Source organism: Acinetobacter sp. LipI_19, from assembly GCF_058242925.1.
The window spans coordinates 3567100-3624770 of sequence record NZ_JBZAYK010000001.1; the positions used below are offsets into that span (position 1 = coordinate 3567100).

The 57671-nt window shown below is 37.9% G+C and carries 52 protein-coding genes (2 of these 52 only partly in view); 21 read left to right on the forward strand and 31 right to left on the reverse strand.

Features of this window, described 5'->3' with window-relative positions; all coding sequences use genetic code 11:
- Positions 1-632 carry the 3' portion of an SDR family NAD(P)-dependent oxidoreductase gene (locus AC4CVF_RS17185; RefSeq protein ID WP_483770417.1) on the forward strand. Its footprint begins 82 nt before the window's first position, so the window shows 632 of its 714 coding nt (coding positions 83-714); its start codon lies off the left edge, out of view; the stop codon is at positions 630-632.
- A 48-nt stretch (positions 633-680) separates the two neighbouring features.
- Here the strand turns inward: AC4CVF_RS17185 and AC4CVF_RS17190 are convergent, their stop codons facing one another.
- The 3 genes from AC4CVF_RS17190 to AC4CVF_RS17200 are packed head-to-tail and all read right to left on the reverse strand — an operon-like array spanning position 681 to position 4038.
- On the reverse strand, positions 681-1694 hold the full coding sequence (locus tag AC4CVF_RS17190) for an HlyD family secretion protein (protein WP_490789765.1): 1014 nt from the start codon (positions 1692-1694) through the stop codon (positions 681-683).
- Between the two features lie 50 nt (positions 1695-1744).
- Entirely contained in the window at positions 1745-1951 is a 207-nt protein-coding gene (locus tag AC4CVF_RS17195) for a DUF1656 domain-containing protein (RefSeq protein ID WP_336952320.1), read from the reverse strand.
- 2 nt (positions 1952-1953) lie between these two features.
- The gene (locus AC4CVF_RS17200) at positions 1954-4038 is read right to left on the reverse strand and encodes an FUSC family protein (RefSeq protein ID WP_336952321.1); all 2085 of its coding nucleotides are present in this window, start codon (positions 4036-4038) and stop codon (positions 1954-1956) included.
- A 545-nt stretch (positions 4039-4583) separates the two neighbouring features.
- On the opposite strand from AC4CVF_RS17200, the gene AC4CVF_RS17205 reads away from it, so the two are divergent.
- The gene (locus AC4CVF_RS17205) at positions 4584-5372 is read left to right on the forward strand and encodes an IclR family transcriptional regulator (RefSeq protein WP_004818582.1); all 789 of its coding nucleotides are present in this window, start codon (positions 4584-4586) and stop codon (positions 5370-5372) included.
- A 312-nt stretch (positions 5373-5684) separates the two neighbouring features.
- On the forward strand, positions 5685-6386 hold the full coding sequence (locus AC4CVF_RS17210) for an NAD(P)H-dependent oxidoreductase (protein WP_483770418.1): 702 nt from the start codon (positions 5685-5687) through the stop codon (positions 6384-6386).
- Here AC4CVF_RS17210 and AC4CVF_RS17215 read toward each other — a convergent pair.
- On the reverse strand, positions 6371-6994 hold the full coding sequence (locus AC4CVF_RS17215) for an alpha-ketoglutarate-dependent dioxygenase AlkB family protein (protein WP_336952324.1): 624 nt from the start codon (positions 6992-6994) through the stop codon (positions 6371-6373). The genes AC4CVF_RS17210 and AC4CVF_RS17215 overlap by 16 nt on opposite strands.
- A 603-nt stretch (positions 6995-7597) precedes the next feature.
- Here AC4CVF_RS17215 and AC4CVF_RS17220 point away from each other — a divergent pair.
- Positions 7598-9400, forward strand: coding sequence for an ABC transporter ATP-binding protein (locus AC4CVF_RS17220; protein WP_336952325.1), 1803 nt, complete (start codon positions 7598-7600; stop codon positions 9398-9400).
- 535 nt (positions 9401-9935) lie between these two features.
- Here the strand turns inward: AC4CVF_RS17220 and AC4CVF_RS17225 are convergent.
- The 3 genes from AC4CVF_RS17225 to AC4CVF_RS17235 are packed head-to-tail and all read right to left on the reverse strand — an operon-like array spanning position 9936 to position 12345.
- Positions 9936-10187 carry a DUF6587 family protein gene (locus tag AC4CVF_RS17225; protein ID WP_105714628.1) on the reverse strand — a complete coding sequence of 84 codons (252 nt, stop codon included), beginning with the start codon at positions 10185-10187 and terminating at the stop codon, positions 9936-9938.
- 29 nt (positions 10188-10216) lie between these two features.
- Positions 10217-12079 (reverse strand): ferrous iron transport protein B, encoded by a 1863-nt coding sequence (gene feoB, locus AC4CVF_RS17230; RefSeq protein WP_336952328.1) that lies wholly within the window; start codon positions 12077-12079, stop codon positions 10217-10219.
- Entirely contained in the window at positions 12076-12345 is a 270-nt protein-coding gene (locus AC4CVF_RS17235) for a FeoA family protein (RefSeq protein WP_336952329.1), read from the reverse strand. The genes feoB and AC4CVF_RS17235 overlap by 4 nt, the downstream gene beginning before the upstream one ends.
- 168 nt (positions 12346-12513) lie before the next feature.
- Here AC4CVF_RS17235 and xerD point away from each other — a divergent pair, with 168 nt between their 5' ends.
- The 4 genes from xerD (at position 12514) to thrC (ending at position 17077) form a co-directional block, all read left to right on the forward strand.
- Positions 12514-13431, forward strand: a complete 918-nt coding sequence (gene xerD, locus AC4CVF_RS17240) for a site-specific tyrosine recombinase XerD (protein WP_336952330.1) — start codon at positions 12514-12516, stop codon at positions 13429-13431.
- A 122-nt stretch (positions 13432-13553) separates the two neighbouring features.
- Complete coding sequence (locus tag AC4CVF_RS17245; protein ID WP_336952331.1) at positions 13554-14366, forward strand: thioredoxin fold domain-containing protein; 813 nt, start codon at positions 13554-13556, stop codon at positions 14364-14366.
- Positions 14367-14491: 125 nt separating this feature from the next.
- Positions 14492-15796, forward strand: a complete 1305-nt coding sequence (locus AC4CVF_RS17250) for a homoserine dehydrogenase (protein WP_004718385.1) — start codon at positions 14492-14494, stop codon at positions 15794-15796.
- Between the two features lie 141 nt (positions 15797-15937).
- Positions 15938-17077, forward strand: coding sequence for a threonine synthase (thrC, locus tag AC4CVF_RS17255; RefSeq protein WP_336952333.1), 1140 nt, complete (start codon positions 15938-15940; stop codon positions 17075-17077).
- A gap of 671 nt (positions 17078-17748) precedes the next feature.
- Here thrC and pbpG read toward each other — a convergent pair.
- Positions 17749-18804: a D-alanyl-D-alanine endopeptidase PBP7/8 gene (pbpG, locus tag AC4CVF_RS17260; RefSeq protein ID WP_004718389.1), complete on the reverse strand. Its 1056-nt coding sequence runs from the start codon at positions 18802-18804 to the stop codon at positions 17749-17751.
- 232 nt (positions 18805-19036) lie between these two features.
- Here pbpG and gacA point away from each other — a divergent pair, with 232 nt between their 5' ends.
- The 3 genes from gacA to AC4CVF_RS17275 are packed head-to-tail and all read left to right on the forward strand — an operon-like array spanning position 19037 to position 22709.
- Positions 19037-19672 (forward strand): response regulator transcription factor GacA, encoded by a 636-nt coding sequence (gacA, locus tag AC4CVF_RS17265; protein ID WP_490789766.1) that lies wholly within the window; start codon positions 19037-19039, stop codon positions 19670-19672.
- A 35-nt stretch (positions 19673-19707) separates the two neighbouring features.
- Positions 19708-21276: a sensor histidine kinase gene (locus tag AC4CVF_RS17270; protein ID WP_336952335.1), complete on the forward strand. Its 1569-nt coding sequence runs from the start codon at positions 19708-19710 to the stop codon at positions 21274-21276.
- Positions 21277-21293: 17 nt separating this feature from the next.
- A complete protein-coding gene (locus AC4CVF_RS17275) occupies positions 21294-22709 on the forward strand; it encodes a sigma-54-dependent transcriptional regulator (RefSeq protein ID WP_490789767.1) in 1416 nt (471 codons plus the stop codon).
- A 285-nt stretch (positions 22710-22994) separates the two neighbouring features.
- Here the strand turns inward: AC4CVF_RS17275 and AC4CVF_RS17280 are convergent, their stop codons facing one another.
- From AC4CVF_RS17280 to lptF, 4 genes are all read right to left on the reverse strand, one after another.
- Positions 22995-24173, reverse strand: coding sequence for a S41 family peptidase (locus AC4CVF_RS17280; RefSeq protein ID WP_336952337.1), 1179 nt, complete (start codon positions 24171-24173; stop codon positions 22995-22997).
- Between the two features lie 30 nt (positions 24174-24203).
- Positions 24204-25751 carry a 2,3-bisphosphoglycerate-independent phosphoglycerate mutase gene (gene gpmI, locus AC4CVF_RS17285; protein WP_336952339.1) on the reverse strand — a complete coding sequence of 516 codons (1548 nt, stop codon included), beginning with the start codon at positions 25749-25751 and terminating at the stop codon, positions 24204-24206.
- A gap of 154 nt (positions 25752-25905) precedes the next feature.
- Positions 25906-26976 (reverse strand): LPS export ABC transporter permease LptG, encoded by a 1071-nt coding sequence (gene lptG / locus AC4CVF_RS17290; RefSeq protein WP_336952341.1) that lies wholly within the window; start codon positions 26974-26976, stop codon positions 25906-25908.
- Positions 26976-28076: an LPS export ABC transporter permease LptF gene (gene lptF / locus AC4CVF_RS17295; protein ID WP_336952342.1), complete on the reverse strand. Its 1101-nt coding sequence runs from the start codon at positions 28074-28076 to the stop codon at positions 26976-26978. The genes lptG and lptF overlap by 1 nt, the downstream gene beginning before the upstream one ends.
- A gap of 144 nt (positions 28077-28220) precedes the next feature.
- On the opposite strand from lptF, the gene AC4CVF_RS17300 reads away from it, so the two are divergent.
- From AC4CVF_RS17300 to AC4CVF_RS17315, 4 genes are all read left to right on the forward strand, one after another.
- Entirely contained in the window at positions 28221-29669 is a 1449-nt protein-coding gene (locus AC4CVF_RS17300; RefSeq protein ID WP_419326996.1) for a leucyl aminopeptidase, read from the forward strand.
- Positions 29662-30069, forward strand: coding sequence for a DNA polymerase III subunit chi (locus AC4CVF_RS17305; RefSeq protein ID WP_004718406.1), 408 nt, complete (start codon positions 29662-29664; stop codon positions 30067-30069). Before AC4CVF_RS17300 ends, AC4CVF_RS17305 begins: the two co-directional genes overlap by 8 nt.
- Positions 30070-30104: 35 nt before the next feature.
- A complete protein-coding gene (blhA, locus tag AC4CVF_RS17310) occupies positions 30105-30731 on the forward strand; it encodes a cell division protein BlhA (RefSeq protein WP_490789768.1) in 627 nt (208 codons plus the stop codon).
- A gap of 191 nt (positions 30732-30922) precedes the next feature.
- Positions 30923-31141: a hypothetical protein gene (locus tag AC4CVF_RS17315; RefSeq protein ID WP_336952344.1), complete on the forward strand. Its 219-nt coding sequence runs from the start codon at positions 30923-30925 to the stop codon at positions 31139-31141.
- Between the two features lie 102 nt (positions 31142-31243).
- Here the strand turns inward: AC4CVF_RS17315 and AC4CVF_RS17320 are convergent, their stop codons facing one another.
- From AC4CVF_RS17320 to lpxO, 7 genes are all read right to left on the reverse strand, one after another.
- Positions 31244-32404, reverse strand: coding sequence for a hypothetical protein (locus tag AC4CVF_RS17320; RefSeq protein ID WP_419326994.1), 1161 nt, complete (start codon positions 32402-32404; stop codon positions 31244-31246).
- A 220-nt stretch (positions 32405-32624) separates the two neighbouring features.
- Entirely contained in the window at positions 32625-33212 is a 588-nt protein-coding gene (gene pgsA, locus AC4CVF_RS17325) for a CDP-diacylglycerol--glycerol-3-phosphate 3-phosphatidyltransferase (RefSeq protein WP_004718416.1), read from the reverse strand.
- 105 nt (positions 33213-33317) lie between these two features.
- Positions 33318-34112, reverse strand: coding sequence for a thioesterase family protein (locus AC4CVF_RS17330; protein WP_336952346.1), 795 nt, complete (start codon positions 34110-34112; stop codon positions 33318-33320).
- A gap of 126 nt (positions 34113-34238) precedes the next feature.
- The gene (uvrC, locus tag AC4CVF_RS17335; RefSeq protein ID WP_490789769.1) at positions 34239-36038 is read right to left on the reverse strand and encodes an excinuclease ABC subunit UvrC; all 1800 of its coding nucleotides are present in this window, start codon (positions 36036-36038) and stop codon (positions 34239-34241) included.
- A 510-nt stretch (positions 36039-36548) separates the two neighbouring features.
- The gene (locus AC4CVF_RS17340) at positions 36549-36974 is read right to left on the reverse strand and encodes a PH domain-containing protein (protein WP_336952348.1); all 426 of its coding nucleotides are present in this window, start codon (positions 36972-36974) and stop codon (positions 36549-36551) included.
- A gap of 136 nt (positions 36975-37110) precedes the next feature.
- Positions 37111-37734 (reverse strand): PH domain-containing protein, encoded by a 624-nt coding sequence (locus tag AC4CVF_RS17345; RefSeq protein ID WP_336952349.1) that lies wholly within the window; start codon positions 37732-37734, stop codon positions 37111-37113.
- Positions 37735-37842: 108 nt separating this feature from the next.
- Positions 37843-38787: a lipid A hydroxylase LpxO gene (gene lpxO / locus AC4CVF_RS17350; protein ID WP_336952350.1), complete on the reverse strand. Its 945-nt coding sequence runs from the start codon at positions 38785-38787 to the stop codon at positions 37843-37845.
- A gap of 508 nt (positions 38788-39295) precedes the next feature.
- Here lpxO and fadB point away from each other — a divergent pair.
- A complete protein-coding gene (gene fadB, locus AC4CVF_RS17355; RefSeq protein WP_490789770.1) occupies positions 39296-41449 on the forward strand; it encodes a fatty acid oxidation complex subunit alpha FadB in 2154 nt (717 codons plus the stop codon).
- 12 nt (positions 41450-41461) lie between these two features.
- Positions 41462-42634, forward strand: a complete 1173-nt coding sequence (gene fadA, locus AC4CVF_RS17360; RefSeq protein ID WP_004718442.1) for an acetyl-CoA C-acyltransferase FadA — start codon at positions 41462-41464, stop codon at positions 42632-42634.
- 238 nt (positions 42635-42872) lie between these two features.
- Here the strand turns inward: fadA and AC4CVF_RS17365 are convergent, their stop codons facing one another.
- Positions 42873-43382, reverse strand: a complete 510-nt coding sequence (locus AC4CVF_RS17365; RefSeq protein ID WP_419359042.1) for a hypothetical protein — start codon at positions 43380-43382, stop codon at positions 42873-42875.
- Between the two features lie 241 nt (positions 43383-43623).
- On the opposite strand from AC4CVF_RS17365, the gene AC4CVF_RS17370 reads away from it, so the two are divergent.
- A complete protein-coding gene (locus AC4CVF_RS17370; RefSeq protein ID WP_419359044.1) occupies positions 43624-43989 on the forward strand; it encodes a MerR family transcriptional regulator in 366 nt (121 codons plus the stop codon).
- Positions 43990-44001: 12 nt separating this feature from the next.
- On the opposite strand, the gene AC4CVF_RS17375 is transcribed toward AC4CVF_RS17370, so the two are convergent.
- Complete coding sequence (locus tag AC4CVF_RS17375; RefSeq protein WP_419359045.1) at positions 44002-44817, reverse strand: DKNYY domain-containing protein; 816 nt, start codon at positions 44815-44817, stop codon at positions 44002-44004.
- A gap of 50 nt (positions 44818-44867) precedes the next feature.
- Entirely contained in the window at positions 44868-45617 is a 750-nt protein-coding gene (locus tag AC4CVF_RS17380) for a hypothetical protein (RefSeq protein WP_419326989.1), read from the reverse strand.
- Positions 45618-45807: 190 nt separating this feature from the next.
- On the opposite strand from AC4CVF_RS17380, the gene AC4CVF_RS17385 reads away from it, so the two are divergent.
- Together AC4CVF_RS17385 and AC4CVF_RS17390 are read left to right on the forward strand one after the other, a co-directional pair.
- Entirely contained in the window at positions 45808-46509 is a 702-nt protein-coding gene (locus tag AC4CVF_RS17385; RefSeq protein WP_004818526.1) for a DsbA family oxidoreductase, read from the forward strand.
- Positions 46510-47660: 1151 nt separating this feature from the next.
- Positions 47661-48806 (forward strand): hypothetical protein, encoded by a 1146-nt coding sequence (locus AC4CVF_RS17390; RefSeq protein WP_336952361.1) that lies wholly within the window; start codon positions 47661-47663, stop codon positions 48804-48806.
- 81 nt (positions 48807-48887) lie between these two features.
- Here AC4CVF_RS17390 and AC4CVF_RS17395 read toward each other — a convergent pair whose 3' ends face one another.
- The 7 genes from AC4CVF_RS17395 to AC4CVF_RS17425 all read right to left on the reverse strand — a co-directional run bounded on the left by AC4CVF_RS17395 (position 48888) and on the right by AC4CVF_RS17425 (position 56263).
- Positions 48888-49298 (reverse strand): hypothetical protein, encoded by a 411-nt coding sequence (locus AC4CVF_RS17395; RefSeq protein ID WP_336952362.1) that lies wholly within the window; start codon positions 49296-49298, stop codon positions 48888-48890.
- A 61-nt stretch (positions 49299-49359) separates the two neighbouring features.
- A complete protein-coding gene (gene htpG, locus AC4CVF_RS17400) occupies positions 49360-51291 on the reverse strand; it encodes a molecular chaperone HtpG (RefSeq protein ID WP_490789771.1) in 1932 nt (643 codons plus the stop codon).
- A 92-nt stretch (positions 51292-51383) separates the two neighbouring features.
- Positions 51384-51725: a lysozyme inhibitor LprI family protein gene (locus AC4CVF_RS17405; RefSeq protein ID WP_336952364.1), complete on the reverse strand. Its 342-nt coding sequence runs from the start codon at positions 51723-51725 to the stop codon at positions 51384-51386.
- 167 nt (positions 51726-51892) lie between these two features.
- Complete coding sequence (locus tag AC4CVF_RS17410) at positions 51893-52504, reverse strand: OmpW/AlkL family protein (protein WP_490789772.1); 612 nt, start codon at positions 52502-52504, stop codon at positions 51893-51895.
- 551 nt (positions 52505-53055) lie between these two features.
- Positions 53056-53451, reverse strand: a complete 396-nt coding sequence (locus AC4CVF_RS17415) for a hypothetical protein (RefSeq protein ID WP_490773547.1) — start codon at positions 53449-53451, stop codon at positions 53056-53058.
- A 373-nt stretch (positions 53452-53824) separates the two neighbouring features.
- Complete coding sequence (locus AC4CVF_RS17420) at positions 53825-55243, reverse strand: Na+/H+ antiporter family protein (protein WP_004818515.1); 1419 nt, start codon at positions 55241-55243, stop codon at positions 53825-53827.
- Between the two features lie 144 nt (positions 55244-55387).
- Positions 55388-56263, reverse strand: a complete 876-nt coding sequence (locus AC4CVF_RS17425) for an alpha/beta fold hydrolase (RefSeq protein WP_419359062.1) — start codon at positions 56261-56263, stop codon at positions 55388-55390.
- A 119-nt stretch (positions 56264-56382) separates the two neighbouring features.
- Between AC4CVF_RS17425 and AC4CVF_RS17430 the strand changes: the two genes are divergently transcribed.
- A complete protein-coding gene (locus tag AC4CVF_RS17430) occupies positions 56383-56871 on the forward strand; it encodes a PaaI family thioesterase (protein WP_336952368.1) in 489 nt (162 codons plus the stop codon).
- Between the two features lie 150 nt (positions 56872-57021).
- Here AC4CVF_RS17430 and AC4CVF_RS17435 read toward each other — a convergent pair whose 3' ends face one another.
- Both AC4CVF_RS17435 and AC4CVF_RS17440 read right to left on the reverse strand, forming a co-directional pair.
- Positions 57022-57378, reverse strand: a complete 357-nt coding sequence (locus AC4CVF_RS17435) for a YMGG-like glycine zipper-containing protein (RefSeq protein ID WP_336952370.1) — start codon at positions 57376-57378, stop codon at positions 57022-57024.
- A 230-nt stretch (positions 57379-57608) separates the two neighbouring features.
- Positions 57609-57671 carry the end of a hypothetical protein gene (locus AC4CVF_RS17440; RefSeq protein ID WP_490789773.1) on the reverse strand. The gene runs 510 nt beyond the window's last position, so only the last 63 of its 573 coding nucleotides appear in the window; its start codon lies beyond the right edge, outside the window; its stop codon occupies positions 57609-57611.

The following is a 57671-nucleotide window of genomic DNA, read 5'->3' on the forward strand; positions in this document are numbered from 1 at the left end:
AGATTTTTGGTATTTCACGTTCTCAACCTAAGTGTGACCTTGCTCATTTTAAATGGATTTCTGCTGATTTATCAAAACCTGAGCACGCTCGGGATTTAGTTAAAAATCAAATTCAAAATCAGCGTATAGATTTTCTGATTTACAATGTCGGGATCTGGGAGACAAAAGCCTTTCAAGCAGATTATGACTTTGAACAATGCACTGACCTTGAAATATCAAATTTGATTCATACCAATATTCAGTCCTGTATTTTGGCAATTCAATCCTTGATTGAGAATCTTAGACTGTCCCCAAATGCAAAAATTATCTTGATTGGTTCAACGTGGGGACTAGAAAATCATAGTGGCAAAGAAGTGGTTTTTTCAGCCAGCAAATTTGCCCTCAGAGGCATTGTCCACGCTCTCCGAGAAAGTTTACGCAAAGACCAGATTGGGGTGAGTATATTAAATTTAGGCTACTTAGCGACTGAGTTTGATCTGGATACATCTGTAGATGAAGTTTTACAACAGAGTGGTCATGAGTTAATTCCCTTACAAGATGTTATTCTTGCGATTAAATTTATATTATCGACCAGTCAAGCCAGCTGTGTTAAGGAAATTCATATGCCCGCTATGGCAGACCTAAACTTATAAAAAACCCATTTTTCAATGGGCTTCAAGATCAAAGTTTAACAATGGATGCTAGTTTTTTTTTACTTGTTCTAAAATATGTACCGTCACGGTACGCCCTGCGACAAAGGCTAATGAATCATGGGGCACTTCATCTAAAATAATCTTCACAGGTACCCGTTGGGCCAAACGTACCCAGCTGAATGTTGGATTTACATTGGCCAATAGACCCGATGAAGTGGTCCGTTCACGATCTTCAATCCCTGAAGCAATCCCTTGAACATGGCCTTTATATTTCAAAGAATCGCCCATAAGTTGCACTGTTGCAGGATCACCTAGATGTATTTTATTGAGTTTGGTTTCTTCAAAATATCCCACAACATAGAGCTGTTTACGATCAAGTAAAGCGGCAACAGCCTGCCCAACTTTGACATAATTCCCTGCACGCAAATCAAAATTTGATAATGTTCCATCTGCAGGCGCAATCACTTCTGAACGTTGCATATTCAATTGAGCCAAATGCACACTACTGGTTGCTGCCTCAATCAAGGCTTTTTGTTGTTTGATATTGGCTTCTGCTTGTTGTACTGCAGCTTGCAATTGCTGATGCTCTGCATGAGACTGATCTCGTGTAGCAAACATTTGATCTTGTTCTTGTCTAGAGATCGCACCATTCATCAGGTCTGCATATCGATGTGCATTTTTCTCCGCAAGGTTAATATTGGCTTTTGACTTCACAATATTGGCTTTTGCCTCAGCAAGCCCCGCTTCTGCCTCTGCCAGTCCTGATTGAGCCTTTGCAAGATCTGATTTTGCTTGTTCCACATCTAAAGCTTGACGTGCTAAATCTATTTTAAAAAGTACCTGTCCTTTTTTTACCGTTTGGTTATCTTGAACCATCACCTCTGTGACTAAGCCTGCAATATCAGAAGACACTTGAATGACATCACCACGTACACGTCCATCACGTGTCCAAGGTTCTGCGTTGTAGTAATTCCAAATATGAAGCGCACAAAATATCGCAATAATCACCACGATAGCCAATGATATAGGCCGTATTGCCTTACGTATATCAAACGTATTCATTTCAATTTTCCAATCATTAAACTTAAAAGTAAATCAGCTATACTCAATGGCTAAGTGGTCACCTGAATAAACACCCAATGAATCGACCATAATAAAATCAAATAGATACAGATATTAAAAATTCCAGGTAATGCAATCCATTCTTTTTCAACCAAACGATCTGTGCCAATACAGACCACTTTCCAAATCATGAATGCCAAAATTGCTTGAATTAAAAATATTGGGACATATACGCCATAAATGTTGAGCTCACCCATTTTTATGCTCCCAATAGAACAGTTGAAGGTTGGGCATCAACCAGATGAATATGACAGATGCTATTGCGAATATTATTTACAGAAATCTCTATGCGCTGTCGAATATCTTGGTCGCCTACCGCTTGAGCTTCCTCTAGGACATGAGCAAATTGCTGAATCAGTGCTTGTCGTAAGTTGTTATCAGGCTGAGCTAGTGCTTTTTCAATTAACCACTGATTGAGTAAGCGCTGTAATTCAAAAATTGCACTGGTTGTTGCAGATTCAGGAGACAATTTTTTGACCAACTCCTGCAAACGGGTTAAATCAATAGCAGCACTTGATTCAATCAAAGCATTATTAATTTCAATTTTGAGTTGTTCTGACTGAATCAATTTGGTATTTAACACGCCAATACGATCAAGCATACTGCGTAAATGAATTCTAAAGCCTGTTCCATAAGACATCGCAATACTTTCACGCAAAGCTTTATAGTGTAAAGCCAACATCCGCTTTACTGTCATTTCTGGTGACATTGAACGTACCATTTGCATGATACAAACCGTGATAATCGGACCAATCACGGTCGCAATTGAAGCATCAAAAAATGTGATCTGGTCCATTAAATAGCGATTTTGTAGATTTAATCCCATGATGGTACTCATAATCAGAGGCAAACCCAGTACATGTAAAGGCGGATGCAAATACAACATCACGCAAAACATAATAAACGGTGCTAATACAACGGCCAATTCCCAAAATGCTGTGATATGGGGGAAAATCCCATAAGCATAAATAAAAACCAAAATAGCGGCATAAATACTGGAGCGGATAAATATTTTTAATGCAGGTACTGGGTCATCTAAAAAGGTCAAAATACATGCTGTAATTGCGGCCATTTCTGCCACCATAAACCCCATTTTCCAACCACTTAAAATCCAAAATGCACAAGCAATATTGGTTGTTAAAAATGCCGATACTCCGCCACGCACGGCTATTCCATAGTCACGATGCAAACTTGGATAGGTCGTGGTTAACGGTACTATTGACTCAGGTAAGCTATGATTGCCTTGTTGCATACATTGCCAAATAAACTCCACTGCACGAACATTTTGAATAAAATGGCGAATATCCATTTTTAAACTGCCCAACATTACCTGTTGTTCAGCTGTTGCATGCTCAGTGATCGTTTGAAATTCTTGGTCAAAATATTCAGGCAGATGCTTAAGCTCATTCTCAAGAATGGCATGTTTATTTGCTAAAAAGTCATCAACTTTTTGGTGAAACTCAAGCAGATACGGACGATAATTTACATCAATTTGATCCAGTTGCTTTATTCGTTCTGACATTGCGACCAAGTTAGCCACTAACATGGTCACTTGATGTAGCAACTCTTGTAGTGGTTTGGTCATGCCTTTAAATTTTGAAGTTTCATAACTTAAATGCACAGCCATACTATGAATATCTGTCGTATCACGAGTGATATTGGTCAATAGTTGAGTGTAATTATCCGAATGTGCAGGATCAGACAAGATTGAGTCAAAAGCCTGTTTGGTATCTTGCATAGTTTTAGTGACACGTAGCTCCACCACAGGCCCGATATGCATAGGAAATATGGTGGCAGATACCACTGCACTACACACAACACCCAATGAAATTTCTAAGAACCGCCCAACTGCCATGTCAAAAATGGACACTGTCTCAATATAAAAAATTGAGTTAAAACAGATAATCACTGCGGTATAACCCGCTAACATCACCACATAACTGCGTGGTGATCGATCAATTAAAGATAAATAAAGACAGCCCCCCACCCAAGTTGCCAGTACAAAAGTAAATAACCAAGGTGTATTGACCAAGTGGGGCATCACTGCGATGGCAAAAATTGCTCCGATCAAGGTTCCTAAAATTCGATAGATACTTTTAGACGCCATCATCCCTGAGTAAGGATTGGCTATCACAAAGACAGTACCAATCGCCCAAATCGGATAGCTCAAATTAAGTTCAAATGCAATATAGAGTGCCAGCATTCCTGCAATGAAAGTTTTGCTCGCAAAAATCCAATCGAGTTTATTGGGTCTAAAAGCCAATAAGGGTTTGATCAGTAACATGCAAGCAACTCACTATAAATTCAATTTCATTGATTTTCTCTTTCATATCTAGCTCTGTAAGATCTAGAAAGCTAATATTCACCACTTTTATGAGGGTTTGTTGTGTACATCACATTTCTTTTCTTAGCGACCAAAAAACCGCACTGCTTAGTCAAATAAACAGTGTGGTTTAAAAAAGGATGTGAATAGAAGAACAAATTTAGGCATTTGTTCAAATACAACGATTGAGTAGAGAAGGACTCAATTTATGATAAAAATTTACACTTTTAAAAAAGTATAGATTCATCATTGGATATTCATATGAGCAATAATCTCAAAAAAAATGCAATTAATCAATAAAAATATCTCATATTGATAATTTATTAGAATAAAATTTATTTTAATGTTTAAATATAATGCTTTTTCTCAAAATAGCTACTAAAGTTAAAAATGTAGAATCATTTGCATTTACAATGCAAATTCCGCTGTTTTTTCTTGAACAATTTGTTATAAAGTAACATTCATTATTTATTTTTTTTGATTCTCACTAATTGAGTAGGTCATCAATGGCACTTTCCAGTTTTGGCAAAATTCTCACCGTATTGGATTTATTTTCGGTGTCTCGCCCAGTAATTAATGTCGATGTGATTTGTGAAGAGCTTGGTTTATCAAAACCAACTAGTTACCGCTATCTGAAAGAGTTAGTTTCGGCTGATATTTTGCAACGCTTAAATGGGACTTCAGGTGATTACACCCTTGGACCTAAAATTGCTGTGATGGACTATATTTCTAGAACCACAGATCCACTGGTTCAAATCAGCAAACCGTTTATGCAAGAAATTTCAGAGCGCACAGAACTTTGCTGTTTACTAACACATTTAAATGATGACTATTGTATTGATGTTCATCATGAAGTGTATCGTGATGAAACTTTACTATCTTATGGTCGTGGTTGCCCTCGTCCCGTATTCATGGGCTCTTCACCTAAAGTGATCATGGCGCATTTATCTAAGCAGAAAATTCATGAGTATTACCTTCGCTTTGCAACTCAATTAACTGAAGTTGGTTTTGCTGAAAATGAAGAAACCTTTGTCAATAAAATGAAAAAAATAAAAAAACAAGGATATTATTTTTCACAAGGCGAACTTGATCCAAATGTTTCTGGCTTATCTATCCCAGTGAAGTTTTCAAGTAAAGAAGCTCCTTTAGCGCTGACCGTGCTTGCTTCAAAAAATCGTTTTGAATACGTCAACACTCCAAAATTGATTGAAACACTGCAAGAGTCTGCTGCGCAGATTGAAAAACGCTATCAGGCACTCTCTGCAAATGACCAATTATCTGAATTTCACCCATAAATGAAATAGGGTTGATAATTTAACATTTTGTAATGTTTTTATATCTTGATAATGTTTTTATATTCTCATAATATGATTATGTTCTTCAGTAACCCATGATTTTTGGATATTGTTTTTACGGAAACAATTCCTCCTCAGAGTAAAAAAGCCTATGTGTTCATACATAGGCTTTTTTATTTGCACATCTTTTATCCATCAAGTTTACTTTTGAGCCACTAAAAAAATAATTAGAGTAATTGGCGAATCATTTTCATTCGGGAATAATCTAAAGCATCCAATAACAATGATGCATAATTTTAATTAAGGAATGCTATGAATATTCTCATCGTGCATGCACATCCCGAACCACTTTCGTTTACTACGGCCATGAAAGATCATGCTGTTGAGGTCTTGGAAAAATTAGGACACCATGTTGATGTTTCAGACTTATATGCCATGAACTTTAATCCAATCGCATCAGGTGATGATTTTTTAGAATTGAGTAATCCAGAATATATGAATTATGCTTTGGAACAACGTCATGCTTGTAAAAATAAGCAGATCTCTGAAGATATTCAAATTGAAATTGAAAAAGTACAAAGAGCAGATTTAGTCATTTTGAGTTTTCCCATGTACTGGACATCTGTACCTGCAATTTTAAAAGGCTGGATTGATCGTGTATTCGTTTCAGGTATTTTCTATGGTGGCAAACGTTTTTATAACCACGGCGGCATGGTCGGGAAAAAAGCCTTATTAAGCTTTACCTTAGGTGGTCGTGAACATATGTTTGGTGATCATGCGATTCATGGTTCAATTGAAGACTTATTACTGCCGATTCAACGTGGAACTTTAGCTTATGCAGGCTTTGACGTACTGCCTCCATTTACGGCTTACCATGTCCCATATATTTCTAACGAAGCACGCCAACAAATCCTGCTAGATTATCAGCAATATTTAGAGAATTTAGAAAATTTACCTGCTTTAGTGTTCCCTAAACTTGAACAATTTGATGACAAACTTTACCCACTTGGATAAAAATAACGAAAGGTCAAATTTACACGAGGCGCTAAAATTCGCGTGGATTTAGCGAGGGTATGTTTCCAATAACGTTGGGTCTGCCCTTGCATCACAATCAACTGACCACTATGTAAAAGTAAATCTACTTTTTTAGCTTTCCACTTGTGCTTAAAACTGAATTTTCGAGTAGCACCTAAACTCAATGAAGCAATCACCACATTGTGGTTGGGCGCTTCCAGTGATGGCTCATCATCACTATGCCAACCCACGCCTTGTGAGCCATTTTCATATAAATTTGCCAGACAGGAATTATAAGTGTGCCCTGTGAGTTGCTCGATATGCTGTTTGAGTCGATATAAAGCAGGATTCCAGATATGGGCTTGTTTTGCCATACCTGAATAATGATATTGGTAATCCTCATCGCCATACCACACCACTTTGCGCTCAGTTTTATAATATTGACCATGCAAATAAACTTCATCATGTTGCCAAGCCAAATGCTGTAGAAAATAATTTAAATATTTTTGACTTTGTTCATGATCCAAAACTAAGCCAAAGTCTTTTACTACCCCATCATAAGGCAGTAAATTATCTTGTGCTTCAGGTTCAAATAAATCTAAATTCATTGTGTAAAATGAGCTACTGGTTCATCCAACAATGAATCAATATTGAACATGAAACAAGTCATTTTTAATCAAAATTGAACAACTTTAATATGAAGAATAGCAGTTCATATCATGGATAAATATTCAAATGAACAGGGGGATATAGAAGGCGTCTAAGCCTATTTAGCCAAATATGGCGAAGTCCCACCTCCATGGAATTTGCACTAAAATACCATCCTTATTCAATAGGATGGAGAATGGCAAAAGGAGAATCACATATGATGTATTTAGATGAATTGATGAGTCAGCAAAAATGAGCTTTGCTGAAAAAGTCAACTATTTGTATGGTTATCCAGTAGCACCAGTTTGGTATCAATGGCTTTCACTTTTTATGGGATGATCATCCATATGATATGGAAGATGAAGACTATCTCAAGTATTTTGAAAAGCTTAATCAACTCGGATTTAAATTAGCAGATCAATTTCAAGAGGATTTTAATCGTGAAGATTTGGACTAGTATAAGACTAGCATTAAAATCTTTCACAATTCAAAACATAGCAATCACTTGTAGCAAAGTTTATTCAGCTTTAGACTAAAACCAAGCTGATAAAAAGCAAAAACCTATGAATTTATGGCAATTATTTCAAAAATTACGCCCCTTTGTACGTCCCTACCGCTGGCTTGTCATCGTCACCTTAGTGTTAACGTTGATTGGTTCACTCACCGCTCAGGTCAATGCGCTCACACTTAAATATGCTGTAGACAGCATTAACCAACTGATCCAAGCAGGACAAGGCCTAGCGGATGGATGGCACATTATCATTACCATTACCGTGGTTTTATTGGCCAAAGAAGTCATCAATGCAATTGTTCAATTTGGGCAAAAATCATTCGGTGAAAAACTCAGAATTTTAATTTCACAGGACCTATCTCAAGGCATTATCGAAAAATTTATTACCTATCGATTGGCCTTTTTTGATCAGAAAAATAACCAAGCAGGAAAATTACAAACTCGTATCGACCGTGGAGTTAGCTCACTCACTCGACTGGTGCAAATATTTTTTATTGATATTTTACCGTTATTTACCAGTGCAATTATTGCTTTAGCCCTAATGTATTATGCCAATTTTTGGGTAGGTGTGGTTGCGACAATCATTGTACCAATTTACTTTTGGCTGACCTTTAAACAATCACAAAAACTTTCTGGCAAACGTCGAGCCTTGCGCGATAACATGGAAAAGAAGAATCAAGGTATTTTGAGTATCATTAACTCAATTACAGTGATTAAATCTTTTAATAAAGAGGCTGTTGAATCCACTAAGCAACTGAATTTACAAAAGTCACTGACTGAAAATCAGATGCAAACTCGACAAACCAGCTATATTTTTGATGGTCTAAAAACCTTTATCGAACAAGTTGGTGTAGTCCTGATCATTATTTTAACTGCTTATTTTGTTTTAGATGGACAAATGAGTATAGGGATGATCATGTACCATGTATTGCTGTTCAATAACGTGTCTGCACCGATCCGTTCTTTGCATCGTATTTATGATGAAATTAACTCGGCAATGATCTACTCAGAAAGCTTCTTTGGCATCTTAGAAGCAGATCATGAAATCGAAGCCAGTGGTTTAATGAAACCTCAAATTCATGGCAAATTTGAATTGGAAAATGTTGATTTTATCTATCCCAATGGTCATCAAGCCTTACATCGGATTAACATGACTATTCAACCCAATAAAATCACGGCCTTAGTCGGCTTATCAGGTGCAGGGAAATCAACCTTAATCAGTCTACTGGATAAATTTTATGCCCCGAATTCAGGCTGTATCAGACTCGATGGAATTGATCTAGGGCAACTCGATACACACTATCTAAGAGAACATATTGGCTTGGTATTGCAAAAGAATCATATTTTCCAAGGCTCAATTTTAGAAAATATTCGTTATGGTAAGCCCCATGCAAGCAATGAAGAAGTCATCGCAGCTGCAAAAAAAGCCTCGATTCATGAGCAGATTTTGAAACTCCCACATGCCTATGAAGCAGATGCCTTGCTGTTGTCTGGCGGACAACAACAGCGTATCGCACTTGCTCGAATGTTCCTCAAAAACCCGCCAATTATCTTTTTAGATGAGCCCACAGCGAGTTTAGATGCCATCGCTTCAGAGCAAATCAAACAAAGTTTAGATGAGATTAAGCAAGGCCGAACTGTGATTATGATCTCGCATAGCCTTTCACAAATTATTGATGCCGATTACACCTATGTGATGAAAGAAGGACAAATCGTTGAGCATGGTGAACATCATGATCTTTATCATCAAGATGGTGCTTATAAGGAAATTTTTGATGCGATGGCTAAAAGCTTAAATATCGAAAAAATTGCACGAACTTTTGAAGATGATAGTGAGGAAGAAACCCATAGCTAGGGATTGTTGACATTATTTTATACCAGCTCACACATTAATGTTAACCTAATTTCGATGTAAATTTTTTGATCAAATATGATACTCGGAAACGTCTTTCGCAACTGTCTGAGGCAGGACTTCATCCTTAAAGTGTTGTTTCTGCGATTCATTGAATGCATTGCGGGTTGTCTTCGAGTTTTGCGGTGAGCAGCGATGTAGCTACGCAAGATAGTTGCCCTTGTGGAGCTTAGCTCCTCATGTTAAAACCAAAGTGGGGCGAGCCTAAGGCTGATCCTGAAATTGAATGAGCACTTAACAAGACTCCGCCAAGAGCATTGCTTTTCAATAAGTTAAAGACAGAGTTAGGTCGAACCCATGTTAAGGTTATACTCTTTCAATCACTTGCACTTTTGGTATCGCTAATCATTCAACATAAGTCTATCAGATAGCGATATACATTATCTTTTATGGACTGTTATTCTCTCATACAAATAAAAAGCCATTCTATGTTCTAGAATGGCTTTTTTCTTTTTAAAGTAATGTGTTTAGAGGCAAATCATTTCCATTTTACTGCTTGGACTTCAACCTTTTTAGGATTATCCGTTTCAGCACTACTACAACCACAACCGCCACCACATCCACTCACCATCGCAGGCTGAATCCATTTGGCTAAACGAGTCCAACCTTGCGACTGACAAAATTGAGCCAGCTTAGAAAACACCGAATACGCTGACTTTGGGAAGACTTTCTTAAATACAAAAATTGCACTCCAAATCACCAATACCGCAATAATCAATAATTCAATCATCTCTAGCTCCTTTGCTTCAAGATTTTGGCTTATAGACCAAAATAACGTGATGCAATTTGATAAGTGAGAAAAGCCATTAAATAAGCCAAACCAAATAAATAAACCGTCATACCCGCAACAGTTTTCCAAGAACCTGTTTCACGTTTCACTGTTGCCAATGTTGCTAAACAATGTGGTGCATAAATAAACCACACCAACAAGGATAAACCTGTTGCAACTGACCAACTTAAATCACCCTGACTGATCAGATGCGATAAACCCTGCGCCACTGCATCATCATCAGTTGCAGATAAAGCATAGACAGTCCCCAATGCCGCAACCACAACCTCACGTGCTGCCATCGCTGGGATTAAAGCAATACAAATTTGCCAATTAAACCCAAGTGGTTCAAAGATTGGGTGCATCACATGCCCCAACATCCCGGCAAATGAATAGTCAATTGCGGGTAATGTTGCACCTTCTGGCGGTTGAGGGAATGTACATAAAAACCATAACAAAATAGATAAAGCGAAGATAATTCCACCAACACGCTTTAAGAAAATTTTGGCACGGTCTAGTAAACCAATCCACACACTTTTTATATCTGGGATGCGGTAACTTGGTAATTCCATCAGTAAAGCATGTTGTGATTTATCTTTCTGGAAAAATTTCAGCACAGTCGCAACAATGAGCGCACTCACAATTCCCGCCATATATAAACCAAAGAGCACCAAACCTTGTAGATTGAGAAATCCCCAAACCATTTTTGATGGAATAAATGCTGCAATCAGTAAGGCATAGACAGGTAAACGCGCTGAACACGTCATCAATGGCGCAACAAGTATGGTCACCAAACGATCCCGTGGATCACTAATACTTCGAGTCGCCATAATTCCAGGCACAGCACAGGCAAAGCTGGATAATAAAGGAATAAAAGCACGACCACTTAAACCAGCTTTAAACATTAATTTATCAAGTAAAAAAGCTGCACGCGGTAGATAGCCAGATTCTTCTAAAACCAAAATAAAGAAGAAAAGAATTAAAATTTGTGGCAAGAATACCAGCACACTTCCTGCGCCTGCAATGATCCCGTCAACCACTAAACTATTGAGCAAAGGTTGGGAGATAAATTGCCCAATCCATCCACCAAACCAGCCAAAAAACTCTTCAATACCGTCCATAAAGGGCGCAGCCCAAGCGAATACTGCTTGGAAAACAATAAACATCATCAGCGCAAGACTGAGAAGTCCTAAAACAGGGTGTAAAAAAATCTTATCGAGAAAATCAGTCCGTTTATCTTCATGATCTAAAAAAATCACCACATCTTTTAAAATTTGGTCAATTTTTTCATGATTAGAACCTGAAAGTTTAACATCACTCAATTCTGTGCTTGGGGTATGGAATTTTTCATTTTCCAAAGCACTCATCAAATTTTCAATACCAGTATTTCGTACAGCAACCGTTTCCACTACGGGAACACCTAAACGCTGTGATAATTTTTGTGTATTGATCTGCATACCACGACGACGTGCTTCATCCATCATGTTTAATACAAGCAGAATCGGTTTGCCTTGTTCAATGATTTCAAGGACAAGCCCCAAATGTAGTTTTAAGTTGGTAGCATCTACGACACATAAAATCGCCTGCTGATCTTTCTCTTCAGCAATTTTACCCAAAACTACATCACGGGTAATTGCTTCGTCAGGACTGGCTGCATTAAGGCTATACGTCCCTGGCAAATCTAGAACACGAACTGCACGACCAGAAGGTAAGTTAAATGTACCCACTTTACGTTCAACAGTTACCCCAGCATAGTTAGCAACTTTTTGACGTGTGCCTGTTAAATGATTGAAAAGTGATGTTTTACCGCAGTTAGGATTTCCCACTAAAGCAATACGTAAAGTTTCGCTCATGCGGGAGCTCCTTCTAATGCCTGATGTATCTCAATTTTCTCGGCTTCAATCTTGCGTAAAGCAAATCGAGTAAAACCGACTTGAATTAGAATCGGATCACCACCAAAAATACCTTTTGTGATCACTTGTACACGTGTGCCAGGCACAAAACCTAGTGTTTCTAAACGACTCGCCACTAAATCTGGCTGATTGACATTATCTTCTGAGGTACGATTGACCTTTGCGATAATGGCAGTTTGCTTTACTTTCAAGTCTGACAAACGCACTGCAATTAACCCTAAAATTTACACGATAGACAGATTATTATACATACAAATGAGAATAATTACCAAGTAAGGTTCGATTACAATTCTCATTCAAACAAAGTATTCGACTTATGTTTTCTTTTAATCTACATTCCATCAACAAATAAGTTTTAAACTTCGCTTAAGGCCATGCTAAATAAGAAACCGCGTATCCCTACTGCTGTTACTATTCCTGAAAATTTAGGCTTTTTACAGGGATTCCGTGATTATTTAATTGCGCAAACGGTCAGTCCCCATACAAGAAATGCCTATTTATCCGACTTAATTCAATGTAGTGAATGTGTAAATTCTTACTTACCTGATTGGTCGCATGAAGACATTTCTGATGTTCTTATTGAACTCACCAAACAAGGTAAAAGTCCTCGGTCAATTGCACGTTCGCTTTCGGCATTACGTTCATTTTTTAAGTTTTTACGGGAACAAAAAATTCGCTTAGATAATCCTGTGGCGATACATAAAACCCCAAAAATCGGACGAGCCTTACCTAAAGATTTATCTGAACAAGACGTTGAAGCCCTGATTCAAGCACCCGATGTTACTACGGCGCTTGGTTTACGTGATCGTGCTATGTTTGAAGTGCTTTATGCTTGTGGTTTACGTGTTTCAGAGCTACTTAATTTAAGATTAGATCTGATTAATTTAAAACAAGGCTATTTAAGAATTACAGGTAAAGGGAATAAAGAGCGCCTAGTTCCTTTAGGCGGGATAGCTTGTGAATGGGTGGAAAAGTATTTAACTGAATCTCGTCCACAACTATATAAATCATCTACCGATTATCTATTTCTAACTCAACATGGCGGTATTATGAGTCGTCAAAACTTTTGGTATGCCATCAAGCGTTATGCCTTACAAGCCGGGATCCAAGCAGAACTATCACCGCATACTTTACGTCATGCTTTTGCAACGCATCTTTTAAATCATGGCGCTGACTTACGGGTTGTACAAATGCTTTTGGGTCATAGTGATTTATCAACTACCCAAATTTATACCCATGTTGCACAAATCCGTATGCAACAATTACATGAAAAATATCATCCTCGTGCTTGAAGACTTAGAATGAAACGTATATCGGCAATTTACATCCCTTAATCAAGTTTTAAAGTACAGTATTCAAAATTTTGTTATGCTAATTCCCTCAAATCATGCTGAAGAAACATAAAGAGTTATTTATGCAATTGAATCGTTCAAAATTGATGTTGGCTTGTCTTATTGCAAGCACGATGGCAGTGAGTGCTTGTTCAAAAAACTCAGACTCAAAAAAAGATGACACTTTAACTGCGACAGCACCTGCAACAGGTGAAGCATCGAATTTAACTGAGCGTGATGCAAAACAACGTTTAATCCAAACATTACAAGCCAATTTCAAAAAAGCAGGCGTAAAAGCCAAAATTTTAGATGCTAAATCAACAGAGATGCCAAATCTTTATTGGATCAGCATGGAAGGAATGAGCTCCGTCTATGCAACATCTGATGGTAAATTTCTGATCCAAGGCGATGTGATCCGTTTAGGTGGTGATAAACTCACTAGCATTGGTGACAAAATACAAGCTGCAGAAAACAAGAAATATCTGGCTGACTTAAATATTAAAGATCTCTTGGTCTACCCTGCTCAAGGCAAAGTTAAACATGTGATTTATGTATTTACCGATGCAAGTTGTCCTTATTGTCATAAACTTCATGAACATATCAGTGAAATCACCGCTAAAGGTATTGAAATACGTTATATCGCATGGCCACGTGGTGAACAATTTATACCGACTATGGAAAGTATTTGGTGTAGTGCAGACCGTAGTGCTGCATTTAATCAAGCCATTGCAGGTACTGCGCTTCCACCAGCTAGCTGTAAAAATCCAGTTCGTGATCTCTATGCTTTAGGTCTAAAAATGGGTGTGAATGGTACACCTGCAATCTACAATGCAGAGGGTGAATATTTAGGTGGTTACATGACTGCTGATGAAATTGAAAGCCGTTTAAATAAATAATTTTTATCAGTAAATTTACTATTATTTATAGCTCAATATAAAGATGCGCCAGACTCTAGAGTCTGGCGCATTTTTTAGCTATGATCTAAGCTTAATATAATTTATATACATAATTGGAGTGTGACGTGAAACCAGTTCGTCTGGCAATACTCGGTCTTGGAACCGTAGGCGGTGGTGCCCTTAAACTACTACAAGAAAACGCTGCTGAAATTAGACGTCGCACCGGTCGAGAAATTGAAATTACCCACGTAGGCACTCGTCGTCCACGGCCAGATCTAAATTTACCAGCTAGCATTAAACAAAGTGCCGATCTCTTAGACATTGTCCGTCAGCCTGATGTTGATGTTGTTGTTGAAGTCATGGGCGGTATTCATCCTGCTTATGAAGTCATGATGGAAGCCATTAAACATGGCAAACAAGTCGTAACAGCAAACAAAGCATTACTTGCAGAACATGGAAATGAGCTATTTAAAGCAGCCGATGACCACCATGTCCAAGTCGCATTTGAAGCAGCAGTTGCCGGTGGTATTCCAATTATCAAGGTCATTCGTGAAGGTCTAGCAGCCAATAAAATTGAATGGCTTGCGGGTATTATCAATGGTACAGGCAATTTCATTCTGACTGAAATGAGTGAAAAAGGCCGTGCCTTTGCGGATGTACTGAAAGAAGCACAAGAGCTTGGTTATGCCGAAGCAGACCCAACTTTTGATGTTGAAGGTATTGATGCTGCACACAAGCTGACCATTCTTGCATCATGTGCATTTGGTATTCCTTTACAGTTTGACAAAGTTTATACCGAAGGTATTACCAAGATTACTGCACAAGATGTGAAATACGCTGAAGAGCTTGGCTATAAGATCAAACATTTAGGTATTGCGCGTCGTTCTAGCAAAGGTATCGAACTTCGTGTACACCCAACCCTGATTCCAGAAGAAGAGCTTCTTGCCAATGTAAATGGTGTGAAGAATGCAGTTTTGGTTCAGGCCAATGCGGTTGGTCCTACATTGTATTATGGTGCGGGCGCAGGTGCAGGCCCTACTGCTTCTGCAGTCGTGGCAGATGTGGTCGATATTGTCCGTGATATCATTTACACAGAAGATGGTTCAGGCACAATTCCTCAGCTTGCCTTTGAAGCACTTTCCGACTTACATATCTTGTCGAGTGATGAGATGACTACAGGCTATTATTTGCGTTTAAATGCTGAAGACCAAACTGGCGTACTGGCAGATGTAACAACAATTTTAAGTCGCACGGGTATCAGTATTGATGCCATCATGCAGCAGCCCCGTTTAAAAGATCTGATTCCTATCGTGATTTTGACTGATCCGATCGTAGAATCGAAGATGAATGAAGCGATTGCACAAATTCAGGCATTACCTGCTATACATGGCGAAATCGTACGAATTCGTTTAGAATTGCTCGATAACTAATCGGGTTTTTAAACTCCTCTAAATTTGCAGCAACTGCATGCAAAGCGTCATTCAATGAATGGCTCAGCCTCTCAGAATAGAGGCTTAGAGGTTAAAAGAATATCTTATTTGCTCTACACTACACACAATTGGAACACCATCATGTCTAATGCCAATCGCTATACAGGACTTGTTGATCGCTATCGTGACCGCTTACCAGTATCGAAAACTACACGTGCTATTTCTTTAAATGAAGGCAATACACCTCTCATTAAATTAGACAATATTCCTGGTATTATTGGTAAGAATGTTGAAATTTATGTGAAGTATGAAGGTTTAAACCCGACAGGTTCGTTTAAAGACCGTGGTATGACCATGGCAGTGACCAAAGCGGTAGAAGAAGGCTCTAAGGCGATTATCTGTGCATCTACAGGTAATACCTCTGCTGCTGCTGCTGCATATGCTGCTCGTGCTGGCATCAAAGCATTTGTGTTAATTCCAGAAGGCAAAATTGCCATGGGTAAAATGGCACAAGCGATGATGTACGGTGCAATCACCATGCAAATTCGCGGTAACTTCGATGACGGTATGCGTTTGGTCAAAGAAGTTGCTGACCAAGCGCCTGTAACGATTGTTAACTCAATCAACCCATACCGTTTACAAGGTCAAAAGACCATTGCTTATGAAATCGTAGAAGCTTTGGGTCGTGCACCTGACTACCACTGCTTACCTGTAGGTAATGCAGGCAATATTACTGCGCATTGGATGGGTTATACCGAAGCAGTTGCTAACCAACCAGTTGAAGCATTTGAACAAGTGGTTTATGACCCTGAAACGGATAAGTTTACAGGTCCAAATCCTGAAGGTCGTCCGATCATGGTTGGTTATCAAGCTTCTGGTGCTGCACCATTTTTACGTGGTGGCCCAGTTGAAAACCCTGAAACCGTTGCAACAGCAATCCGTATTGGTAATCCTCAAAGCTTTAATCATGCTAAGGCGGTCGTTCGTGATTCAAATGGCTGGTTTGATGAATTAACAGATGCTGAAATTTTAGAAGCGCAACGTTTGCTTTCTATGTATGAAGGTGTATTTGTTGAACCTGCTTCTGCGGCATCTATTGGTGGTGCAATCCGTGACATCAAAGCCGGTAAAATTGCGGAAGGCTCTGTGATTGTATGTACAGTGACAGGTAATGGTCTAAAAGATCCTGATACTGCAATCAAACAATGTAAAGATGCCATTATGTTGTCTATTGATGCGACAATGAATCAAGTGAAAGACTCTATTCTTTCAAATATGTAAAACAGACTTCAAAATAAAAACCAGTTGTTCGCAGCTGGTTTTTATTTGCGCAATTTAAAAATTATTATTCTTCTTCATATGAGTCATAGTTCAGATCTGATCCGCTCGCACTATAATCAAGCTGTCAAAAAACTCAGACGCAAGAATATAATTTCTCTTAATTAATATTATCAATTAAATCATTTATATAGAAAAATAAACTATTTGATTATAAAAAGACTTGCAATGCCACACCTTACATTCAAAGTTTAACCATCTTTGCGTAGGCGATGACCCACTTTTCATAAGAGAGGCCAAACCCTGCGCTGCAAACAAAGCTGTACTTTGTTTTTGCTTATATTGGGCGAGGGTACGACCTATACTCCCAACGGCGACATCTATGTCGCTACACAGTAGGATAACCATCTATGATTCAAAAATACAAAATATGAGCTTTTTTTATGATCAATGACTTGACAGAAATCACTTATATGGATAATTAGGTGGTTTGACTATTTCTGTCTTTAATATCAATTGCTTTGTCTGCAGGATTTGTAAACACCAGCCAAATCCTGGCATTGCAAATTTACACATTTCATAATCTATTTTTTATGCTTAATTTAAGCAAAAAAAGCGCTCCATATTTTGAAGCGCTTTTTTAATTTGGATGGATAACTTCAGTGACAAACTGATTAGATACGTTTCGGTAAATTACTCACCCAGTTCAATAAATTGGTTGCATCATTGGTACGTGCCTGAGAAGAGCTTGCACCTAATAATACCACCACAGCCGGACGACTATTTACAGTGGTATGCATGACCACACAACGCCCTGCTTCATTGATATAACCCGTTTTGGAAATATTAATATTCCACCCACCATTACGTACTAGAGCATTGGTGTTGTTTGATTTCAGCACGCGATAACCCAAATTAAAGTCATAATGCGCTGTTGTTGAAAATTGGCGGATCAAACCATATTGTGATGCAGCACTGACTAAAATCCCTAAATCTCGAGCAGAAGAAACATTACGTGGATCCAAACCAGTAGATTCAACATAATGGGTTGAATTCATGCCCAATTGACGTGCTTTTGAATTCATTGCAGCAAAGAACGCTTGGCGACCACCTGGATAAGTACGCGCTAAAGCTGCTGCAGCTGGATTTTCAGATTTCATCAATGCCACAAGTAACATTTCAGCACGATTCATGGTATCGCCAACTTTTAAAGTTGAACTTGAATTCTTACCACCAGCACCCGCAAAATCGATTTGTTGCAAGGTAATGTCTTCAGACATATTTAAACGGGCATCTGCGGTAATCACTGCTGTCATCAATTTGGTAATTGATGCGATAGGTAACGCCATATTGGTATTTTTACTAAACAGAACTTCACCTGTTTTTGCATCCATTACCAATGCAGCACGCGCATTTACCGATGGTTGGCTATTATAGGTATTGGTGTCATAAATCTGTACAGACTTATTGGTCAATGTTGTCGGTGCAGCATTTGATGCACGAATTGTTGTGGTTAACGTGGTTGAGCCTTTTGGAGAAATATCTTCGCCATCATCATCCAGAGAATCACCATTGAGTAACTGGCTGGCATCTGAAGAAGACCAATTTACAGTTGCTTGTCCGCTCCCCCCCGATGAGTTCATAATGATTTCAGCAAAACCAGTCGAACTCAAACTGAGTAGTACTGACAAACTCAGCACATGCATTAACGTTTTTTTTGGTTTTTTCACGATAACTTACTCACCTCAAGGAGGTATTCACAAACTTGCTAATTACCTCAAATATGACTTACATTTACACTCAAACGTGACTATATTAAAACAAATATTTCAATCACGCCGTATTATGCGTAAATATTGAATGGATATTAGGAATAGGATTGCCAATTTTGTTATGTCTTTGCAAGTCTTTTTTGCTTTATGTAACAAAAATGTCGATATTGAGAAATTTAAGGAGGTGTAAGTGATTACTGTTTTAGTGGTAGATGACCATGAATTAGTAAGAACCGGCATCTGCAGAATGTTAGAAGATCAGACCGATATTCAAGTCATTGGACAAGCAGAATCTGGTGAAGAAGCAATTACGATTGTAAGGCAACACCATCCCAATGTAGTTTTATTGGATGTCAACATGCCTGGAATTGGTGGTGTAGAAACTACCCGTCGTTTGTTACAAACCGCACCTGAGACCAAAGTACTCGCTGTGAGTGGTTTGGCTGAAGAACCCTATCCGTCGCTGTTATTGAAAGCTGGTGCTCGTGGTTATATTACCAAGGGCGCACCAATCACTGAAATGGTTCGTGCAATCAAAAAAGTCATGCAAGGCGGTAAGTATTTTAGTGCAGATATTGCTGAACAACTTGCAAGCTCTTATTTATCCGATACACAAACCTCACCTTTTGACGCACTGTCAGAACGTGAAATGCAAGTTGCCATGATGGTGGTAAATTGTGTAAGCGCACAAGAAATTTCTGACAAACTTTTTGTCAGTGTAAAAACGGTCAATACTTATCGTTATCGTATCTTTGAAAAATTAGGACTTGATAGTGATGTAAAACTCACTCACCTTGCGATACGTTATTGTTTAATTAAGCCATAAATTGATTAAAACAATAATTTATCTTGAGTACGATTATGTCGCCTACGGTAACGGTTCCTATTTATCAAACAATTTACCGTCTAGGCACACTGTATTCAGGTTATAGATTGGTTATTGCTTTTTGCTTAGTCATTATTTTTCTGATTACTCTTGAAAACCAACCCGTACATTACGAATATCCCAGTTTATATTTTTATTCTCTAACCGCGTTTACTGTAATCGCAGCATTACAAATGATGCTGCTCAAATTCTATCCGCATGGTGTGGGGCAGCAATTTATTGGTTTTTTTATTGTTGATATTCCATTTCTAAGTACCTTGGTATTTGCCCTCAATGGGCCAAATTTAGCCATCAGCATTTTGTTTGTCATTGCCGTTTTTACCGCGAATTTTCTGCTTAGTAAAAATAAAGCGCTATTCGTAACACTGGTTTCTGTGATTGCAATTATTTACCAACAGTTTTTAGGCAGCTTCTTCGATTTTTCAAATTTAAATAATATTAGTAACAGTGCCTTATTGGCTTTTTTATTTTTTATGGTTTATGGCATTGGGCAGATTGCAATTAATCGCTTCCAAGTTTTAGAGTCGTTAAATACCTATCAATCTCTTGAATTATTTAAGTTACAGAACATTAACCGCTATATTTTAGAACAGATTGAAGTCGGTTATTTGGTGCTCGATGAAAAGTGCAAAATTATCGTCAGTAACCCTGCAGCCTGTTTACTTTTGGGCATTTCACCACTTTACGCACATGAGCAATATCATTTATCCAGCTTTCAACCGGACTTATATGAAATTTTAAAAGATGCCATGTTACGTGATGGCGAACGCTTTCAATTTGAATCCCATCAATCCTCGTATACAGTCGATATTCGCGTACAAAAATTGATTGTTCCGCATCAAGCACTCACGCTTTTAGTCCTCGAAGATGCACAAAAAATTAATCAAAAGGTACAACAACTCAAACTTGCCGCACTGGGTCAATTATCGGCCAGTATTGCCCATGAAATTCGCAATCCGCTTGCCGCCATTGCCCAGGCCAACGACCTGTTTATCAGCAGTGACCCAGAACAGCAAACCATTTTAAATCAAATGATTACCAAACAGACCATCCGTATCAATAATATTATTAAAGATACCTTAGATATGGCAAAAAATAAAAAGATCCATACCTCAAAAATTAATTTTCAAGAATTTGTTGATGACTTATTACGCCATGATTTAGGGGATGCTCAGGAAAAAATCAAATTAGAAATTCAAGCTGATGTTTGGATCTATTTTGATGATTCTCATCTTCGACAAGTTCTAATCAATTTAGTGCGTAATGCATTACGTCATAATGATCAAAATGCTGAACACATTTTAGTACAAACGTTTAAAAATGAATCACACGTATATATCGATGTGATTGATTATGGGAAAGGCGTCACAAAACAAGATCTTTCGCAATTATTTCAGCCATTTTTTAGTACCGAAATCAATGGAACTGGTTTAGGATTGTACCTATCGCAGACGATATGCGAAGCGAATCAAGCGAAACTAATTTACGTAGAGCAAAAACAACAAGGGGCATGCTTCCGTATCGAATGCCCACTCATGGATTAGATTAGGTTTTTGGGGATATGACTACACGACAACCATTGGTTTTACTTGTAGATGATGAACAAGATTTATGTATGTTAATGCAAATGAGCCTTTCTCGAATGGGCATCAAAACGCATATGGCACACCATTTACAACAAGCCAAATATTTTTTTAGTGAATATAAATATGATGCCTTTATTACCGATTTAAACCTCCCTGATGGCAGTGGTTTAGATTTGGTTAAACATGTATCGCAGCATTATCCTAAAACGCCTATTGCAGTCTTAACTGCATATGGAAATATGGAAATTGCGATTGCCTCTCTCAAAGCAGGTGCTTTTGATTTTGTCAGCAAACCGATTAACCAATTACATCTGCAACAGCTTTTACAAAAAGCTTTGCATGTACCACAGTTAAGAGAAACGATCAGCGATGCGCCGCTTGAGGAATCAATGCTCATCGGCGATTCACAGGTGATACGTAAGTTAAGAGAATCGATTAAAAAAATTTCCCGTTCACAAGCACCTGTGTTTATCACCGGTGAATCTGGAACAGGCAAAGAGGTTGTTGCTAATCTCATCCATCTACTCAGCAACCGCAGTGATAGCCCTTTTGTTGCGATTAATTGTGGTGCAATTTCTGAAGACTTGATGGAGAGTGAGCTGTTTGGGCATAAAAAAGGCTGTTTTTCAGGTGCAACTCAAGACAAACAAGGCCTTATTCAAGCTGCCAATGGTGGTACTCTGTTTTTAGATGAAATTGCAGAACTTTCTTTGGCCATGCAAGCCAAACTGTTACGAGCTTTACAAGAAAAGAAAATTCGTCCTTTAGGCAGTGATACCGAAATCGAAGTTGATTTCCGTATTATCAGTGCTACACATCAAGACATTGAAGCATTCGTTGAACAAGGCAAATTCCGCCATGATCTGTTCTTTAGAATTCATGTGATGGATATTGTCCTGCCGCCATTGCGCGAACGTGATTGTGATATTCTGATTTTAGCCAACCATTTTCTTCAGCAAATTTGTACAGAGTGGCGTATTTCAACCAAGTCTTTTACTGAACAAGCCAAAGCTTTTCTTTTGCAACAGCATTACTCAGGCAATGTTCGTGAATTACGCAATATCATTGAAAAAGCCATTACCATGAGTGATGAAGACTATATTGATATTCAACAGCTACAACCTGCTCCACATCGTGGTATCAACAAAGTCGAATCACGTGATCCTATCCAAAGTCAAGTCTTGCCTATCGTCACCGCGAATAAAGCCCAAAACATTCCAGAAGAAGGGTTGGAGCAATATTTGGAAAAAGTCGAAAAAGAAGTGCTGTTATCTGCATTAAATCAAACCCATTGGAACCGCACTTTAGCTGCTAAGAAATTGGGCATGACATTTCGCTCTTTACGCTATCGTTTGAAAAAGTTTGGTTTAGATACCGATGATGATGAATAGAAGCAACCTATAGCCATCAACATCATAATATCAACCAACTCAAGCGCTTTTGCTTTTTACATGGTTACAGCGTGGCGACATGGATGTCGTCGTTGAGTAGAAGTACTGAATCCAGCGCTTACTCAACATAAGATTTGGTCATGTCCAGTCTGAGCAACAAGCAAGTATTTGATTAGTATACAGTACAAGCTAAAGGATCACCGAAACAACGTGATTTAAATACGTAATGTCAGATGTAGTAGCACAAACTGCTACAGTGTTATGAATTCAGTTTTACATTCAACTTTATCTATCACGATGTTTTAATAGTTGATCTGCAACATTATTTAGATAGGTTTCTTCTTTTTGATCTAAAGTCCATGGATATTCCAAATTAGGCCGAATACCCTGCCCATCAATCATATTGCCATTTGGCGTATAATAATGCGAAACCGTCATTTGCAAAGCAGCCCCATTTGGCAATGGAAATAACTTCTGTACAACGCCTTTTCCATAGCTTTTTTCACCTATAACCCAAGCACGTTGATGTTCTTTCATTGCAGCGGTAAAGACTTCAGCTGCAGATGCTGAACGACCATTAATCAAAATACCTAATTTAGTATTGGACGACTCATCACCCGGTAAGGCTTGGAATTGTTGATTGCCTTCTGAACGACTTTTGGTAGAAACAATCGTTCCCTGAGTTAAAAAAAGATCAGCCGTTTCAACAGCGGCTGAGAGTAAACCACCTGGATTATTACGTAGGTCGAATAATACAGCTTTCATTTTTTGGGTACTGTATTCTTCAATTAAACGTTTAATTTCATTGGCTGTATCTTGTTGAAAAACTTTAACTTTAAGCACTAAAACCTGATTATGCAACATAATCGGCTCTATATCAGCCACTTCTAATTTGCGATTTCTGACCACCGTGATTGCTGGGCTTTTTTCATTCAGTTGCAACTGAAAAGTTGAACCAATTGAGCCATGTAATAAATCTTCGACTTGTTGGGCATTTAAATTTTTAAGTTCTTGATTTTCAATTTTAAAAATGGTGAATCCATTTTTTAAACCGAGTTTAAATGAGTCTGAATTATCGCGTAAATTCTTGACTTTCCATTGATGAATATGACTATCAAAAGCCAATTCAAAGTCAGCAGTCGCAAGGTCACTTTCCGTATATTGCATCAACTGTTTATATTCTTCAGGACTTAGATAACGCGAATAGCGATCTAAACCACCCACCAGCCCTTTGATTGCCTGCAAAAACAGAACATCATCAGGTTTTTCCTGAACATAATTGTCTTTGACGATGCCGTAGATTTGTACAAATTGCTCAATCGATTCAATGGGCACTTCAGCAATACTTTCTTCGACATCACCATCAAAATCAAGTGCGGCAGCATTTTCTGCTGCCCGAACGGAATGGCTTCCACAGGCCAACAATCCTGTTAATACAGCAATATATTTCCAAGCTTGAGCCATTCATACACCTAGTTTTTAATAATGATAATTTTATGCTTTCAATGTAATCAGATTACGGCCTTGCATTTCTGTCGGTACAGGGAGATGCATTAAACTTAAAATAGTCGGTGCAACATCTGCTAAAACCCCACCTTCAGCAATCGTGGCTGAGGTTGGTCCAACATAAATGAAAGGTACAAGTTCAGTGGTATGCTGCGTATGTACTTGACCACTTACATAGTCCTGCATTTGCTCTACATTACCATGATCAGCAGTAATCAACATATGACCATGCTTTGCCATCACTGCTTCATATAAACGACCAAGACTGATATCAACAGCTTCAACAGCCTTCACTGCTGCATCAAACACGCCAGTGTGACCTACCATATCGCCATTGGCATAGTTCACCACCAAGAGATCAAACTCACCTGAATTGATTGCATCAACCAACTTGTCGGTGACTTCTGGTGCGCTCATTTCAGGTTGTAGATCATAAGTTGCAACTTTTGGTGATGGGATTAGAATCCGTTTTTCACCTGGATACTCATCTTCACGACCGCCACTAAAGAAGAAGGTCACATGTGCATATTTTTCTGTTTCTGCAATACGTAACTGAGTTTTGCCTAAAGAAGATAAGTATTCGCCAATTGAATTTTTTAAACCTTCTGGCATATATGCCACTGGTGCATCTATCGTCGCTTGATAACGCGTTAACATCACAAATTTAGATAGATGGGGTACAACTTTGCGTTCAAAACCTGCAAAGTCTTTTTCTACAAATGCTTTAGTAATTTCACGTGCCCGATCCGCACGAAAATTCATAAACACCACACTGTCGCCATCTTGGATTTTGGCCATTTCACCAATACGGGTTGCTTTAACAAATTCATCATTTTCATTGGCTGCATAGGCTTGCTCTAAGCCCTCAACGGCTGAATCAACAACACGTAAAGCTTCTCCTTCAGTCATCAGGCGGTAAGCTTGTTCCACACGATCCCAACGATTATCACGATCCATTGCAAAGTAACGTCCAATCATGGTGGCAATACGCCCCTGATTTGGATACTGTGCAAATACCGCATCGAGTTTTTCTAAAGAAGGTTTTGCACTCCGTGGTGGTGTATCACGACCATCTAAGAACGCATGTAAATAGACTTTTGCCCCACGCTTCAAAGCAAGCTCACACATTGCAATAATATGATCTTGGTGAGAATGGACACCGCCCTCTGACAATAATCCCATAATGTGCAATGCACCATTTGCCGATTTGGCTTTTTCTACAGCATCAATCAGAATTTCATGCTCGAAAAAATCGCCGGTCCGAATATCTTTGGTAATACGAGTAAAATCTTGATACAGCACACGACCTGCACCCAAGTTCATATGACCAACTTCAGAATTACCCATTTGTCCATCTGGCAAACCGACATCTTCACCTGAACCAGAAATTAAACTATGCGGATGCTTGTCTTGCATCATGGTTAGATTCGGCGTTTTTGCTGCTAAAAACGCATTATCTTCGACCGCTTCACGATGACCCACACCATCCATAATCACTAGAACGTGAGGGATTTTGCCAGCAGTTGCATCCGTCATGATTTACACTCTTTACTGTTTACAAATTAATCGTTACATCTTACCGTTTTTTTACGGCAGACTCTATCCTCAGATTATGGCAAAAACAAGTTGCCATGATCTAAACTTCTTATCTATCTGAAAGATCATTGTTCAAAAAAACAGATCCATTAAGTTATCTTGCTCTATACAACAAATAACTTCCGATGCCAAACATCAATATAATTGGTAAGAATACAAACCAAGCAGGAGAAGGTGCATAGACCAAACTTGCATAACCCAAGAAGTCTTGTATGTAATAAAAACCTAGACCAACAAATAATGCGATCACTAAGCGAAAGCCCATCGATTGTTGACGTAATGGCCCAAAAATAAATGAACATGCAATCAAAACCAATGCAAGCAAAGCAAATGGTGAACCGACATTTTTCCAAAAAGCCAAAAGATAAGTCTTTGGTACTTGACTGTATTCATGCATATATTGCATAAAACTCAATAACTGCGTAGGTGCTAAGTCTTCTGGATTAATGGTCACCATATGCACATATTTAGGTTGCAATGCGAGTGCTAAATCCTCTTGATTTTTATTTACAACTTGAGCTTGACCATTGGCCAATAAATTGACTTGAGCACTTTGTTTTAAATTCCATTGTCCTTCTTTTAAGAACTGCCCTTCTTCTGAATTTAACAAAGATTTCATTCGATAATTATCGTCAAAATCGACAACTTGAACTTGTTTTAATGTCCCTTTTGAATTGGCATAATCAATATAAATAAAGCGTTGTCCTTCACGTGTCCAATAGCCTTTCACCTCTCCTAGCGTTGCTACACTACGATGGCTTTTAATACTTTTCGCCTGTTCATTGGTATAGGGAATAACGAATTGAGTTAATAAAAACGAAAGGATCACCAAAAGCATAGCAGAACGCATGACCCAACCGACAATACGCCATAAGCTAATGCCTGCTGCTCGCATCACAATTAATTCACTGTTCGAAGCCATTGAACCTAAACCCAGTACAGCACCGATCAATGCTGCAATAGGAAGAATCTCATACAAATAACGAGGTGCCCCCCATAAAACATATTGCAATGCATTCCAAGCCGTATAGCCTTGTTTTAGATCACCTAACTCACCCAAATAGGTGAATAAAATCTGTAAGCTAGCCAGTACTGCCGTAGCACCCAACATGGCAAGCAATGTGGTTTTAGTCACATGTTTTGCGACAATTCTACGTGCTAACATTATGATTTTACTCGCTGTATTTGCTTTTTAATTTTAGGTGCTAATTTCTGCTTTCTTGAAAATAGAGCGGCAGCGGCAGCATAGAATAATAACACTGCGGGATATGCCCAAACACCCACCTCATCTTTACTAATACGGGTTCGTATTGCCATGAGCGCCACAATTAAACTGGCAAAAATTAATAATGCTGGGAAAAGTTTGAGATAACGACCTTGTCTTGGGCTTACTTCACATAGTGCTGTTGCTAACATTAAGGCGACAATGATAGAAAACGGAACAAATAAGCGCCATCCCAATTCACTTGCCACAACAGGGTCATTTTTATTTTCAAGCAATTTACCAAAAGTTAGCCCTTCTACTTCATCACTTTCAAACTTAGCTTCTTTATTATTTTCTAAACGCAAACGATAAGTTTGGAATTCAGTTTGACTGTATTTTGGTGTTCCAGGGTAAATTTCATAACGGCGGCCTTGAACTAAATCGACAACACTTGCTGTTTCATTGGCAATTTCAATTCGTGTTGCTTCCTTCGCCAAAATCATAACATCAGGTTTACCTTCTTTTTCAGCACGTTGATAAAAGAAAATATCTTTAAGATTTTTGCGATCTTCGGATAAAGAGCCGGCATAAATTGTATAAGCCCCTGAGGAAATAAACTCACGTGGCCGAACCAAATCAAAGCCCGTTCGGACTGCTTGGGTAGAAATCAGTTGCTCATATTGACGGATTCCCCACGGAGACATCCAGATCATTAAAACAGTTTGTACACACAAATAAATAACAGTCAGTGGAATCAATAATCGAGCGACTTGAATACGGCTAATACCACTACCGTTCAGTACAGCCATTTCATGATCGACATATAATCGGCCAAAAACCAGCATCAATCCAATAAAGAAACCCAAAGGAAGAATTAAAGTCAAAAACTCAGGTAAACGAAAACCGATAATACTCAACAGAATACTCGGATCTACACGCCCCATAGCAGCTTGACCAAATCGTTTAATCAATTGCCCACCCATCATAATGACTGTCAATAATGTGACAACCACAAGAGAGGTCGAAACGACTTGTTTGACAAGGTAACGTCGAATAATCAAATTAATCTTCCAAATAAGGGTAATATCGTGATGTAGCGCTAGTTTACCCGAAGTTAAAATTATAAAACTAGATTGAAATTCTACCATTTGAAGTGGTTCAATGGTTTAATGATTTGAAATGTACAAAAGGCACAAAGACAACACATGAAACTTACGATCAATACGTCATTTTCAGCGTCTACATCTAGCCAGTCGTTATTTATTCTGGTGGATTCTGAAAACGCTAAACAAGCTCAAGAAATATATAAAATCAATGACTTGAGCAACATAATTGAAAACACTCAATTCAAAGCAAGTTTAAACGAAACTCTACCACTTATCGGAAAGCTAACTCAAGTTACGCAATGTACTTTAGTCGGCATAGATAAAGCCTCCGAAATTAAAGCCGCGAAATTAGCAAAAATCGCACAAACCATTATCAAAGCTTCACAAAAAAAATTCCAAAAAATCAGCATTGATATTTCGGCTTTGCCGTCTGAGTTACATTATCTATTTGCATTAAATTTGACGCAAGCTGCGTATGCTTATGATGAATTCAAATCGAAGAAGAATGAATTTACTTTAGAAAATATTGAATTTATTGCAACGCAATCGAGTCTGAGTGCAGAGCAGATCACGCTTATTCAAGCTGTTCAAAAAGGACAAAACTTTGCTCGTGACTTAGGCAACTGCCCTCCTAATATTTGCTTCCCTGAATATTTAGCAGAACAAGCACATGCTTTAGCAGCTGAATTCCCTGAGCTTTTACAAGTGACTGTACTTGAAGAACAACAACTTGCTGATCTAGGCATGCATGCTTTTCTTGCGGTAAGCAAAGGTTCTGATCGTCCAGGACGTGTGATTACGCTTGAATATAAAGCCAATCCTGATCAAGCACCGATCGTGCTCGTGGGTAAAGGTGTGACTTTTGATACAGGTGGTATTTCATTAAAACCAGGCTTAGGCATGGATGAAATGAAATTTGATATGTGTGGTTCAGCATCTGTACTGGGTACGATTCGTGCACTTTGTGAAGCGAAACTCCCGATTCATGTTGTCGGTGCAATTGCCGCTGCTGAAAACATGCCTTCTGGTCATGCAACTCGCCCTGGTGATATTGTAACCACCATGAGTGGGCAAACGGTTGAAATCCTGAATACTGATGCCGAAGGGCGTTTAGTCCTTTGTGATACCTTAACCTATATTAAGCGCTTTAACCCTGCATTAGTGATTGATATTGCAACACTGACTGGTGCTTGTGTGGTGGCTTTAGGTTCAGTCGTTTCTGGTTTATTTACACCAGATGATGAACTTGCAGAAGAAATTACAGCAGCAGGACACACTGCATTTGACCGTGTATGGCGTATGCCCGTATATGACGATTATCAAGAACAACTTGATTCGCCATTTGCCGATATTGCCAATATTGGTGGTCCAAAAGCTGGCGCAGTTACAGCAGCCTGTTTCTTACAACGCTTTACCCGTGACTATCGTTGGGCGCACTTAGACATCGCTGGTACAGCATGGAATTCTGGTGCAAATAAAGGTGCAACCGGCCGTCCAGTACCATTGTTGATGCAGTTAATAGCCAACCGTGTACAAAAGAATGGCTAAAATTAGCTTTTATTTATTTGAAAAAAGCCCTGAGCGACAGGTAGAAAGTGCCTGTCGTTTATGTCGTAAAATTTTACGAAATGCAGCCAAAGTTTGGTTGCATTGCCCTGATGTAGAAATGCAGCAACAACTGGATGAACGTTTATGGAGTTTTGATCCGACCAGTTTTATTGCGCATGGAATTGATCAAATTGATGCACCGATCTGTATTTCTTCAAGATTACCTGAGTCTTTAGACTGGATTGTGTTTAATTTTAACAATCAAGCACTTGAACAAGTGACACAATTTAGTCACATTATAGAAATTATTGAAAATGCTGAATCAGCAAAACAAATTGGTCGAGAGAAATATAAAGCCTATCGACGAATGGGTGTTTCGCCTCAAACATTTAAACTTTAATTCTTCATTCTCATTTTATATCAAGGAGATGCGTGGTGACATTAAATGTCGGTCAAGATTTTAAAAAGCGCTGGTTAGATACGCCTGAAGCCGTACGCCAAACTTTTGTAGATGACCTTAACCGCATCTGTGACCTTCTCAGCCCTACAACAAATGTACAGGACTGGCTAAGTAATGACCAACGCCAAATGCAAGTGGCGCAACTCCAAGTTGAACAAGCCTATGCTGAGCTAAAAGCCCAGCTGATTGAAGAAGCACGTATCCTTAGACAATTGGCACTTGAAAAATCTTTAGCTGAAAAAAGAGCATTACAGCACGCATATAATTTAGAACTACAACAAGATGAAATTCAGCAGTTTGAACATCAAAAATTGACCTTACAAAATTTACGTCAACAAATTGATATTGAAATTTCAGAATATAGTGAAAAATACACTAAAAATCCTGATTATCCAGCAATAGATTATGCCAATGGGCAATTCCGCATCACAGATGCACAAATGACTTCAGAGTTGGAAAGTGTTCGTCTACGTCTTGAGTTAGAAGCAGAAACGCTAATCGAAGAGAGCTTAAATGCTTTACGTAGCAAACTGCAAACTGCGGCAAAAGAAGAGATTGAATATATTTTGGCAAATTCGAATTTCTCGGCAGACAAAAAATAATAAAGTTTATTTATTTTAATCGGATATCCAAGTTTACTTGTCACGAAAATGCAATATTAATGTCACATGATAGTCATCTCGGATGGCTTTAATGCTTATGTGTACAGGTTAAAAATATTTTAAGTGATCAATTCAGTGAATTTTTATTTTCAAGATAAAAATTTCCAATCACTTGAATCAGGATGAATAAAATGGATCTGCTTAACCATATTTCGAACCAAATTGCGCGACTACATTCAGGTGAAAAATGGACTGTTTCTATACAAGACTTACTGATTAGCCGTGTAGATTTTCAATCACTTTCAGTATTTCTTTCTCGGGAGTCTGAAAAAGGGATGTTCTCACTGACAGATACACACAAACTAAAATCACGCTTTGAACATACCTCTTTGACCATTATCAAAAACTAATTAAGCCTGATACTTTGTCTCTTTCTCAAAGCAAATTCTAAGATAAACCAAAGTCTCATTTCGGCTTTGATTTATCTAAATGTAGTGTGGAAAAACAAGACCTCAACAGATAATTTTTGAAATTAGCTTTGCTTCAACCCTCAAGGTCTCATTGTTGTTTTGATCAATTTCAACCAAATATTTTCCATTGGAATAAAAAATAGAATTGTCTTTTAAAGCAAAACTCATCACACCTTTTTTTAATACAATCATTTCACCAGAAGCTGTCATTTTGATCAACTCCCACGAATTTGGAATCATCCCAGGATATTTTTCGCCCGCCTTCTGATTACGTTCTAAATTTTGCTGAGCCTTAATCAAATTACCTTCAACAAATAGTTCTTCTTCTGACTTTTGCTGCGATTTGGCTGGATTATTTCCAGACGTTGTTTTTAATGATTCACCTGTATAGCGTTGAGTAAAGAAATCTAACCACCCTACAATCGCACGAATAATTTTAAAAGGAGCAACAATAATATCTTTAAATGTCGTTAAGGGAGATTGAGGAGAACCATCACGGGAATAGGGGCGTTTAATAAAATACAAATTACCCAGCCCATCCATTTTTGGTTTAAAGAAATCAAACTTTGGATCTGAAGCGATTGTTTGCAACGCGCCTGTTGCCATATCCAAATGAAAAATTTCTTTGGGACTATAGGCAATACGGTATTCACCATAGGCTAAACCACACGAATCATAATATAACTGCATGGTATCTCGTGGATCAAAACATGGATTTGAATCCTGACAATCTCCTTCGGTCAAATACTGTGTTCGATTGGCGTCTAAAGGTAGAATACAAATATGTCGTTCATAGCCCTGTGTGTTAACAGATAGTGCTAAACGCTTTTTGGACTCATCATAAGCCATGTCCTGCACCACAAAATCATTCTTTCTTAACACTAAGCCTTCGGTTTCTTGTAAATCTGTCAATGATTTGATGTTGATCGAAGTGCCTTCTTGCAAACAAGCAGTATAAATCATTTTATGATCAGCGGTCAGAGCTACATCTGTTGGGAAAATATGGGTTAAATCCACCTCATCATCTTGTGAAGATGTTCGCATGAACTGTGCACCCGTACCTTTGGTTTTCCAATCTTTACGTTGTTGAATCTCAACTAAATTCTTTTTATATAAGTCAATGGATTGGCATTGAACCGTAATACTTTTATTTCCATCCAATAAATACAAATTTTGATTCGATAAATAAAGCAATGCTGCCATGTATATTCCTTAATTTTACCTGCACCTGCAATGACGTGTTTCTCAATATTCCAGTTACAGTGTTTCTTGTAATTTGATTAATTTTCAATATAGCACAAGGTGATGTTTAGCGATTTGTATTGGTTTTCATCAATCTTTCTATTGTACTAACTTTCAAGCGCAAAAAAAGCCTTTCACGAGAGAAAGGCTTTGATCTATATACTGCATTATATTGCGCAGATTAAGGCTGTTTTAAATATGGCCACGCTGCTTTTAAATAAATAAACATCGACCAGAGTGTCAAAATGACAGCGGTATATAACAAAGCATAAGCCAATATTTCAAGCGGTTGCCAATTTAATAAAAACACCGTGATCGCAATCATCTGAAAGGCTGTTTTATATTTACCTACCGTGGAGACTGCTACATTGGTACGCGCACCTAATTCAGCCATCCATTCACGTAGTGCTGAAACTGTAATTTCACGTGAAATAATCACAATTGCAGCAAATGCCATAGTGATTGATGGTTGCCACTGCACTAACACAATCAGTGCTGCTGCCACCATTAATTTATCTGCAACTGGATCTAAAAACCGCCCAAAAGCTGAGGTCTGATTTAAAGTTCTTGCTAGATAACCATCAAACCAATCTGTGACTGCAGCAACAACAAAAATTGCAGTCAAGATAATATGACGCGTCATACCACCTGTATGTCCAGCCACTCCAATTGCAGGTGGCCAATAGGCAATAATTAAAAAAACAGGAATTAACGCGATTCGAGCAAGCGTCAAGATATTTGGAATATTCAGGATACGACCTGTAGTCATAGACACCGCCAGTGAGTCCCCTACTTACCCGAATGAAGGTAAATAATAATTTAGAGTAAAGCTCTATTTCCTTAGTACTTTAAACGATTCACATTAAACTGTCGACTAGGTAAATACCGTAACCGTCTGTCTTGCAATCGCAATGAGTCGATTTTGTTCATCCCAAAGATAGGCATGTTCAGTTGCATATCCATGCTCAGCAAAGTCTGTAAACACTTTATACTTAAACCAATCATTCAACTGATTTTGTAAAGGATGGATAAACGTCACATGCCAAGTTAGTGTACTTGCAGGTGCTGGCAATTTAAACATCGGCAATACACCAGGTGGCCAAACATCCATTAAGGTCATGATATCTGAAACATTCATTGCTCGATTGGCATGTAGCTCAGGGTCAAAACGACACCAACCTGAAAAATCAGGCTGCTTACTGCCTGACATTGGATAATTCCCTTCAGTCCATGCCAGCTGGAAGTTCTTTACACACTCAGGAAAGGGTAAATATTTAGGGACAATATTAATCTGGTCAAGTGGCGGAAAATCAGGGGCTTGAGGCTCTAAAGATACTTGAATTTTAGAATCGCGTTGGCTACCAAAACTTGCAATTAAAATACTTTGCACAGCCTCATTCTGCCACAGTCTGACTTCAATTGTAGTGACTGATTTACCCTGTCTCAAGATTTCAGCAGTTAATTTCACTGGTGTTTCTTCAACAGGCCCAGCAAAAGTGACACTACAACTCAACAACTTTTTAACTGGATCGTGAATGGTTGCAATTGCTTTATAAACCAACATACCCGCTACAAGACCGCCAAAGATCGTGCGCCCCTGCAACCACCCTTGAGGAATATCAATCCACTCTTCTTGTTCAATCTGCTGAAATAGTGATTCTAATGACATGATCCGTCCAATTTTTCGATCTTTGCTGTACTGTTTCATATTTGACGCGAGATGAAAATGATCAGTGACTCATGCGTCAATGGTTGTTTTGGCAAATGCTACTCATCATCGAGAACAATAACGACGTTATTCATGCAACACTTTATAAATCATTCGTGCCATAACATCACCCAAACCTGGAACATTTTTTAAATCATGTTCAGAAGCTTTAAGTACCCCTTGAATCCCACCAAAATGAGTCAGCAAATCACGACGACGTTTTGGACCTAAGCCCGGAATAGCCTCAAGTATCGATCCTCCACGACGTTTATCTCGCTTAGCACGATGCTTGGTGATTGCAAAACGATGCGCTTCATCACGGACTTGCTGAATCAAATGCAGTGCTTTATGGTCTTCGGGAAGCTGAATCTTAGTGCCGTCGGTAAAATGTAGTGTTTCTAAACCGGGTTTACGTCCTTCACCTTTGGATACACCCACCATAAATGCATCTAAGCCAAGCTCTTGCATAACATCCATCGCCATATGAAGTTGCCCTTTGCCCCCGTCAATCAGTAATAAATCGGGTAACATGGCTTTTTTATAACGGCGTGTTAACGCTTGCCGCATCGCGGCATAATCATCACCACCTGTAATATCTTCAATTGCAAATTGGCGATAATCTCGCTTACGTGCTCCGCCTGCATCAAAAACTACACATGATGCAATGGTCGCTTCGCCCATCGTATGAGAAATATCAAAGCATTCAATACGATCTATAGGACGACCACAGACTTGTTCTAGTTGATGAAAGCGTTCATTTAATTCTAAATGATTGGCTAGTTTTCCTTTAATCGCATGCTGAACATTCATCTCAGCCAATTCCAGCCATTCAGCACGAGTTTCTCGAACATTATGTTTAATCTGAATTTTCTTTTCAAATTGCTGATGTAAAGCTTCTTCCAATTCTTTTCGATCTGTAACATTTACATTAACAATGAGTTCGGCTGGAACCTCGTCTGCAACTTGGAAATAGAAATTGGCGATAAAATCAGACAGCATTTGACTCAAATCATCATCCAACATATCTGGAAAATAACTTTTCCCGCCCAGCATTTTCCCATTACGTACATGCATAATCTGTACACATGTCACACCCGCTTGATAGGCAATCGCAAGAATATCAGCTTCACCTTTGACTTTATAAATGGCTTGTTGTGCTTGTACATCACGGAGTAAGGCCATACGATCCCGAAAAAAAACTGCTTTTTCAAATTCTAGATTTTCTGCTGCCTGTTCCATTTTTTGGATCAATTCTTGGTTCAGCTCTTTGGTATCACCATTTAAAAAACGAATCGAATTTTGTACATCCTCATTATAGGCTTCAGGTGAAATCAAACCCACACAAGGCGCAGTACAACGTTTAATCTGATATTGTAAACATGGACGTTTACGCTGTGAGAAATAGCTGTTTTCACATTGCCGGACATTAAATAGTTTTTGTAGTACTAAAAGTGTGTCTCTTGCATTATAAGCACTTGGATAGGGTCCAAAAAACTTACCTACTTGATGTTTGCCTTTGCCTCGTCCTGAAGCAATCCGCGGATAAGGTTTATCTGCGGAGACAAAAATATAGACATAAGATTTATCATCGCGCAACATAATGTTATACGGTGGGCGATGCAGTTTTATCAGATTCTGTTCGAGTAATAAGGCTTCAGTTTCAGAACGGACTACGAGAGTTTCAATATTATAAATACGTGCAACCAAAGCCTGTGTTTTCGGGTGTTCAATGGTTTTTACAAAATAACTCAGTACGCGATTTTTTAGATTTTTGGCTTTTCCGACATATAATAATTCACCATCTTTTCCCAGCATTTTATACACACCAGGTAGCGTCGTCATATTGGCTAGAATCTTTTCGATATTTTCACGTGCGTTTTCGTTCACAGTAGGCTTTTAAATTTGGACTATAAATGGATGATGTAGTTAGATCATGCATTTTTCAAGTCTACTTGAGTGAATTACTTTTTCTTTCTATTGAATAAGATCTTGATTTTTATTTTTCAAATGACTGATAGATAAGCAACTTATCCTTAATATTGCAACTAAAATCTAAACAATCGTATTACTGTTGATCTGACAGATTAGATTATGAATATCTTTTGTGATCGATTCACATAAAACATCAACTTTCTTATAGAAATGAAATAAAACCAAAATTTCGAGAAATATAACCACTCTATAAATATTTGAGTTCTTCAGTATCAAATGTTACTCATCCACTAAAAAATATTTCATCCAATGACCAAGGAGCATAAATATAAGAACTCCCTCTCTAGTCAGATAATATTATGCAGCTCCTTCTGTAGAAGTACTATTAACCAAAAGCTTTCTGCCATTCATATTGTATTTTTCTGCTATTAAACCTTCATATCGGAAATGTTTTGTTTGGTATATTTATGTGCAAGAATCAAAAAAAGGATTATTTACAACCTTACTGAAAGCCTGCTGATCTCTTGGAGAAACAAGGACCTGTTTAATTTTCCCATCCTTGATATATTCAATTTTCAAACGATCTAAAGATAATGCAGGTGATGAAATCGAATTATTAGTTTTACTTATTTTCTGAATATTTGCCAATGGAATACGCCATTTTAAGAATAGACTATGAATCGTCAGTATTTCATCTTGAATGATATAACGTGTATTTAAAACTGGCCACCAAATCACCGCAATGGTTAAAATATAAACGACCGAATGCTCAGGATATTCAACCATTGTGCCCTTAGCATACATGGTAAAGAGTAACTGAATGAGTAGGCCTGTCATCGCGATTATAAAGCCTAAAATCCACCAATCAATTTTAGTATGAAATTTTTGCATAATGTGCTTCAAAGTTCCCCCATACAAAATACTATTTTACCTGAATTCTGACTAAAACATGACTATAAAATCATTGATTTACATAATAGAAAACGCCCTTACGAGCGTTTTAATTCTTGACTAAATTTATAAAAAATCAATTTTTCAAATAACGATCAAAAATTTCAGAAAAATCATAATTTTCGATTTGTCGAATACGCTGATTCGCATAGTCTTCAACTTGTTGTGCAGTCTGGTTAATGATTTCAGGTAAATTTAAAATTGCCTGCTCACTGAGCTCTCGCAAGTTAAACATTTTCTGAACATTGTCAGTACTTTGTAATAGTACATTACGTTTACGATTGATTTCTTTGCAGGTCTCACCAATGGTGAATAATGCTTTATATAGATCACGAATTTTCTCTATTTGCTTTTTATCAATATCAATAGAGAAGTGCTGATCACCTAACTGGAACTTAATTTCAGCATCTAAATCCACGGTACCTGCTGTTTCTAAAAGAACATTTTTCACAGGATTATGTTTGTACAAATAGCGGTACAACATGCGCTTTTTACTGATTGCACTTTTACCATCGAGATGCATAAAGGCGACATTAGTAAAGCAATATTCATCTGTTTTACTTTTGATTACAAAGAAAATTTTCTCGTTATCTTCATGAAAAATATAATCATCAATATCTGTTTTATTGAAATCATGCGGTTCAATAATTGTTCCAATATCACTCATACCCATCATTTCTGAGGCTAAATTTTTAAACATTTTGTGTTTTCCAGCACTTTTATAAATTATGAAAGTAAATTAAAAAAATCGAGCGTTAAACTCAAGTCAAAATTTGTTATTAAAAAACGCCCTGACGGGCGCTTCAAATCAAATCATTTTTTCAAAAAATGCAATGATCTGTGACATATATGGTCGAATAAAAATCAGGAAGAAAATCCCTAACATCAAGAACCACTTTAAAAAGTAATACAACTGACGATTGGATTTTTTCAAGGCTTTGGCTTTAATACGAATTTGATACACATAACCAAAAACTTTGTTTAACCCTCCTGTTTGATCCCCTGCTTCATTTGGAGAGCTGGCAGCAGTCATCACTTTTTTACCGAACCAGTGATTAAAGCGCTGCATAAATCTTGTTTTTAATGGGCGCTCTACATCAGCAAAAAAGATAATACGATTTTGGTCTGTAGTATTTTCTGCATAATGAATATAAGTTTCATCAAAAACCACACTTTCACCATCACGCCATGAATAACGCTGACCATCTACATCAATAAAGCAACGATCATCATTTGGCGTAATGAGCCCCAAATGATAACGTAATGAACCGGCATAAGGATCACGATGGCGTACTAATCGACTATCAGGTGCAAGCTCCGTAAACATTGCCGCCTTGATAGTTGGCAAATTTTTCAGCAATTCAGTTGTTTTTGGACAGAGTTCTGTTGCTGATGGATGCGCTGAATCATACCATTTTAGGTAAAAACGCTTCCAACCTGTTTTAAAAAATGAATTAAAGCCTAAATCATCATATGTACTTGAAGCCTTAATTCCACCTTTGGCATATAACGCTTGCGCCTCTTCACGAATCATTTCCCAGTTTTCATCTAACACTTTTAAATCTTTAAAATGTTGCGTGTCGATATACGGTTGATTCGGCACTTTTGAAAACATATACATGAGAAAGTTAATTGGTGCGAGTATCGTTGAATGGTCAAAAAATTGACGATAAAACGAATGTCGCACTTTACCGCGATTTTGGATATACAAAGCAGAAATCACAAAAATCGCCAATATGATCCATTTAATCATACAGCACTCTTTTCATTAATCAGGTTAATCAAGCAACATGTGCTGATAGAATTTTAAATCTCAAAAAGGGAGAATGTTTCTACAAATTATAACAAATCTATAAATCAAAAAGCCAATCGCATTAAAGCCTAAACTTTATAAACTACCTTACACAGCTTAAAATTGTTTAATAAAACACTCAATTGACCAAAATGACTAAAAATTCATTGGTAAAACCAGTCTATTACAATGTTCTTTTTCGATATAAAAGTCTTATCTTATGATTAAAAAAATTAATTTAAACATATGCTTCATTACATCATTTGAAATAACTACCTATTCAACACATAAATGGATAAGTTTCTGCAACAAAAAAATTGATGACCCTTGCGTCACGGCTTGATACAACTTGTTAGGTTATTTTTAGATATAGTTATCGTAAGATTAGTGAAGTCGAAATGTGTGCGGGAATTGCATACACACTTCAAAACATCAACTTAAGAAGTCCTCCAAAAAAGGAGATCAGGGCATGATCCACGCTGGCAATGCCATTACCGTCCAATTGCTTTCGGACGGAATTGCAGAATTCCGCTTTGACTTACAAGGTGAGTCGGTTAACAAATTCAACCGTGCAACGATTGAAGACTTTAAAGCTGCTATTGAAGCTGTAAAAAATAACAGTGAAGTGAAAGGTCTAATCGTAACCTCTGGTAAATCAACATTTATCGTTGGTGCAGACATCACTGAGTTTGGTGAAAATTTTAAGCAAGGTGAAAGTGCAATTGTAGAATGGGCAATGCCTGTTCACGAGATTTTTAACGCTTTTGAAGATCTAGAGATTCCTAAAGTTGCTGCGATCAATGGTATTGCATTGGGCGGCGGTTTTGAAATGTGTTTGGTATGTGACTACCGCGTAATGTCAAATGCTGCAACAGTTGGCTTACCAGAAGTTAAACTGGGGATCATTCCTGGTTTCGGTGGTACTGTTCGTCTAAGCCGTTTGATTGGTATTGACAATGCGGTTGAGTGGATCGCGACTTCAGCAAACAAACGTCCAGATGCTGCACTGAAAGACGGTGCTGTAGATGCAGTGGTTGCGGCTGACAAACTCCAAGAAGCTGCGATTGATCTTGTTAAACAAGCAATCTCTGGTCGTTTAGACTGGAAAGCAAAACGTCAAGAAAAATTAGAGCCTGTTAAATTAGACATGCTTGAACAAATGATGGCGTTTAACTCATCTAAAGGTGTAGTCCTTGCGAAAGCAAACCCTGCTCAATACCCAGCACCAAAACTTCTTCTTGATTCACTTCAAGCTGGTGTAAGCCAAAAACGTGATGAAGCGTTAAAAATTGAAGCCGAAGCGTTTGCTAAAGCTGCTATTACACCACAAGCTGGCGCATTGATCGGTTTATTCATCAATGACCAAGTTGTAAAAAAAGCATCTAAAAAACATGAGAAAGGTGCTCACCCGGTTAACCAAGCAGCTGTTTTAGGCGCGGGTATTATGGGTGGCGGTATTGCTTACCAAGCGGCAAGCAAAGGCACACCAATCATCATGAAAGACATCGGTAACCCACAGCTTGCTTTAGGTATGTCTGAAGCAAATGGCTTATTGACTAAACAAGTTGAACGTAAAAAGATTACACCTGCAAAAATGGGTGAAACACTTGCACGTATCCGTCCTACTTTAAGCTATGACGAGTTTAAAGAAGTCGACATCGTGATTGAAGCAGTCACAGAGAATCCTAAAATCAAGGAAGCTGTGTTACGTGATACAGAAGCAAAAGTTCGTGAAAATACGATCATTGCTTCAAATACTTCTACGATTTCAATCACGCGTCTTGCAAATGCATTGACTCGTCCTGAAAACTTCGTAGGCATGCACTTCTTTAACCCAGTTCACATGATGCCTTTGGTTGAAGTGATCCGTGGTGAGAAAACATCTGAAGAAGCAATTGCGACAACTGTTGTTCTTGCTCAAAAAATGGGTAAAACACCAATCGTTGTAAACGATTGTCCTGGCTTCCTTGTAAACCGTGTATTGTTCCCTTACTTTGGTGCGTTTGACCTTCTGCTTAAAGATGGCGCAGACTTCCAACAAGTTGACAAAGTCATGGAAAAATTCGGCTGGCCTATGGGACCTGCTTATTTGATCGACGTTGTGGGTATCGACACTGGTGTGCATGGTGCTGAAGTTATGGCTGAAGGTTTCCCAGACCGCATGAAGCCTGACTATAAAGGCGCGATCGAAATCATGTACGAAAACAAACGTCTTGGTCAAAAAAATGACATCGGTTTCTACAAATACGAGCTTGATCGTAAAGGTAAGAAAGCGAAATCTATTGATCCAACTGCGTATGAGCTTGTTGCAACGATGGCAACAACTGAAAAGCACGAGTTTGATGCTCAAGAAATTATTGACCGTATGATGCTCGCGTTCTGTAACGAGACTGTTCGTTGCTTAGAGGACAACATTGTTTCTACTGCTTCTGAAGCAGATATGGCAATGATCATGGGTGTAGGTTTCCCTCCATTCCGTGGTGGTCCAGCGCGTTACATCGACCAAACAGGTGTTGCTGAATATGTTGCGCTTTGCGACAAATATGCACACTTAGGTAAGGCTTATGAAGCGCCACAAATGTTGCGTGACATGGCTGCAAACAACAAAAAATTCTACGGTTAAGGAGCAACGTGAATGGCTACTTTAAATCCACGTGACGTTGTCATCGTTGATGGCGTACGTTCTGCAATGGGTAAAACCAAAAACGGTATGTTCCGCAATGTACGTGCTGACAGCTTATCTGCTGAATTGGTTCGTGCTTTAGTTGCTCGTAACCAGTTTGATGTAAATGAAGTTGAAGATTTGATCTGGGGTTGTGTGAACCAAACCCTAGAACAAGGTATGAACATTGGCCGTAACATCGTGTTATTGGCTGACTTGCCGAAGACTGTTGGTGGTCAAACTGTAAACCGCCTCTGTGGTTCTTCTATGCAGTCAATCCATACTGCTGCGGCGCAAATTGCAACCAACCAAGGTGATGTATTCATCATCGGTGGTGTAGAGCATATGGGTCACGTTGGTATGATGCATGGCATCGATCTTAACCCAGAAGCATCTAAGCATTATGCGAAAGCATCTAACATGATGGGCTTAACTGCTGAAATGTTAGGTCGTATGAACGGCATTAGCCGTGACGAACAAGATGCGTTTGGTGTTGAATCTCATCGTCGCGCTTGGGCTGCAACTCAGGAAGGCCGTTTCAAAAACGAAATCGTGGGTGTTGAAGGTCATGATGCCAATGGCTTCAAAATCCTTTGCGACATCGACGAAGTAATTCGTCCAGATGCAAACCTTGAAGCATTCAAAGCGTTACGTCCAGTATTTGACCCTAAAGGTGGTACTGTGACTGCTGCGACTTCTTCTGCATTGTCTGATGGTGCATCAGCAATGTTGTTGATGTCGGCTGAACGTGCTCAAGCTTTAGGTCTTAAGCCACGTGCTGTGATTCGCTCTATGGCGATTGCAGGCTGTGATGCTGCGATCATGGGTTATGGTCCTGTTCCTGCAACACAGAAAGCGCTTAAACGTGCTGGCTTAACGATGGAAGACATCCAAACCATCGAGTTAAACGAAGCATTTGCTGCTCAAGGTCTTTCTGTAATGAAAGGCTTGAACATCTATGACAAGCAAGACAAGATCAACTTAAACGGCGGTGCGATTGCATTGGGTCACCCATTGGGTTGTTCTGGCGCACGTATCACCACTACATTGTTGAACGTGATGGAACAACAAGATACGCAAATCGGTCTTGCAACCATGTGTATCGGTCTTGGTCAAGGTATCGCGACAATTATCGAACGTGTTTAATTCTTAATTAAATACTAAGATATAAAATCCCCGCTTAATGCGGGGATTTTTATTATAAACATTTCAAATTTATCTAAATATCCTATTGATTTTGATATTTTTAATAGATAATTTCACCTTAACTACTAACTTAATTTTAGAATTAGGATATGTCAACATTCTTGAAAACAGATAGCAATATACAAAAAGCCAATCAACAGATTGGCTTAATGAAATAATCAAAATTTTAAATAACGAATCACTTAGGCAGAGCACTTCGCCATTTATCACCTAACATCAAATCTAAACGGTCAGCATCGATATTCAACTTAAAAGTTCCATTACGAACTGCTTCTAAAGCTTTCTCGCGATTCATACCCATCGAAAGTGGTTCCATCATGGTAAACAAACCTGATGTCGGGTCAGAAGACTGCAAACCAGCAGCCACAGCTAAAACATACTCTCTAAGTAATGGTGAAGAAATTTGATTTATATTCGGTTCAGAGGCTTTGGGCTGTATATCAAGCGTAGTAAAATTATCGCCAATCACATAATTTTGGATCTCATTATCTTTTTTAATGATCTGATGCTGTAACGCCTTACGTACATCTTTATCTTCTTGATAAGGAACAACACCTACAGCTTCTTGACGCAGTTCAGAATCCGCCATCACTTTAATCGTAGGCAATGAGGCAACTTCTTCTGCCTGTACAGTGGGTAACCAAACAGAAAGAGCAGTTACAAGTATCGAAACTTTGATAAAGTTCATACATTTCACCTAAAAAATAAATCATCGTATATATTCAATAAAATGATTCAATACATTTAATATTGTCTATTAAACAGGCTATAACAAATTATAGCGAGATTCACTAAAGCTCAGATAAACGGTAAATACTGTTAAAATTCTGAAATAAAGATTAAATAGGTTTTGCTCATTCAACAGCTTAAATAGAGCCACCAATAATTTTTTTTCCAACTGGTCCGTTTTAGTTTATAAGAGGTCTATTATGAATCTTGCTAAAGTTGCTGAGATAACTCAAGTAAGCCCGCGTATGTTACGTTATTACGAAGAGCTAGGATTAATTCGCCCGCAACGAACAGCGAATCACTATCGAGCTTATAATCAAGCAAACATCGAGGATATTCAAAAAATTAAAGTTCTCAATGATGCCGGCATGCATTTAAAAGACATTAAATTATTATTGCCATGTTTCGATTTGGGTGAGGAAAAATTTACCTTATGCCCTGTTGCCAAAGAAACATTAAAAATAGAGTTAGAACATATTTCAGAAAAATTAGTCAAACTCAAAAAATCTCAAAGCCTATTAACATCTTTTTTAATGCAAGGAAAAGCTGAAGAAACCAAGCGTTAATCGAGATCAATCTTATTGAAGCGCCTGGACCCGCTCTTTTTCTTCACTATTCATATCTTTCCAAGCTTTTCGATTATTCCAAAACCAATAGCCATTTTTATCCTGTGCAACGCATCCCATATCAGATTTGGTTTTAAAACTTGCATAATCTGCACCCTCAAGTTCGCCAAAACGTTCTTCATAAATATGCTGCTTGTCTTTTGCGTAGCAATCTCCGAGTAGTTCAAAACTACTGGCATCTGCACCCTCTAAAATCGAAAACATGCCCCCATCCAGCATGCTAAAGTAGTGATAAACATGCCGTTTATCTTTATACAAATTAGAAGGGTTTAACTGCTTAAAGCTCGCTAAATCTATAGTGTCATTCAAAGAAGGCCCATCTTCACCACCAAAACCCAAATGTCGATAAAAACGCTCACCCATGATCGACAGGCTTTTGCTGGGCAGAACATGTTCAGATAGAAACACGCTACAACGATTTGCATAAGGAAACTTTAACGCCAATTCTCGTTGAGGATTGATATATAAATTGTCCCGCACAAGGCTCCATTGCTGTTTTTCCTGCTCAGCATTTAACCCCGCTTGCTTTTCCTCCACGACACATTGGTCATACTCAATTTGTTCAGCACATAAAATAGGGGCTAAGCCTAAAAAATGCTTCCATCCATAAACCTTTTTATAAGTATCGGCATCCAGCATTGTGTCTTGATCAATTTGATAAACACCAAAATGATAGCGATATAAAGCAACGCTTTTACAATCTTGCTGAACGAGAAATGGCGTCTGGTAGACATAGCCAATCCCACCCAGCAATAGCAGTATAAACATTGTAAAAAGCAAACATATTTTTATATTTTTCATTCATCTACTTCTAAAATTTACAAGGCTTCTTCTAATACTTCCGCATTTTGCTCTTTTTTCTGATTGATTTGGCTATTCAATTTCAGCACATCCTGAAACAACTGGTTAAACTGTTTCACTTGAGCATCGTCTTTAAACAAAATTTGATTACCCTGCTTCTGCCACTCATATTTTTTTAACAAATCAAACATGGTTTCAGCTTTACCTAAAATTTGTAGCTCATTTAGGATTAGGGTATTTTCAGGGTCAAGTTCAACATTCTGTTCGAGCTTATCCTGTAAGGGTTTCTTGAGGTCCTTGCGCAAATCTATTTTTTTTAATTCGTTTAAAGCCTCGGTTTTATTTTGTCTATTTTTTTGCTGATATTGCTGCATTGCTTGTCGTACAGTCACCAGCATCTGTGTTGTTTCTACATAGTTCTGTTTACGGTCTGCATCCAAACGATTTACATCTAAAAAATGATCCCATTTGGCCGCTGCGAGCTGATTTAAATAAGTGTTCCGTGTATCAACATTCTTGGCCCAATATTTCAATAAAAACTCAGACAAGGTTTTGTAATCACCTTTGAGCCGATTATCATGAATATCAATATTTACGGGTTTAGAACGGTCTTGGGCTTGTTCAGAAAGTTGCCGCATTTTTTCAGTCATCACCAAATCAAATGCTTGGCGATTGGCGTCTTCATTCTTTATTGAAGTATGGTCATAGTAGAAAAATCCAATAACAGCCAGAAAGATGATACCGAAAACAATCAAAAGTCGACGCATACCAAACTCCGAACATCCTTATAGATTACTTAGAATATCCTAAGCGACTCTTTTTTGTATATTAATTATGCAAAATAACAATAAATAACCTTTGTTGAATCACCTTAAAATAAGACTGCTTAAAAGTTTCACTTTAAATTTATGCAAACAAACCCCATCATAATCCAAAATTAGATTGTAGAGATTTCCCATGCGCGTAGATATTTGGTCAGATGTGGTTTGCCCTTTTTGCTATATCGGTAAAAAACGTTTAGAAGCTGCTGCTGAACAAGCAGGTATTGAGCTTGAAGTCCATTGGCACAGTTTTGAACTTGATCCTGAAGCACCTACGCGTCAAGAAGTTTCAAACTCTGAACGTCTTGCGCAAAAATATGGGCGTAGTATCCCTGAAGTCGAAGATATGCAACGCAATATTGCAGCAATGGCAAAAGAAGAAGGCATCCAATTTAACTGGGAAAATGCCAACTCAGGAAATACCTTTAACGCCCATCGGATCATTCACCTTGCACAAAGTAAGGGTTTAGGTTCAGAAGCAGAAGAAGCTTTTTTCTATAGCTATATGACTCAAGGTTTACCGATTGGTGAACGGGAAACAATTGAAGATGTCGCATCTCGTATTGGCTTAAATCCAATAGAAGTTGATGATGTTCTAGACTCTGAAGAATATGCTGACTTTGTAAAATTCGATGAACAAGTTGCTCATGAACAATTAAAAGTAACAGGCGTACCATTCTTTGTCTTTGATCAACGTGTGGCTTTAGCGGGTGCTCAACCACGTGAAGTCTTTGTACAAGTGTTAGAAAAAGCCCTTGAAACTGCGAATGATGCTGAAATCGAGCAACAGGATGGCCCTGTTTGTGCTGATGAGTCTTGTGAAGTTCCCAACAAATAAAATCAGCTACTGGAGAAATTCCTTGAAGGAGTTTCTTCAGTATTCAATAAGCATAATAATATTTAAGAAAATGATTAAAAAACCAACCGAAACAGATCATAAAAAATATACTGAATGATTTCTATGTCTTATTTTTAATGAGTCATTTTTTAAATTTTACGTGCCATTTTTGCAATACAGCGTTGCAGAAAAGCAACTATTCATCACCTTTTTCTTAGACTAAGATCAATAAATATTTTTCGTTCCCACGAAATTCATGCGCTGTAGTTTCTTTTTTAATTTTCTTATTTTTTAAGACACAACACCTCCTCTTTTGGAGGTGTTTTTGTTTATGCCGCAATAAAATAGGCTTTGAGGATAAAATTAAAGTTATCCACAACAGCGTATAATTTTTCTTCATTCTCGCTTTTCAAAAGTGCATTGCTACTATAGTCAACCTGTCAAAAACTCATACACAAGAATATAATTTCTCTTGATTAATATTTTCAACTAAATCAATTGCCTTAGGAAATAATTTGTTTGATTATAAAAAGCTTGCAATGCCGTACCATACATTCAAAGCTTAAATACCTTTGCGTAGGCGATGCCTCACTTTTCAGAGATGAAAAGATGACAAAAATCTTTCGTTTAACAGGGCTCTTGCGCTGCAAACAAAGCAGTGCTTTATTTTTGCTCATATCCCCCCGCCCAACGGCGACATCCATGTCGCCACACTGTAGGGCAACTATTTATGATTCAAAAGCACAAAAAATGAATTGATAACCCATAGTTTTTAAAAAGTTCATAAAAGATACATGCTTCATGTCTAATCAATGACTTGAAGCAAATCACTTGCATGAATAATTATGCAGTTTGACTATATTTAAAATCGCTTATCTATTCTTGGATAAGTGTAGATTTTGTCTCCAAAGAATTTTTAGCGTAAAAGCTTTACCATAATTGAGCTTTGGATAATAAAAGCGCTTATTTATTAAAAAATAGCTTAAGTCACGCTTTGATTCGCGATAATGTGGATAGAATACGCTTCATTTTAAATAAATTTATGTTTTTTGTACTTAAAATAGCGATTCCATTGAAATTTAGTGTTTTTTTAAGGCATAGTTATATCGAAAATGAAGTACTGAATGACTCAAAGTTTAAGAAGTGGGCATATGAATAAAATATCAATCTTCTCAAAACTACCTTATGTCTTAATATTAGGCGGTTTTTTTGGGAACACTGCGTTTGCAGAAGTAAATAGCAGTCTTGAAGCGAATGCTAAAACGGGGAAAGTCGATCAGCAACCTTCTTTAGCCAGCGCCAAAGAAAATGAGATGGGCTTGCTCAACTATATTCCAAAAATTGTTGACTCAACACCGACCATTTTCCCAGAACAATCTAATCAAGTTATTGTTCCCCCAACGGATGCAACAGAAGATCAAACTTGGGCCGACAAAAAGCAGAAAAAGATTAGCAATTGGGCAGACCGTACAGCCAATAAAATGGACAACTGGTTTGGAAAAACTGATCCTGCACATCCAGCGTCAGCAACGTTGCGGATCATTGTTGATAATCAATGGAATAAGCATGATGGTTATGATGTCAATCCTCGTATCCGAGGAAAAGTTAAATTACCCACACTTGAAAACCGTTTAAGTGTGGTCTTTGGTGATGATTCATTAGATGATGAAATTACAAATAATATAGCGATCAACAATAATCATGCTGATGGCGATCCAGATAAACGAGTGGATGGTAAACAAATTCGTGATGATAACAGCTCGATTGCTTTACGTTGGTCACAGCTTTCTAAACGCTTACCTTTTGACTTAGATGCAGACCTTGGTATTCGTTCAGGTGATGATATCTATGCACGTTTAAAGGCTCAAAAGGATTGGAAACTGGGGAATGATTTTACTTTTCATGCGGAACAGATTTACCGCTATGGGATCGACAGTGAAAACTATTTGAGAACCAACTTAGAGCTGACCCATGCTCGCCCCAATCAGCCCTTTATTTCCAACCAATTCTATGTGACGTATGCAGATGAACAAGACGATGATTTAACTTGGGATAACCGTACTTATCGACAACATCAGTTCTTTAAAAATAATCGCTTTAACTATGGTATCTATACTGGCGGTTATTATAATAATAATGACCTTAAGCTCAACAGTTGGGGGCCTTTTGTTTCTTGGCGACAACCTGTTTGGCGTGAATGGTTTTACGTACAAGGCGACTTAAATTATTTTAATGATCGTCGTGAAGATCGTAGCCATTTCCCAAGCGCTTTGGTACGTTTAGAAGCGTTATTTTAAGCATAAGCTGAATCTTTAAGCTGAACTGTGGATAAGTTTCGACTTATCCACTGATGTTGGTAAAATGCCTGCCACACCCTTTTAATTCAATGGGGCAATTGAAAACAATTCAAAAGTAAAACTATAAGCGGGACCAAAGTCGCTAGAATTGGGCATATACATTGTTTCATAAGTCATTCGCCCAATCGCCCTAACTTCTTTATCGACTAAAGCATCGTCTATTTTAAGGCTTGGATGTACCGCTATCGGTAACGCCATTCCCCCTTTCCCATCGCTAGCAGCAAGTTCATAGTTCTGGCCATTTTTTTTCAATATACCCATCACAGCAGCCTGTGTATTTTGTCTTAAGAACATGGCGTTATGTACTGAAATATCTGTGGTATTTGCATTACGCTTTTCAACTGGTGGAAGTTCATATGCCATCACAACTGTTGTAGCTAAACTGAGCAATACAAAACAACCTATACATTGAATTCTTTTAAAATTATTCATTGAATGTGTTTATATAAAAAAGCCTATCTTAAAGATAGGCTCTGTTAAAACAAATTACGACTTATTTAAGCAATAAATTGTTAATACGTTTTACATATTCAGCAGGATCATCAGGTAAACCACCCTCAGCAATTACTGCCTGATCAAAGATCACATTGGCTAAATCATCAAACTGGGCTGAACTTTCAAGTTTTTTTACTAAAGGATGTTCAGGGTTAATTTCCAGAATTGGTTTAGATTCAGGTACAGCCTGACCCGCTTGTTTTAACATACGAATTAACTGCGGCGAAAGCTCACCATCGCTGGTCACTAGACATGCTGGTGAGTCCACTAAACGCGTTGTCACACGCACTTCTTTGGTCTTGGCTTTTAATGAATCAGAGAGTTTTTCAACCACAGGTTTAAACTGTTCTGCGGCAGCTTCGAGTGCTTTTTTCTCTTCCGCATCTTGTAAATCACCAAGATCGACTGCACCCTTTGCAACATTTTGCATAGGAGTGCCATCAAAGTCATGCACAAACTCCATCGCCCATTCATCAACACGATCTGCCATAAGCAAAACTTCAATGTCTTTTTTACGGAATAATTCAAGTTGCGGAGAGTTTTTCGCAGCCGCTAAGCTATCGGCAGTCACATAATAGATAGCTTTTTGCCCTTCTTTCATGCGTGCTTTATAAGCTTCCAATGATGTTGATACCTCATCATTGCTCGAAGTAGAGAAGCGTAAAAGTTTTAGAATACGTTCACGATTACCAAAGTCTTCACCTAAACCTTCCTTGATCACTGAACCAAATTCAGCATAGAAAGTTTTAAATTTGTCTTGATCAGCTTGATCTTCTGATTTTGCTAAAGCATCCAATGTTGTCAATACACGACGTGCATTACCTTCACGGATGGTTTTCACATCACGGCTTTCTTGTAGAATCTCACGGCTTACATTAAGCGGCAGATCAGCACTATCCACCACACCTTGTACAAAACGTAGATAATTTGGAATCAGATTATCTGCATCATCCATAATAAATACACGTTTTACATAAAGTTTGATGCCTGCTTTAGCTTCACGCGTGAAAATATTACTTGGTGCTTTACTTGGAATATAAAGCAATTGGGTATATTCAGTACTGCCTTCAACTCGGTTATGTGCCCAAGCCAATGGTGCATCAAAGTCATGAGTTAAATTCTTATAGAATTCTACATACTGCTCTTCAGTAATTTCGCCTTTGCTACGTGTCCACAAGGCACTTGCTGAGTTAATCGCTTCCCATTCATCTGTTTTAACATAATGACCTGGTTTTTTCTCTTCACCTTCAGCTGCTTCTTCTTCCTGCCAAACTTCCTTCTGCATTTCGATAGGTAAGCTGATATGGTCTGAGTATTTATTGATAATTTGTTTAATTTTATAAGATTCTAAATAATCCAGTGCGTCATCACGTAAATGTAAAATAATCGACGTTCCACGTGAAGCCTTCTCAATTTGTTCGACTTCAAAGTCACCCGTACCACCACTGATCCAACGTACACCTTCTGATGCATCTAAACCTGCACGGCGAGATTCAACGGTAATTTTATCAGCAACGATAAAACCAGAATAAAAACCTACACCAAACTGGCCAATCAGTTGTGCATCAGCTTTTTGGTCACCAGATAACTTTGACATAAAGTCTTTGGTGCCTGATTTAGCAATCGTTCCTAAGTTATCAATTGCTTCTTGTTGGCTTAAACCAATACCGTTGTCTGAGATGGTGATTGTTTTCGCATCTTTATCTAGGCTTACACGAACATGTAAGTCTGGATCATTCTCATAATATTCAGGATGGTTAATTCCTTCAAAACGTAACTTATCACATGCATCTGAAGCATTTGAAATCAGCTCGCGTAGGAAAATTTCAGGGTTAGAATAAAGTGAATGCGTCACTAAATGTAAAAGCTGAGCCACTTCTGCTTGAAAGCTATGCTTTTTTGAACTGTGTTGTACGTTCTGTTCACTCATAAAATCACTCCGTAAATTCATAACGCTTTTTTATTGAATGCATTAGAAATGGAGTGGTTTAAGCATATTTCAATAGGCAAATTTAATTTTTTTTAAAATGGACCTTGTTGGTAAACTCGATTCATATAAATCTCTAGTTTTTGCTGGCGCATCTGATACGCATCGGTTAAACAACGTAGATTGTCCTGACATTGATTGCGCAGTTGTAACCATTTCACTTGCTGATCCTGTATCACACCCCGTGTTCCCATCGGAACAAGTTTACGGATAATGGTATAGGTGGTCGCCATTTTGACATCTGCATCGTTTAAACTGCGATGCTCACAAATGGCATGTTCGCTTTTGGTCTGAGCATGCTCACAATTAAAACTTGCTGCATTGGCTATTGTGCTGCTACTTAACCCTACCAATATTATAAAAATTAAATTTTTCATATCATGTCAAAGTCTTATTGATGTTCTGATAGATTAAATGGATTTAATCAGCGCTTATATAGCTAAAAATAACTATTTTTTATTGCTTCTTGTTTCAATATATAAGGCTCTGTAAAAATAAAAAAACTCGGTAAATTTACCGAGTTTTTTATGAGTCTAAAGCGAACTTAGAATCTATAGCTATAACCCAAAGTATAGATAACTGGATCAATATCTAAATCAAATTTTGCAGCAGTAGTATTACCCGCTTTAACAGTCACTTCTGGGCTTAATTGAGCATAACGGGCATCAAAGAAAACACCCCAGTTTTTTGCATCAGCAGGTTGGAAGTTAAAACCGATTTGACCAGCAAAACCAAAATCATCTTTAACTTTAATCTTAGTGCCCGCCAATGCCCCAGATGATTCCTCATCCCATGCAAGGAATGCTGTACCACCAACACCAATATATGGTGTAAAACGTGTAGAGTTTTTGAAGTTATATTTAAACGTTACAGTTGGTGGTAAGTGTTTAAGGTTAACTGCTTTTTCACCATCTAATTTCACATCGTGGCTAATTGGTGTAGCTAATAAAACTTCCGCAGAGAAAGGTGTTTCACCAAAGATATATTCTACAGAAGGCGTAAAAGCATATTCATGGTCTGCTTTCACAGTACCAACACCAGCAACTTTGGTGTCTTGTGTTGGTGCAATCACCGAACCACCAACCTTGACTTGCCAATCTGCAAATGAAGCAGAAGAAATTGCCATTAATGCAATAAGAGCAGTTTGCTTTAACATTATAAATACCCCAGCGTTGTTATTAATAAACATTAAACATAGGTATTAATAATATTGCAACATTTATTTAAATTAAGAATTAATATATATTTTTAAGTAACTGTTATACAATAAATTTTATTTTAATCACATCAAAACAGTTGGTTTTAAAACCCAACCAAATTAATCAGGATTATTAAGTGAAATTTAATATAAAATGGATTCTTTATTATAAATTAATAATATCTATAAAATAAATTTAAACCTCATTTTCAGGGCTGTATCTTCAGAGAAAAATCTTGCCTCCATGTCCTAGATGATAGATTCAGCCAATCAGATTGGCATCTCTGAATTTTTTATCGAGAAAGATAAAAGTGTATTGAAAACAGAGAGTTCATCGAAAAATTGTTTTTTGTTATTTTTATACATTAGGAAATTAAATCAACCTATACTGTCAATAAAACATCAATATAAAGTTATGTTACATAGTCTAAATCATATTGTTTAAAGATAAACAGTTCATTTTAAGATAAAAGAATTAAAGTATTTTAATCAATAAAAAATATAGTAATTTATATATTCAAACGAATTTCATTATAACCTTTTGGAATCATAGTACCTTGCTTAATATCATTTACTAAATTATTCCATTTATTATCAACACAATTCTCCAAAGGTTCTGGATAATTTCCTGTTCGATTAAAATTTTCCCATCCATCTATTGAAACCCCTAAAAACTGTTCAATTGACTGTATCGCTTTATCTAATGATTCATATTTAAGATTAATATCTATCCCTGTATCCTCATCACTTTCATCATAATAAAAGTAGGATATTAATATTTGTTCTTTGTCCAAAAAACCAATTACTCTCATATAATTCCCATACTCTTCTAATAAAACTCTATCTACTACAACAGGTTTGGTCATACCAACTTCAATATAACTCACTAATTCACATATATTCATATTTACTTTTTCCAATAATTACAATGATATCTTATTACCATCAGGTATCTCTATGCAGTGATCCTGAAGTATTTTTATGAATTGGGGCAGTATGATCACAAAGGTTTATAACTCACCTTTATATGTATCTCTTTGATCAGCCAAATCCCCACTCACCTTATTATTTAGGCTTAGATAATTGATAATCTTGATCTGCTGATCTTAATTCAGGCATATTATTTAAGATTTTTCCTGCTGTTTAAATATCAAAAACTAGAATACTCCCATTTTTACAAAGAATATCAACCCATCTATTTAAATGATTTTAGTCGAACAGATATAAAAAAGGCTGTTTAGATCTCATCATAAACAGCCTTAACTTAAAAAATAAACGCTACAGCACCATCGCAGCAATCCAACCAAACACCAATAATGGAATATTAAAATGGATAAATGTTGGAACAACCGTATCCCAAATATGATCATGTTGCCCATCTACGCCCAAACCAGCAGTAGGCCCCAAGGTCGAATCTGAAGCTGGTGAACCCGCATCTCCTAATGCTGCCGCAGTACCAATCAGAGCAACGGTTGCAAGTGGAGAGAAGCCGAATTGTACACATAAAGGAACATAAATGACTGCAAGTACAGGCACACTTGAAAATGATGAACCAATTCCAATCGTTACAAATAAACCAATAAATAACATCAAGAAAGCAGCTAGCGCTTTATTGTCACCAATCAAATGAACAACACCGTTGACCAACTGATTAATATCCCCAGTATGGGTCATCACGGATGCAAACCCCGCAGCAGAGATCATGATAAAACCGACCAATGCCATCATACGCATCCCTTGTACAAAAACATCATCCGCTTCTTGCCATTTAAAAATCCCTGCGGCAGATAAGACAGAAAAGCCCACTAATCCGCCAAGGATCATTGAGCCTGAATACAATTGAGAGATCAGGGTTAAAATGATTGCCAGCAATGCCATAAGAATAGTTTTCTTGGCAATCACAGGGGCTTCTTGCTTGGCTTCTTGCTCTAAGGCTATGCCATCAGCTTTTAATACCTCAACATTTACCGCACGAAGTGGTTTATCTAAATCAATCGTGGTAATTGGTGCAACATTACGATCAACATAAATACGCGGTTTACGATAACTGACAAAAACGGCAAATAAAGTACCAATCACCATACCCAATACAGGAATAGCCATCCCCATAGGCATCATGCTTCTTTCAACATGCAGATGATAAGCAGCGCCAATTTTGTTGATATTCCCCATCAGAATTTGTTCAAGAAAAATTGCACCAAAGCCTACAGGCAAGAAGATATATGTGCCGACTAAACCTAAGGTCAGTACACATGCTGCGGCACGACGGTCGAGTTTCAAGTGATTCATCACTTTTAAGAGCGGTGGAACAAGCACAGGAATAAACGCAATATGCACAGGAATTAAATTTTGTGAACAAATCGCGGCAATCAGTAAAATACCCAATAATAAGAATTTTACTTTGGTTGCTTGTTTCTGCGTGGCTTCCATACCGAGTAAGCCGATCAGTTTATAGGCCAATAAATCAGGCAAGCCTGACTTTGAAAGTGCCAAAGCGAAAGCGCCTAATACCGCATAGGCCAAGGCAACTTCTGCACCATCACCCAAGCCCGCATTAAATGCTGTAACAGTATCTGACAAGCTTAAACCTGCAACCAACCCACCTATAATTGCTGAAATAACCAATGTTAAAACAACAGAAACTCGTGCCAGTGACAAGATAAACATCACGGCAATCGCAATAACGACAGCATTCATGGAGAAATTTACGAAAATTTGAAAGCCGATATTTTATCAGATTCACTTCAATGAAGCTGTAATTTAGTCGAACTGGTCATAAAATGAATAGGCCATGTGAAAACATGGCCTATTTTTATAAGAGCTCACATCACTTTAAGCGAATCAACTCTCACTATTTTTGAGTGCAAATGTTTCAATATATTGTGCAATCTCTTGTGGTTGACTAAGTACTGCCCAATGGTTTGCATCAACTTCTACACGTTCAAAATCTGTTGCCCATTTAGGCACTTCATCAATCAATTCTGGACTTACAAATTTATCTCTTAACAGTACAACCGCCTGTACAGGACATACTGCATAACGCTCACGTGGACGAGTTAAACGTGGAAGAAAGTTAGCACGGTATAGTCCGATACCATGTTCACCATCTTTTGCAATATTTTGGTTTAAGGGTAAGCCTTTCTTTTTCTCAAGTTGCGTTAAAATTGCACCCCAGCGTTGTGGGCTAAAAAAATGCCAAACGGTCGGGGCAAGAAATGGTAACTGGAATGCAACGATATACCAAGATTTAAATAACTGCTTAAAAAATTTAGGCTTTTCATGTAAAAACTGTTCACGCATCCAAAAAGCCGCATGATCTAAACAAGGTCCAGACATAGTGGTATAAGACAAAATACGATTTTTAAATTTAGGTTCAGTCACAGATTCCCACGACTGAATCGAGCCCCAATCATGCGCTGCAAGATGAAAATTACGATTGGGCAGTAGCTCATTTACCACGCACTCAAAATCCAAAGATAAGCGTGCTAAAGCATAATCACGAATTCGTTTTGGTACAGAAGACTGCCCTGCCCCACGTACATCATAAGTAATGATGTAAAATTTTGAGATCAATTGTTCAATAATCGGTTCCCAAACTTCTTGATTATCGGGATAGCCATGCACCAAAACCAACGCAGGGTTTTCAGCATTACCCCATGTTTTTGCATAAAGTTTTTGTTTGTCTTGGGTGGATATCCAATAAGTTTGCACTTGCATTGAGTCACCTTTTATTGTTTTACCATTGGCTGTGATTTCGTTGTAAAGGGCATTTAGATCAATGCCACATTCCATTCTGTTCTTTATTATGGTTTAAAAATCGATAACTAGAATTGACCATGAATGCGCTAATCAAAAAACTACAGACAATCCCATTTGTTTCCAAATTTATGTTGAATCATTTTTCTCCATATAAAGGTGCAGGGATTGAAATCGAAAAAATTGATCTAAAAAACTATCACGTTCGGGTCAAAATGCCACTGACGCATAGCAATCAAAATATTGTTGGCGTGCACTTTGGCGGTAGTTTGTATTCAATGGTTGATCCATTTTATATGCTTCTTTTAATGCATCATTTAGGCCCGAAATATATGGTTTGGGACAAAACCGCAAACATCAATTTCCTTTCCCCTGGTCGCAGTACGGTTTATGCAGATATCCGTTTAGATGCGATTGAAATCGAACATGTGAAGAACTTGGCCGAAAACTATAGTCCAGTCTATCGTAACTATACAGTGAATATTTTTGACGACTCGGGCTTAAGAATTGCTGAAGTACAAAAAACGGTGTATATCCGTCGTAAAAACCCTCACCCATTAAAACGCTGAAGTCTGTTTGAATGAGCCATTTTAAAGCCAAATAGTCAATAAATTGTGTAATAGTGAAGAGATGCTGAACTCTTCTAAAATTAGATATTGATAAAAAAATAAGCGCATGACGTTATAAACGTTGCGCTTATTTTGATTTGGTTTTAACGACTATTTATTTTGCTCAATTGCAGCACCAGCACCACCACCGATCGCACCACCAATGGCCGCACCGGCATCACCGCCGAGTACACCTTTACCAATGACTGAGCCAATACCTGCACCTATACCACTATATGTTGCATTACGGTTTGAACCATTGTTGGCTTTGCTTCCTACAGCAGCACCACCACCTGCACCAACAGCAGCACCCACACCATTACCAGCATGATTACCTATACCACCACCAACAGCACCACCAAGTGCCGCGGAAGTAATACGCTTATCATTTGCTGACATGTTTTCACAACCTGTAAGCATCACAATAGGTAAACTCACACACATCATAGTCATTACTATTTTTTTCATGTTATTCATCCTTTCTATCTGAACTTACAAATGCAATTAATTACAACTGATTTTATGAAAACACTAATTTATGGATTAAATTAAATTTTCATGTTGCTATTTGTAGTCTTTAATTATCAAAGATGCACAGTCGAATTTAAATAACATTCATGTTAATAAGAAATTATCATTGAATGACGATTTCCTCATAAAGCATTAACTTAATCACAAGATTTTTAAAACTAAAAGCATCATTCTATTCGTTTAAATTTTTCATTGAGAAAATGATAACTTGCATAAACAAGCATTAAGAT

Coding starts and splice junctions, on each gene's coding strand:
- AC4CVF_RS17190 (WP_490789765.1), bottom strand. CDS start 1,694: ATGAATACGTTTGATATACGTAAGGCAATACGGCCTATATCATTGGCT.
- AC4CVF_RS17195 (WP_336952320.1), bottom strand. CDS start 1,951: ATGGGTGAGCTCAACATTTATGGCGTATATGTCCCAATATTTTTAATT.
- AC4CVF_RS17200 (WP_336952321.1), bottom strand. CDS start 4,038: ATGTTACTGATCAAACCCTTATTGGCTTTTAGACCCAATAAACTCGAT.
- AC4CVF_RS17205 (WP_004818582.1), top strand. CDS start 4,584: ATGGCACTTTCCAGTTTTGGCAAAATTCTCACCGTATTGGATTTATTT.
- AC4CVF_RS17210 (WP_483770418.1), top strand. CDS start 5,685: ATGAATATTCTCATCGTGCATGCACATCCCGAACCACTTTCGTTTACT.
- AC4CVF_RS17215 (WP_336952324.1), bottom strand. CDS start 6,994: ATGAATTTAGATTTATTTGAACCTGAAGCACAAGATAATTTACTGCCT.
- AC4CVF_RS17220 (WP_336952325.1), top strand. CDS start 7,598: ATGAATTTATGGCAATTATTTCAAAAATTACGCCCCTTTGTACGTCCC.
- AC4CVF_RS17225 (WP_105714628.1), bottom strand. CDS start 10,187: ATGATTGAATTATTGATTATTGCGGTATTGGTGATTTGGAGTGCAATT.
- feoB (WP_336952328.1), bottom strand. CDS start 12,079: ATGAGCGAAACTTTACGTATTGCTTTAGTGGGAAATCCTAACTGCGGT.
- xerD (WP_336952330.1), top strand. CDS start 12,514: ATGCTAAATAAGAAACCGCGTATCCCTACTGCTGTTACTATTCCTGAA.
- AC4CVF_RS17245 (WP_336952331.1), top strand. CDS start 13,554: ATGCAATTGAATCGTTCAAAATTGATGTTGGCTTGTCTTATTGCAAGC.
- thrC (WP_336952333.1), top strand. CDS start 15,938: ATGTCTAATGCCAATCGCTATACAGGACTTGTTGATCGCTATCGTGAC.
- AC4CVF_RS17270 (WP_336952335.1), top strand. CDS start 19,708: ATGTCGCCTACGGTAACGGTTCCTATTTATCAAACAATTTACCGTCTA.
- AC4CVF_RS17275 (WP_490789767.1), top strand. CDS start 21,294: ATGACTACACGACAACCATTGGTTTTACTTGTAGATGATGAACAAGAT.
- AC4CVF_RS17280 (WP_336952337.1), bottom strand. CDS start 24,173: ATGGCTCAAGCTTGGAAATATATTGCTGTATTAACAGGATTGTTGGCC.
- gpmI (WP_336952339.1), bottom strand. CDS start 25,751: ATGACGGATGCAACTGCTGGCAAAATCCCTCACGTTCTAGTGATTATG.
- lptG (WP_336952341.1), bottom strand. CDS start 26,976: ATGTTAGCACGTAGAATTGTCGCAAAACATGTGACTAAAACCACATTG.
- AC4CVF_RS17300 (WP_419326996.1), top strand. CDS start 28,221: ATGAAACTTACGATCAATACGTCATTTTCAGCGTCTACATCTAGCCAG.
- AC4CVF_RS17305 (WP_004718406.1), top strand. CDS start 29,662: ATGGCTAAAATTAGCTTTTATTTATTTGAAAAAAGCCCTGAGCGACAG.
- AC4CVF_RS17315 (WP_336952344.1), top strand. CDS start 30,923: ATGGATCTGCTTAACCATATTTCGAACCAAATTGCGCGACTACATTCA.
- AC4CVF_RS17320 (WP_419326994.1), bottom strand. CDS start 32,404: ATGGCAGCATTGCTTTATTTATCGAATCAAAATTTGTATTTATTGGAT.
- pgsA (WP_004718416.1), bottom strand. CDS start 33,212: ATGACTACAGGTCGTATCCTGAATATTCCAAATATCTTGACGCTTGCT.
- AC4CVF_RS17330 (WP_336952346.1), bottom strand. CDS start 34,112: ATGTCATTAGAATCACTATTTCAGCAGATTGAACAAGAAGAGTGGATT.
- AC4CVF_RS17340 (WP_336952348.1), bottom strand. CDS start 36,974: ATGCAAAAATTTCATACTAAAATTGATTGGTGGATTTTAGGCTTTATA.
- AC4CVF_RS17345 (WP_336952349.1), bottom strand. CDS start 37,734: ATGTTTAAAAATTTAGCCTCAGAAATGATGGGTATGAGTGATATTGGA.
- lpxO (WP_336952350.1), bottom strand. CDS start 38,787: ATGATTAAATGGATCATATTGGCGATTTTTGTGATTTCTGCTTTGTAT.
- fadB (WP_490789770.1), top strand. CDS start 39,296: ATGATCCACGCTGGCAATGCCATTACCGTCCAATTGCTTTCGGACGGA.
- fadA (WP_004718442.1), top strand. CDS start 41,462: ATGGCTACTTTAAATCCACGTGACGTTGTCATCGTTGATGGCGTACGT.
- AC4CVF_RS17365 (WP_419359042.1), bottom strand. CDS start 43,382: ATGAACTTTATCAAAGTTTCGATACTTGTAACTGCTCTTTCTGTTTGG.
- AC4CVF_RS17370 (WP_419359044.1), top strand. CDS start 43,624: ATGAATCTTGCTAAAGTTGCTGAGATAACTCAAGTAAGCCCGCGTATG.
- AC4CVF_RS17375 (WP_419359045.1), bottom strand. CDS start 44,817: ATGTTTATACTGCTATTGCTGGGTGGGATTGGCTATGTCTACCAGACG.
- AC4CVF_RS17380 (WP_419326989.1), bottom strand. CDS start 45,617: ATGCGTCGACTTTTGATTGTTTTCGGTATCATCTTTCTGGCTGTTATT.
- AC4CVF_RS17385 (WP_004818526.1), top strand. CDS start 45,808: ATGCGCGTAGATATTTGGTCAGATGTGGTTTGCCCTTTTTGCTATATC.
- AC4CVF_RS17390 (WP_336952361.1), top strand. CDS start 47,661: ATGAATAAAATATCAATCTTCTCAAAACTACCTTATGTCTTAATATTA.
- AC4CVF_RS17395 (WP_336952362.1), bottom strand. CDS start 49,298: ATGAATAATTTTAAAAGAATTCAATGTATAGGTTGTTTTGTATTGCTC.
- htpG (WP_490789771.1), bottom strand. CDS start 51,291: ATGAGTGAACAGAACGTACAACACAGTTCAAAAAAGCATAGCTTTCAA.
- AC4CVF_RS17405 (WP_336952364.1), bottom strand. CDS start 51,725: ATGAAAAATTTAATTTTTATAATATTGGTAGGGTTAAGTAGCAGCACA.
- AC4CVF_RS17410 (WP_490789772.1), bottom strand. CDS start 52,504: ATGTTAAAGCAAACTGCTCTTATTGCATTAATGGCAATTTCTTCTGCT.
- AC4CVF_RS17415 (WP_490773547.1), bottom strand. CDS start 53,451: ATGAATATATGTGAATTAGTGAGTTATATTGAAGTTGGTATGACCAAA.
- AC4CVF_RS17420 (WP_004818515.1), bottom strand. CDS start 55,243: ATGAATGCTGTCGTTATTGCGATTGCCGTGATGTTTATCTTGTCACTG.
- AC4CVF_RS17425 (WP_419359062.1), bottom strand. CDS start 56,263: ATGCAAGTGCAAACTTATTGGATATCCACCCAAGACAAACAAAAACTT.
- AC4CVF_RS17430 (WP_336952368.1), top strand. CDS start 56,383: ATGAATGCGCTAATCAAAAAACTACAGACAATCCCATTTGTTTCCAAA.
- AC4CVF_RS17435 (WP_336952370.1), bottom strand. CDS start 57,378: ATGAAAAAAATAGTAATGACTATGATGTGTGTGAGTTTACCTATTGTG.